This window comes from Inquilinus sp. Marseille-Q2685, assembly GCF_916619195.1.
Taxonomy (GTDB): Bacteria; Pseudomonadota; Alphaproteobacteria; order DSM-16000; family Inquilinaceae; genus Inquilinus.
The window spans coordinates 1-55,281 of the sequence record NZ_CAKAKL010000006.1 but is presented as its reverse complement, the minus strand read 5'-3'; the positions used below and the strand labels follow the sequence as shown (position 1 = coordinate 55,281).

54 protein-coding genes (1 of these 54 only partly in view) are annotated in these 55,281 nt (G+C 69.5%); 24 read left to right on the top strand and 30 right to left on the bottom strand.

Features of this window, described 5'->3' with window-relative positions; all coding sequences use genetic code 11:
* A protein-coding gene (locus LG391_RS24155; RefSeq protein WP_225770608.1) for a protein-disulfide reductase DsbD crosses the window boundary here: on the bottom strand, positions 1 to 1,759 show its 5' portion. Its footprint begins 362 nt before the window's first position; only the first 1,759 of its 2,121 coding nucleotides appear in the window; its start codon is at positions 1,757 to 1,759; its stop codon lies off the left edge, out of view.
* A 117-nt stretch (positions 1,760 to 1,876) separates the two neighbouring features.
* Here LG391_RS24155 and LG391_RS24150 point away from each other — a divergent pair, with 117 nt between their 5' ends.
* Positions 1,877 to 2,470, top strand: a complete 594-nt coding sequence (locus LG391_RS24150) for a YqgE/AlgH family protein (RefSeq protein ID WP_225770607.1) — start codon at positions 1,877 to 1,879, stop codon at positions 2,468 to 2,470.
* 268 nt (positions 2,471 to 2,738) lie between these two features.
* On the opposite strand, the gene leuC is transcribed toward LG391_RS24150, so the two are convergent.
* Positions 2,739 to 4,145: a 3-isopropylmalate dehydratase large subunit gene (leuC, locus tag LG391_RS24145; protein WP_225770606.1), complete on the bottom strand. Its 1,407-nt coding sequence runs from the start codon at positions 4,143 to 4,145 to the stop codon at positions 2,739 to 2,741.
* 203 nt (positions 4,146 to 4,348) lie between these two features.
* Between leuC and LG391_RS24140 the strand changes: the two genes are divergently transcribed.
* The gene (locus LG391_RS24140) at positions 4,349 to 4,798 is read left to right on the top strand and encodes a DUF2147 domain-containing protein (protein ID WP_225770605.1); all 450 of its coding nucleotides are present in this window, start codon (positions 4,349 to 4,351) and stop codon (positions 4,796 to 4,798) included.
* A gap of 4 nt (positions 4,799 to 4,802) precedes the next feature.
* Here the strand turns inward: LG391_RS24140 and LG391_RS24135 are convergent, their stop codons facing one another.
* Positions 4,803 to 5,486, bottom strand: a complete 684-nt coding sequence (locus LG391_RS24135; RefSeq protein WP_225770604.1) for a pyrimidine 5'-nucleotidase — start codon at positions 5,484 to 5,486, stop codon at positions 4,803 to 4,805.
* 4 nt (positions 5,487 to 5,490) lie between these two features.
* Positions 5,491 to 6,078: a septation protein A gene (locus LG391_RS24130; RefSeq protein WP_225770603.1), complete on the bottom strand. Its 588-nt coding sequence runs from the start codon at positions 6,076 to 6,078 to the stop codon at positions 5,491 to 5,493.
* Between the two features lie 189 nt (positions 6,079 to 6,267).
* On the opposite strand from LG391_RS24130, the gene LG391_RS24125 reads away from it, so the two are divergent.
* Positions 6,268 to 7,758 carry an MDR family MFS transporter gene (locus tag LG391_RS24125; RefSeq protein WP_225770602.1) on the top strand — a complete coding sequence of 497 codons (1,491 nt, stop codon included), beginning with the start codon at positions 6,268 to 6,270 and terminating at the stop codon, positions 7,756 to 7,758.
* Between the two features lie 147 nt (positions 7,759 to 7,905).
* Here the strand turns inward: LG391_RS24125 and LG391_RS24120 are convergent, their stop codons facing one another.
* From LG391_RS24120 to LG391_RS24105, 4 genes are all read right to left on the bottom strand, one after another.
* On the bottom strand, positions 7,906 to 8,745 hold the full coding sequence (locus tag LG391_RS24120; protein WP_225770601.1) for a carbohydrate ABC transporter permease: 840 nt from the start codon (positions 8,743 to 8,745) through the stop codon (positions 7,906 to 7,908).
* Positions 8,746 to 8,754: 9 nt separating this feature from the next.
* Positions 8,755 to 9,864: a carbohydrate ABC transporter permease gene (locus tag LG391_RS24115; protein ID WP_225770600.1), complete on the bottom strand. Its 1,110-nt coding sequence runs from the start codon at positions 9,862 to 9,864 to the stop codon at positions 8,755 to 8,757.
* A gap of 256 nt (positions 9,865 to 10,120) precedes the next feature.
* A complete protein-coding gene (locus LG391_RS24110) occupies positions 10,121 to 11,398 on the bottom strand; it encodes an ABC transporter substrate-binding protein (protein ID WP_225770599.1) in 1,278 nt (425 codons plus the stop codon).
* A 127-nt stretch (positions 11,399 to 11,525) separates the two neighbouring features.
* Positions 11,526 to 13,166, bottom strand: a complete 1,641-nt coding sequence (locus tag LG391_RS24105) for an alpha-glucosidase family protein (protein ID WP_225770598.1) — start codon at positions 13,164 to 13,166, stop codon at positions 11,526 to 11,528.
* A 131-nt stretch (positions 13,167 to 13,297) separates the two neighbouring features.
* On the opposite strand from LG391_RS24105, the gene LG391_RS24100 reads away from it, so the two are divergent.
* Together LG391_RS24100 and LG391_RS24095 are read left to right on the top strand one after the other, a co-directional pair.
* Positions 13,298 to 14,383, top strand: coding sequence for a LacI family DNA-binding transcriptional regulator (locus LG391_RS24100; protein WP_225770597.1), 1,086 nt, complete (start codon positions 13,298 to 13,300; stop codon positions 14,381 to 14,383).
* 100 nt (positions 14,384 to 14,483) lie between these two features.
* Positions 14,484 to 14,831, top strand: a complete 348-nt coding sequence (locus LG391_RS24095; RefSeq protein WP_225770596.1) for an endonuclease domain-containing protein — start codon at positions 14,484 to 14,486, stop codon at positions 14,829 to 14,831.
* A gap of 92 nt (positions 14,832 to 14,923) precedes the next feature.
* On the opposite strand, the gene LG391_RS24090 is transcribed toward LG391_RS24095, so the two are convergent.
* On the bottom strand, positions 14,924 to 15,994 hold the full coding sequence (locus LG391_RS24090; protein WP_225770595.1) for a glycosyltransferase family 4 protein: 1,071 nt from the start codon (positions 15,992 to 15,994) through the stop codon (positions 14,924 to 14,926).
* 299 nt (positions 15,995 to 16,293) lie between these two features.
* Between LG391_RS24090 and LG391_RS24085 the strand changes: the two genes are divergently transcribed.
* From LG391_RS24085 to LG391_RS24070, 4 genes are all read left to right on the top strand, one after another.
* Positions 16,294 to 18,087, top strand: coding sequence for an ABC transporter ATP-binding protein (locus LG391_RS24085; protein ID WP_225770594.1), 1,794 nt, complete (start codon positions 16,294 to 16,296; stop codon positions 18,085 to 18,087).
* A gap of 172 nt (positions 18,088 to 18,259) precedes the next feature.
* Positions 18,260 to 19,273 (top strand): D-cysteine desulfhydrase, encoded by a 1,014-nt coding sequence (locus LG391_RS24080; RefSeq protein WP_225770593.1) that lies wholly within the window; start codon positions 18,260 to 18,262, stop codon positions 19,271 to 19,273.
* The gene (locus LG391_RS24075) at positions 19,270 to 19,848 is read left to right on the top strand and encodes a DNA-3-methyladenine glycosylase I (RefSeq protein WP_225770592.1); all 579 of its coding nucleotides are present in this window, start codon (positions 19,270 to 19,272) and stop codon (positions 19,846 to 19,848) included. The genes LG391_RS24080 and LG391_RS24075 overlap by 4 nt, the downstream gene beginning before the upstream one ends.
* A gap of 48 nt (positions 19,849 to 19,896) precedes the next feature.
* On the top strand, positions 19,897 to 20,784 hold the full coding sequence (locus LG391_RS24070; RefSeq protein ID WP_225770591.1) for a fatty acid desaturase: 888 nt from the start codon (positions 19,897 to 19,899) through the stop codon (positions 20,782 to 20,784).
* Here LG391_RS24070 and kynB read toward each other — a convergent pair.
* From kynB to LG391_RS24055, 3 genes are all read right to left on the bottom strand, one after another.
* A complete protein-coding gene (kynB, locus tag LG391_RS24065) occupies positions 20,742 to 21,470 on the bottom strand; it encodes an arylformamidase (protein ID WP_225770590.1) in 729 nt (242 codons plus the stop codon). The genes LG391_RS24070 and kynB overlap by 43 nt on opposite strands.
* A complete protein-coding gene (locus tag LG391_RS24060) occupies positions 21,467 to 22,249 on the bottom strand; it encodes a tryptophan 2,3-dioxygenase (RefSeq protein WP_225770589.1) in 783 nt (260 codons plus the stop codon). Before LG391_RS24060 ends, kynB begins: the two co-directional genes overlap by 4 nt.
* Before the next feature lie 201 nt (positions 22,250 to 22,450).
* Entirely contained in the window at positions 22,451 to 23,344 is an 894-nt protein-coding gene (locus LG391_RS24055; protein WP_225770588.1) for a LysR family transcriptional regulator, read from the bottom strand.
* A gap of 106 nt (positions 23,345 to 23,450) precedes the next feature.
* Between LG391_RS24055 and LG391_RS24050 the strand changes: the two genes are divergently transcribed.
* A complete protein-coding gene (locus LG391_RS24050) occupies positions 23,451 to 24,461 on the top strand; it encodes an aldo/keto reductase (RefSeq protein ID WP_225770587.1) in 1,011 nt (336 codons plus the stop codon).
* 68 nt (positions 24,462 to 24,529) lie between these two features.
* A complete protein-coding gene (locus LG391_RS24045; protein ID WP_225770586.1) occupies positions 24,530 to 24,952 on the top strand; it encodes a group III truncated hemoglobin in 423 nt (140 codons plus the stop codon).
* Between the two features lie 7 nt (positions 24,953 to 24,959).
* Here LG391_RS24045 and LG391_RS24040 read toward each other — a convergent pair whose 3' ends face one another.
* From LG391_RS24040 to LG391_RS24015, 6 genes are all read right to left on the bottom strand, one after another.
* Complete coding sequence (locus tag LG391_RS24040; RefSeq protein WP_225770585.1) at positions 24,960 to 25,199, bottom strand: hypothetical protein; 240 nt, start codon at positions 25,197 to 25,199, stop codon at positions 24,960 to 24,962.
* A gap of 91 nt (positions 25,200 to 25,290) precedes the next feature.
* Positions 25,291 to 25,881 carry a hypothetical protein gene (locus LG391_RS24035; RefSeq protein ID WP_225770584.1) on the bottom strand — a complete coding sequence of 197 codons (591 nt, stop codon included), beginning with the start codon at positions 25,879 to 25,881 and terminating at the stop codon, positions 25,291 to 25,293.
* Positions 25,872 to 26,507, bottom strand: coding sequence for a lysophospholipid acyltransferase family protein (locus LG391_RS24030; RefSeq protein WP_225770583.1), 636 nt, complete (start codon positions 26,505 to 26,507; stop codon positions 25,872 to 25,874). The genes LG391_RS24035 and LG391_RS24030 overlap by 10 nt, the downstream gene beginning before the upstream one ends.
* Position 26,508: 1 nt before the next feature.
* Positions 26,509 to 27,453, bottom strand: coding sequence for a phosphatidate cytidylyltransferase (locus tag LG391_RS24025; RefSeq protein WP_225770582.1), 945 nt, complete (start codon positions 27,451 to 27,453; stop codon positions 26,509 to 26,511).
* On the bottom strand, positions 27,450 to 28,058 hold the full coding sequence (locus LG391_RS24020) for a CDP-alcohol phosphatidyltransferase family protein (protein ID WP_225770581.1): 609 nt from the start codon (positions 28,056 to 28,058) through the stop codon (positions 27,450 to 27,452). Before LG391_RS24020 ends, LG391_RS24025 begins: the two co-directional genes overlap by 4 nt.
* A gap of 64 nt (positions 28,059 to 28,122) precedes the next feature.
* Complete coding sequence (locus LG391_RS24015; protein ID WP_225770580.1) at positions 28,123 to 28,452, bottom strand: YnfA family protein; 330 nt, start codon at positions 28,450 to 28,452, stop codon at positions 28,123 to 28,125.
* A 98-nt stretch (positions 28,453 to 28,550) separates the two neighbouring features.
* On the opposite strand from LG391_RS24015, the gene LG391_RS24010 reads away from it, so the two are divergent.
* On the top strand, positions 28,551 to 29,237 hold the full coding sequence (locus LG391_RS24010; RefSeq protein ID WP_225770579.1) for a fumarylacetoacetate hydrolase family protein: 687 nt from the start codon (positions 28,551 to 28,553) through the stop codon (positions 29,235 to 29,237).
* Positions 29,237 to 29,818: a pyridoxamine 5'-phosphate oxidase family protein gene (locus LG391_RS24005; protein WP_225770578.1), complete on the top strand. Its 582-nt coding sequence runs from the start codon at positions 29,237 to 29,239 to the stop codon at positions 29,816 to 29,818. Before LG391_RS24010 ends, LG391_RS24005 begins: the two co-directional genes overlap by 1 nt.
* Positions 29,819 to 29,900: 82 nt before the next feature.
* Here LG391_RS24005 and LG391_RS24000 read toward each other — a convergent pair whose 3' ends face one another.
* A complete protein-coding gene (locus tag LG391_RS24000) occupies positions 29,901 to 30,800 on the bottom strand; it encodes a LysR family transcriptional regulator (RefSeq protein WP_225770577.1) in 900 nt (299 codons plus the stop codon).
* 113 nt (positions 30,801 to 30,913) lie between these two features.
* Here LG391_RS24000 and LG391_RS23995 point away from each other — a divergent pair, with 113 nt between their 5' ends.
* Positions 30,914 to 31,954 carry a DUF1254 domain-containing protein gene (locus tag LG391_RS23995; protein ID WP_225770576.1) on the top strand — a complete coding sequence of 347 codons (1,041 nt, stop codon included), beginning with the start codon at positions 30,914 to 30,916 and terminating at the stop codon, positions 31,952 to 31,954.
* Positions 31,955 to 32,015: 61 nt separating this feature from the next.
* On the opposite strand, the gene LG391_RS23990 is transcribed toward LG391_RS23995, so the two are convergent.
* Positions 32,016 to 32,372: a DUF4112 domain-containing protein gene (locus LG391_RS23990; protein WP_225770575.1), complete on the bottom strand. Its 357-nt coding sequence runs from the start codon at positions 32,370 to 32,372 to the stop codon at positions 32,016 to 32,018.
* A gap of 301 nt (positions 32,373 to 32,673) precedes the next feature.
* On the opposite strand from LG391_RS23990, the gene LG391_RS23985 reads away from it, so the two are divergent.
* The 5 genes from LG391_RS23985 to LG391_RS23965 all read left to right on the top strand — a co-directional run bounded on the left by LG391_RS23985 (position 32,674) and on the right by LG391_RS23965 (position 38,978).
* Positions 32,674 to 35,637, top strand: coding sequence for a hypothetical protein (locus LG391_RS23985; RefSeq protein ID WP_225770574.1), 2,964 nt, complete (start codon positions 32,674 to 32,676; stop codon positions 35,635 to 35,637).
* A gap of 53 nt (positions 35,638 to 35,690) precedes the next feature.
* Positions 35,691 to 36,377, top strand: a complete 687-nt coding sequence (locus LG391_RS23980) for a helix-turn-helix domain-containing protein (protein WP_225770573.1) — start codon at positions 35,691 to 35,693, stop codon at positions 36,375 to 36,377.
* Positions 36,374 to 36,760 (top strand): DUF488 domain-containing protein, encoded by a 387-nt coding sequence (locus LG391_RS23975; protein WP_225770572.1) that lies wholly within the window; start codon positions 36,374 to 36,376, stop codon positions 36,758 to 36,760. Before LG391_RS23980 ends, LG391_RS23975 begins: the two co-directional genes overlap by 4 nt.
* Before the next feature lie 75 nt (positions 36,761 to 36,835).
* A complete protein-coding gene (locus LG391_RS23970; RefSeq protein ID WP_225770571.1) occupies positions 36,836 to 37,429 on the top strand; it encodes a LysE family translocator in 594 nt (197 codons plus the stop codon).
* 184 nt (positions 37,430 to 37,613) lie between these two features.
* A complete protein-coding gene (locus tag LG391_RS23965; protein WP_225770570.1) occupies positions 37,614 to 38,978 on the top strand; it encodes a hypothetical protein in 1,365 nt (454 codons plus the stop codon).
* On the opposite strand, the gene LG391_RS23960 is transcribed toward LG391_RS23965, so the two are convergent.
* Positions 38,965 to 40,701 (bottom strand): hybrid sensor histidine kinase/response regulator, encoded by a 1,737-nt coding sequence (locus tag LG391_RS23960; protein WP_225770569.1) that lies wholly within the window; start codon positions 40,699 to 40,701, stop codon positions 38,965 to 38,967. The genes LG391_RS23965 and LG391_RS23960 overlap by 14 nt on opposite strands.
* Before the next feature lie 163 nt (positions 40,702 to 40,864).
* Here LG391_RS23960 and LG391_RS23955 point away from each other — a divergent pair, with 163 nt between their 5' ends.
* From LG391_RS23955 to LG391_RS23940, 4 genes are all read left to right on the top strand, one after another.
* Positions 40,865 to 41,497, top strand: coding sequence for a response regulator transcription factor (locus tag LG391_RS23955; RefSeq protein ID WP_225770568.1), 633 nt, complete (start codon positions 40,865 to 40,867; stop codon positions 41,495 to 41,497).
* Between the two features lie 241 nt (positions 41,498 to 41,738).
* Positions 41,739 to 41,909, top strand: coding sequence for a hypothetical protein (locus LG391_RS23950; RefSeq protein WP_225770567.1), 171 nt, complete (start codon positions 41,739 to 41,741; stop codon positions 41,907 to 41,909).
* A 79-nt stretch (positions 41,910 to 41,988) separates the two neighbouring features.
* A complete protein-coding gene (locus LG391_RS23945; protein ID WP_225770566.1) occupies positions 41,989 to 42,840 on the top strand; it encodes a helix-turn-helix transcriptional regulator in 852 nt (283 codons plus the stop codon).
* Between the two features lie 124 nt (positions 42,841 to 42,964).
* The gene (locus LG391_RS23940) at positions 42,965 to 43,438 is read left to right on the top strand and encodes a hypothetical protein (RefSeq protein ID WP_225770565.1); all 474 of its coding nucleotides are present in this window, start codon (positions 42,965 to 42,967) and stop codon (positions 43,436 to 43,438) included.
* A gap of 22 nt (positions 43,439 to 43,460) precedes the next feature.
* Here the strand turns inward: LG391_RS23940 and LG391_RS23935 are convergent, their stop codons facing one another.
* The gene (locus LG391_RS23935; protein ID WP_225770564.1) at positions 43,461 to 45,059 is read right to left on the bottom strand and encodes a PBSX family phage terminase large subunit; all 1,599 of its coding nucleotides are present in this window, start codon (positions 45,057 to 45,059) and stop codon (positions 43,461 to 43,463) included.
* Between the two features lie 591 nt (positions 45,060 to 45,650).
* Here LG391_RS23935 and LG391_RS23930 point away from each other — a divergent pair.
* Complete coding sequence (locus tag LG391_RS23930) at positions 45,651 to 46,916, top strand: hypothetical protein (RefSeq protein WP_225770563.1); 1,266 nt, start codon at positions 45,651 to 45,653, stop codon at positions 46,914 to 46,916.
* A gap of 225 nt (positions 46,917 to 47,141) precedes the next feature.
* On the opposite strand, the gene LG391_RS23925 is transcribed toward LG391_RS23930, so the two are convergent.
* The 8 genes from LG391_RS23925 to LG391_RS23890 all read right to left on the bottom strand — a co-directional run bounded on the left by LG391_RS23925 (position 47,142) and on the right by LG391_RS23890 (position 55,145).
* A complete protein-coding gene (locus LG391_RS23925) occupies positions 47,142 to 47,531 on the bottom strand; it encodes a VOC family protein (protein WP_225770562.1) in 390 nt (129 codons plus the stop codon).
* Between the two features lie 102 nt (positions 47,532 to 47,633).
* Positions 47,634 to 48,416, bottom strand: coding sequence for an ion transporter (locus LG391_RS23920; RefSeq protein ID WP_304608559.1), 783 nt, complete (start codon positions 48,414 to 48,416; stop codon positions 47,634 to 47,636).
* 38 nt (positions 48,417 to 48,454) lie between these two features.
* On the bottom strand, positions 48,455 to 49,273 hold the full coding sequence (locus tag LG391_RS23915; protein ID WP_225770561.1) for a hypothetical protein: 819 nt from the start codon (positions 49,271 to 49,273) through the stop codon (positions 48,455 to 48,457).
* 297 nt (positions 49,274 to 49,570) lie between these two features.
* Positions 49,571 to 51,118 (bottom strand): hypothetical protein, encoded by a 1,548-nt coding sequence (locus LG391_RS23910; protein WP_225770560.1) that lies wholly within the window; start codon positions 51,116 to 51,118, stop codon positions 49,571 to 49,573.
* Positions 51,119 to 51,598: 480 nt separating this feature from the next.
* On the bottom strand, positions 51,599 to 52,117 hold the full coding sequence (locus tag LG391_RS23905; RefSeq protein WP_225770559.1) for a hypothetical protein: 519 nt from the start codon (positions 52,115 to 52,117) through the stop codon (positions 51,599 to 51,601).
* 127 nt (positions 52,118 to 52,244) lie between these two features.
* The gene (locus LG391_RS23900) at positions 52,245 to 53,264 is read right to left on the bottom strand and encodes a peptide ABC transporter ATP-binding protein (RefSeq protein WP_225770558.1); all 1,020 of its coding nucleotides are present in this window, start codon (positions 53,262 to 53,264) and stop codon (positions 52,245 to 52,247) included.
* The gene (locus LG391_RS23895) at positions 53,261 to 54,244 is read right to left on the bottom strand and encodes an ABC transporter ATP-binding protein (RefSeq protein ID WP_225770557.1); all 984 of its coding nucleotides are present in this window, start codon (positions 54,242 to 54,244) and stop codon (positions 53,261 to 53,263) included. The genes LG391_RS23900 and LG391_RS23895 overlap by 4 nt, the downstream gene beginning before the upstream one ends.
* A 1-nt stretch (position 54,245) precedes the next feature.
* A complete protein-coding gene (locus tag LG391_RS23890; protein WP_225770899.1) occupies positions 54,246 to 55,145 on the bottom strand; it encodes an ABC transporter permease subunit in 900 nt (299 codons plus the stop codon).
* Positions 55,146 to 55,281 lie beyond the last annotated feature (136 nt).

Genomic DNA, 55,281 nt, shown 5'->3' with positions numbered 1-55,281 from the left:
AGGCCGGCTGCGGCGTCGCCGCGTCGGACCGGTCGAAGCGCAGCGGCAGCAGCACCGCCGCCAGGGCCAGGATCGCGGCGGCGGCGGCGCCCAGGCGCCGGATCGCGACCCCGCCGCGCCGGCGCAGCCACAGCACCAGGGCGATCGCCGCCAGCACGGCCGCCACGGCCGCGGCCGCCGCCGGCGGCACCTGCACGGCCAGGACCGAGAGCAGCCACGCGGCCGTGCCGAACAGGGCAAGGCCCAGCACGGCCTTGATCCAGACCATCCAGCGGCCGGGGCGCGGCAGCAGCCGGGCCAGGCCCGGCACCGCGGCGATCAGCAGATAGGGCAGGGCCATGCCGATGCCGAGCGCGGTGAAGATCGCGCCGATCTCCGCGGGCCCGCGCGACAGGGCGAAGCCCAGCGCGGTGCCGACGAAGGGGGCGGAGCAGGGGGTGGCCAGGAGGGTGGCGAAGGCGCCGGTCAGGAACGGGCCGGCCAGGCCGTCCTTCTCCGGCCGGCCGGTGCCGCTGGCCCGGGCCGCGGCATCCATGGCGCGGCCGGGCAGGGTGACCTCGAACAGGCCCAGCAGGTTGCAGCCGAACAGGGTGACGATCACCGCCATTGCCGCCAGGAATACCGGCTCCTGGAACTGCAGGCCCCAGCCGACCGAGGTACCCGCCGCCTTCAGCCCGACGGCGCCCGCCGCGAGCACCAGGAAGGAGCCGAGGATGCCGGCGGCGGTGGCCAGCAGGCCCAGCCGCTGCCGCCGCGGCGTCCGGCCTCCCGCCTCGACGATCGAGAGCAGCTTGAGCGACAGCACCGGCAGCACGCAGGGCATCAGGTTCAGGACCAGCCCGCCCAGCAGCGCCACGCCCAGGATCGACAGCCAGGCGGCGACATCCGGCGCGGCGGCCACGGCCGCCCCGGCCGTCGTCCTGGCCTCGACGCTGCGCGGCCCGTCGACCAGGGTCAGCACCAGCGGGCTGCCGGCCAGAGGCGCCGGCGGGTCGGCCGCCGCCTGGATCCGGTCGATCTCGGCCACCAGCCGGCGGCCGCCCTCGCTGGTGGTGATGCGCGGCGCGGCGAAGGCGTCGCCCGGTGCGCCCTCGACGAAGATGTCCGGCGTCTCGAAGGGCTCGCGCGCCGTCGCCTCGATCCTCAGCCCCCCGTTCGGGCCGGCGGTGGTGGCGGCGACCGGACCGATCGCCAGGCCCGCGGCGCCGCCGTCGCCCGGCACCGCATTGGCGTAGCGGTCGATCAGGTTGGCCGCGGCCGGGTCGGGCGTCGCGGCGCCGGCCGGCAGGTCGAGCGCGAAGCTGAAACTGGCCGGGATGCAGATGTCGCTGCACACCAGCACGGTCGCGGCCAGGGCCAGGTGCTGCGGCTGCCCCGGTTGCGCCACCGGCAGGGTCAGCGGGAACACCACCTCGGTCTCGTAGCCATAGGTCTCGAGACCGAACAGCTGGAACCGGTGCGGCGCTGGATAGGCCAGGGTCGCGGTGCCGAGGTTGGTCGAGCCCGCCCAGTCCAGTGCCGGCGGCAGACCGGCATCGCCGGGCGACCGCCAATAGGTCTTCCAGTGCGGGTCCAGCCGGATGTGCAGCCCCGCGGGGATCTCGCTCAAGGCTCCGGTGCCGTCGACCGCCGTGACCAGCCGCGCCGATGCGCCCTTGGCCTGCTGCCACGGCGTCTCGGCGGCCCCGACCGGGCCGGGCCCGGCCAGCGCGGCGAGGCCGAGCGCGGCGGCCGTCAGGACTGCGAGCCTAGTCGTCATCGAATCTCCGGCACCATGAAACCGCCTTTCTTTGGCCTATATAGTCGTTCGAAACCAGATCGGCGCGGGTTAGCCTTGGTGTCGCAGCCGAAAACGGAACATGGAGCAATGGTCGGGATGAGACGGGCGAAAACCTCCAAGGGCCAGGTGCCGGCGGACGGCAGCTACCTCGCGGGGCAGCTGCTGATCGCCATGCCGACGCTGATCGCGCCGCCCTTCGCCCGGACGGTGATCTATCTCTGCGCCCACAACGACCAGGGGGCGATGGGGCTGGTGGTCAACAAGCCGCTGTCGACCATCGACTTCCCGACCCTGCTCGACCAGCTCGGCATCCCGCATGGCGACCTGCTCGGCAGCACCCGGGTGCAGTTCGGCGGGCCGGTCGAATCGGGCCGCGGCTTCGTGCTGCATTCGACCGACTACCGGGCCGAGAAGACGGTGGTGGTCGGCGACGTCGCGGTGACCTCGACGCTCGAGGTGCTGCAGGCGATCGCCAATGGCGAGGGCCCCAGCCGCCACCTGCTGGCGCTCGGCTATGCCGGCTGGAGCGCCGGGCAGCTCGACGCCGAGATCCAGGCCAATGGCTGGCTCACCGTGCCCTGCGATTCGGACATCCTGTTCGGCGACGACCTGTCGGTGAAATGGGAACGCGCCATCGCCAAGCTCGGCATCGACCCGATGATGCTGTCGGGCGAAGCGGGGCATGCATAGAGGCCATCCGCAAACGCGCCGGCGTGGCCGCCTGATGGCGGTGCCTCCGCTTCCGGTGCTCACGGACCTATGTCCGCTGCGCTCCGGTTCTCGGCCCACCACCAGTCGACTCACGCCGCCACGTTTTCGGACAGCCTCCGGAGGACGGCCAAGCCCCTCCTGTCATTGCCGGGCTTGACCCGGCAATCCAGGGAGCGTCGAGACCTTCTGGATGCCCGGTCAGGCCCGGGCATGACAGATCAGGGGTAAAGGCCGGGTGCGGCGAGCGTCAGTTCAGCTCGCGCACGTCGGTCAGGTGGCCGGCGATCGCTGCCGCCGCGGCCATGGCCGGGCTGACCAGGTGGGTGCGGCCGCCGCGGCCCTGCCGGCCCTCGAAGTTGCGGTTCGAGGTCGAGGCGCAGCGCTCGCCCGGCGACAGCTTGTCGGCGTTCATGGCCAGGCACATCGAGCAGCCGGGCTCGCGCCAGTCGAAGCCGGCCTCCTTGAACACCCGGTCGAGGCCCTCGGCCTCGGCCTGCTCCTTCACCAGGCCCGAGCCGGGGACGATCATGGCATAGACCTTGTCCGCGACGCGCCGGCCGCGGGCCACGGCGGCGGCGGCGCGCAGGTCCTCGATCCGGCCGTTGGTGCAGGAGCCGATGAAGACCTTGTCGACCGGCACCTCGCTCAGGCGCTGGCCGGGCTTCAGGCCCATATAGTCCAGGCTGCGGCGCCAGGCGCTGGCCTTGTTGGCGTCCGGCGCGGCCTCCGGATCCGGCACCACGCCGGTGATCGGCGCCACGTCCTCGGGGCTGGTGCCCCAGGTGACCATCGGCACGATGTCGCTGGCCTTCAGCACGACCTCGCGGTCGTAGCGGGCGCCCTCGTCCGAGGGCAGGGTGCGCCAGTATTCGACCGCCTGGTCCCAGGCCTCGCCCTTCGGCGCCATCGGCCGACCCTTGAGATAGGCGAAGGTGGTCTCGTCCGGGGCGATCAGCCCGGCCCGGGCGCCGGCCTCGATCGACATGTTGCAGACCGTCATCCGGCCTTCCATCGACAGGGCGCGGACGGCGTCGCCGGCATATTCGATGACATGGCCGGTGCCGCCGGCGGTGCCGATGGTGCCGATGATCGCCAGGATCATGTCCTTCGCGGTCACGCCCAGCGGCAGGTCGCCCTCGACCGTGATGCGCATGTTCCTGGCCGGCTTCTGCAGCAGCGTCTGGGTGGCCAGCACATGCTCCACCTCGCTGGTGCCGATGCCGAAGGCCAGGGCGCCGAAGGCGCCGTGGGTCGAGGTATGGCTGTCGCCGCAGACGATGGTGGTGCCCGGCAGGGTGAAGCCCTGTTCCGGCCCGATGATGTGGACCACGCCCTGGCGGATGTCGTTCATGGTGAAGATCGGCACGCCGAAATCGGCGGCGTTCTTCTCCAGCGTCTCGACCTGGATCCGGCTCTCCTCGTCGGCGATGCCCTTGCTGCGATCGCTGGTCGGCACGTTGTGGTCCGGCACGGCCAGGGTGGCCTGCGGCTGGCGCACCTTGCGGCCGGCCATGCGCAGCCCCTCGAAGGCCTGCGGGCTGGTCACCTCGTGCACGAGGTGGCGGTCGATGTAGAGGATGCACGTGCCGTCATCCTGGCGGTGGACGACATGGCTGTCCCAGATCTTGTCGAACAGTGTCCGCGGCGCGCTCATCTCTCACATCTCCGTCATCCGGCGCTTCGGCCGGCGGCCCTTTCGGCCGACGCTGGACCATAGCCGAGCGTAAACCGAGGCAAAAGCTGGAATAATTTCAAAGTTGTCACCCTTCCCGCGGTGCAAATCGGGACGATGGACAGGAGTCCGGCCCGGCCGCATCCTCGCAGGCACAAGCAACAACGGAAGATATGGGAGTGCCCATGACCATCCGCAGCGCCGCCCTTCTCATCGGCCTGGCCGTGGCCCTGGCTGCCCCGGCCGCCTCCGCCGCCGGCGGAATCAAGGGCTTCTGGCGCACCGGGGACGGCCGGTCGGTGATCGAGATCACCGACTGCACCAACGGGATCTGCGGCCTGATCGCCGGCCTGCCGCCGGACGCCCCGGCCACCGACGTGAACAACCCGGACGAGAGCAAGCGCGGCAAGCCGCTGTGCCGGCTGGTCATGCTGCACAGCTTCACCCAGGTCTCCGACACGGAGTGGGAGGACGGCACGATCTACGACCCGAAGAGCGGCAAGACCTACGACGCCGAGATGCGGCTGACCGGGCCGGCCACGCTGGACCTGCGCGGCTATGTCGGCATCAGCCTGCTCGGCCGCACCGACACCTGGACCCGACTGGCGCCGGGCAGCTTCAAGGCGTGCGGATAGTGCGTCAGACAGCCCTTCGCGCCGCGGCGACGGCGGCCAGCCATTCGGCGGTGTCGTCGACGGCGATATCGATATGGCCGTCGCCGGGCAGGGGCTGGCCCCAGTCCGACGGGGTGCGCACCCAGACCGTGGTCATGCCCAGCCGATGCGCCGGCAGCAGGTTGCGGGCCATGTCCTCGACCATCGCGGTCGAGGCCGGCGCCAGGCCGTAGCGGTCGAGCATCGCCCGGTAGGGGCCGGGGTCGGGCTTCGGCACGTAATCCGCCGCGACGATGTCGAAGATACCGTCGAACTGCGCCATGACGCCGAGCCGGGTCAGCACCCGTTCGGCATGACGGACCGAGCCGTTGGTGAACACGATCTTGCGGCCCGGCAGGTCGGCCAGCGCCGCCGCCAGGGTCGGGCTCGGCCCGATCGCCGAGATGTCGATGTCGTGGACGAATTCCAGGAACGGGCCGGGGTCGACCGCGCGCTCGTTCATCAGGCCGCGCAGCGTGGTGCCGTACTCGCGGAACAGCCGCTTCTGCAGCGCCTTGGCCTCGCCCTCCGGCAGGTCGTAATGCGTGCGGATGTACTCGCCCATGCGCCGGTCGATCTGGGCGAACAGGTTGGTGCGGGCGGGGTAGAGCGTGTTGTCGAGGTCGAACACCCAGTGCTCGACATGGCGCAGGGGATCGGCCGGCCGCATCCCTTCAGTCCGCCGGCTTGACCTGGTGCCGCATCAGGAGCGGCATCTGCGCCATGGCGAAGACCAGGGTCAGGGGCAGGATGCCGAACAGCTTGAACCCGGCCCAGAACTCGGTCGAGAAGCTGCGCCAGACGACCTCGTTGACCGCCGCCAGCACGACGAAGAACACCGCCCAGCGCCAGGTCAGGCTGCGCCAACCCTGGTCGTCCAGTTCGAACACCGTGCCCATCATAAGCTTCAGGAAGTTGCGGCCGGTGGCCAGGCCGGTGAACAGGATCGCCGCGAACAGCAGGTTCACCACGGTCGGCTTCAGCTTGATGAACAGGTCGTCCTCGAGCCACAGCGTCAGCCCGCCGAAGACCAGCACGAAGACGCAGCCGACCATCGGCATGATCGGCCAGCGCTTCTCCAGCCGGATCGACAGCACCACCGCGACCACGGTCGCCACCATGAACACCGCCGTCGCCGGCATGATGCCGGCGGTCTGGTTGGCGACGAAGAACAGCAGCAACGGCCCGGCCTCGAGCGCCAGGCGCAGGAACGGCCCCTTCTCGGGCTTGGCGACGGGCTGCGTGTCGGTCTGGTCGATCATGGCCGCACCCTAGAGCAAGTCGTCCGGCCGGGGAACTGCGATCGGCGGGATGCGACGCCGCAGGCGCCCATGCCCGGCGACGATGGCTGCACTGCCGACAGCGCTCTTGTACGACAACCTGCCCGGGCGAAGGTTAAGGATGCGGGGCGCTTCGCCGCCGCCGATCCTCGCATTCGGAAACACCGCACCATGTCCGCACACAGTCCGGCGGCCGCCGCCCCGGCGCCGCTCGACCACGCCGCCATCCGTTCGATCATCATCGGCATCATGCTGGCGATGCTGCTGGCGGCGCTGGACCAGACCATCGTGGCCACGGCGCTGCCGACCATCGGGCGCGAGCTCGGCGACGTCGAGCACCTGTCCTGGGTGGTCAGCGCCTATCTCCTGGCCGCCACCGCGGTGACCCCGCTCTACGGCAAGTTCAGCGACATCCACGGCCGGCGGGTCACGCTGCTGGTCAGCATCAGCGTGTTCATCGTCGGCTCGGTCGCCTGCGCGCTGGCGCCGACGATGCTGGCGCTGATCCTGGCCCGGGCGCTGCAGGGCCTCGGCGGCGGCGGGCTGATCTCGCTGGCCCAGACCATCATCGCCGACGTGGTCTCGCCGAAGGAGCGCGGGCGCTACCAGGGCTACATCGCCAGCGTCTTCGTCACCTCCAGCGTGGTCGGGCCGGTGCTGGGCGGCCTGTTCGCCGACCATCTGCACTGGTCGGTGATCTTCTGGATCAACCTGCCGCTCGGCCTCGGCGCCTTCTGGATGGTCTGGGGCGCCTTGCGCCGCCTGCCGCGGCACGACCGCCGGCACAGGCTCGACGTGCTCGGCGCCGTGCTGATGGTCGGCGCCACCGTGGCGGCGATGCTGGCGCTGACCTGGGGCGGCGTGCGCTATCCCTGGGATTCGGTCGAGGTGCTGGGCCTGTTCGGCGTCTCGCTGGTGCTGTGGGTGCTGTTCGCCATCCGCCTGCTGACCGCGGCCGAGCCGCTGATCCCGCTGGCGGTGATGCTCAACCCGGTGGTCGGCACCGGCACCGCCGCCGCCTTCTGCGTCATGGGCAGCTTCATCGGCCTGTCGATCTACGTCCCGGTCTATCTCGAAGGCGTGGTCGGCCTCTCGGCCAGCGATTCCGGCCTGGCGCTGATGCCGCTGATGGCCGGCACCGTGACCGGCGCCAACATCGCCGGCCGCTTCATGGCGCGCATGACCCATTACAAGCGCACGCCGCTGGTCGGGCTGGTGATTGCCGCGGCGGCGCTGGTCGGGCTCGCGGCCCATCCGGACGGGCTGCCGCTGTGGCTGGTCGAGGTCGCGCTCGCCGCCGTCGGGCTCGGCCTCGGCACGGTGCTGCCGGTCACCACCATCTCGATCCAGAACGCGGTGGCGATGCACCAGCTCGGCACCGCGACCGGCTGCATGAACTTCTTCCGCTCGCTCGGCAGCGCCATCGTCGTCGCCGGCTTCGGCGCCATCGTGCTGACCGCGATCGGCGGCGACGGCCGGTCGCCGGAGAATCTCGGCGCCCTGACCCCGGCGATGCGCGACGATCTGGTCGGCGCCTTCCACTGGCTGTTCCTGGCCGCCGCCGCCGGCCTCGCCCTCGGCTTCCTCTGGCTGCTGCTGATGGAGGAGCGGCCGCTGCGCGGCGGCGCCGCGGCCCATGCGAAAGAGGCTCTGGTCGAGTAGGGGCGGCCGGATCGTCTCAAGGTTGAGGACGATTGTCCTTTTCAGGCCCAAGCGCAGCGCATAACATCCTAATCGTCCAAACCGACCTGCGTATCGCATCCCGGCGCCGCCCTTCCCGGGCGCCGGGATGCACTTCCGCCGGACCGGCTATCCTTTCACTGCGCCGGCGGTGAGGCCGGAGACGATGCGGCGCTGGAAGATCATCACCAGCACGATCAGCGGCACGGTCACGACGACCGACGCCGCCATGATGTTGCCCCAGGGGATGTCGAACTGGGTGGCGCCGGAGATCAGGGCGATCGCCACCGGCACCGTCCGCACCTCGTTGGTCAGGGTGAAGGTCAGGGCGAACAGGAACTCGTTCCAGGCGGCGATGAAGGCCAGGAGGCCGGTGGTCGCCAGCGCCGGGCCGAGCAGCGGCAGGAACACCCGGACCAGGATCTGCCACGGCCTGGCGCCGTCGACGATCGCCGCCTCCTCCAGCTCGCGCGGCAGCTCGCGGATGAAGGTGGTCAGCACCCAGACCGAGAAGGGCAGGGTGAAGATCATGTAGCTGAGGATCAGCGAGCCGAGCTGGTTGTACAGCCCGGCCCAGCGCACCAGCTCGAACAGCCCGGTCAGCACCGCCACCTGCGGGAACATCGACACGGCCAGGGTCAGCATCAGGATGGTGCTGCGGCCGCGGAACCGCACCCGGCCCAGCGCATAGGCGGCGCTGACCGACAGCGCGAGGCAGATCAGCACGGTCGACCCGGCGACGATCAGGGAGTTGACGATATTGGTCAGGAAGGGCTGCTCGAGGAACACGCTGGCGTAGTTGTCGAGGGTGGGCGAGGGCGGCAGCAGGTCGGTGCCGAACAGCTGCTGGCCGCTCTTCAGCGACGAGATCACCGCCCAGTAGAACGGGAACACCGTGTAGAGGATGATCGCCGCCACCAGCACGTAGAAGAAGGTGCGGCCGATCCGGCGCCGGGAGGTTCTGCTCATCGTCGCCTCCTATTTGTCGAAGCGCACGCGGCCCGCCACCATCCACAGGGCGGCGATCACGGCGATGATGACGAACAGCAGGGTCGAGGCGGCGGAGCCGAAGCCGACATTGCCGAAATCGATGCTCTGCTGCCGGGCGAAGACCGACATGCTCATGGTGTTGATGCTGTTCGAGGTCAGGACGTAGATCAGGTCGAAGACCCGCAGCGAATCCAGCGCCCGGAACAGGATCGCCACCATCAGCGCCGGCCAGATCAGCGGCAGGGTGATGCGGGTGAAGACGCGCCAGGGCCGGATGCCGTCGACCTTCGCCGCCTCGTACACCTCGCTCGGCAGCATCTGCAGCGCGGCCAGGATCAGGAGGGTCATGAACGGCGTGGTCTTCCACACGTCGACCGCGATCACCGAGGCCATCGACAGGGCCGGGTCGGCGGTCCAGGCGATGCGGCTGGAGATCACGCCGAGCGACAGCAGCACCTCGTTCACCACGCCGTACTGGTCGTTCAGCATCCAGCCCCACATCTTGGCCGAGACGATGGTCGGGATGGCCCAGGGGATCAGCACCGCGGCCCTGAGCAGCCCGCGCCCCGGCAGATGGGCGTTCAGCGTCATGGCGATGACGAGGCCGAGGGCGGTCTCGATCGAGACCGAGATCACGGTGAACAGGATGGTGTTCCACGCCGACCGCCACCACACCGGGTCGACCAGCAGCCCCTGCCAGCTGAAGATGCCGCTGGTGTCGACGTCGTAGTCGACCGGCTTGTTCTGGTCGATGTCGTAGAACCTGCCTTCCTCCGGCTTCCACACCAGGTTGGCGCCGGTCGGGTCGTAGAACACGTAGTAGCCGCCCAGCTCGGCATCCCAGTCGGCGCGGTTCGGGCCGTAGAACAGGTAGTTGTCGAAGCCGACCAGCCGGGTCGGCTGCTCGGCCTTCAAGGTCGCGTCGGTGAAGCTCAGCGCGATGGTCCGCACCAGCGGCCAGCCGGCGACCAGCGTCAGCACCAGCAGCATCGGGACCAGGAACACCCAGGCGGCGCGGATGCGCTGCCGGCTGAGTCTCGAGACGGCCGGCTTGGCGGTGTGCGCGGAACGGGCCGGGGTCGAGGTGGCGACGGTCATAGGGTCCTCCCCGAAGTCAATGGCAGAGGCGCTCGATCAGCTCAGGTCGGCCGGGCTGGCCCTCTCGGCGGCGGATTTGTGTTGCCTCTCCCGCTGGCCGCGGGAGAGGTCGACAGCGCGCAGCGCTGGCGGGTGAGGGCTGGCCCAGGCCTCGACGAAGTCCCCTCACCCGGAGCCGCTTCGCGTCTCCGACCTCTCCCGCAAGCGGGAGAGGCAATCGGAGCAGCGTTGGCGGGATGCACGCGAGGGCCTGTCCTCACCAGCGGCCGCCGCGGCTCAGCCGGTTCAGCTCCTTCTGCAGCTGCGCCAGGTTGGCGGCGCCGTCGCCCTGCTTGGACAGGGTGTTGTGGACGGCGTTCCAGAACAGCGTCGAGACCTCGTTGTAGCGCTCGCCGGTGATCGCCGAGGGGCGCGCGACCGCGCTTTCGAAGGCGCCCTTCAGCTGGGCGAAGAAGGGCTGGGCCTTCAGCACGTCCGGGTCGTCGTACAGCGCCGGGATGGTGGTCTGGAAGGTGGCGTCGATGGCGCGGCGCTTCTGCTCCTCCTTGCCGGTCAGGTACAGGACCAGGTCGGCGGCCTCCTTCGGATGGGCCGAGTATTTCGACACCGCCAGGTTCCAGCCGCCGAGCGTCGCGGCGTGGCGGGCGCCCTCGCCGTCGCCCTTCGGCAGCGGGGCGGTGGCGATCTTGCCCTTGACCGGGCTGTCGCCGGAATTGACCAGCGAATAGGCGTAGGGCCAGTTGCGCATGAAGGCGGCGTTGCCGGACTGGAACACGCCGCGGGCGTCCTCCTCCATGTAGTTCAGCACGCCGTCGGGGGCGATGGTGCCGACCCAGGAAGCCGCGGTGTCCAGCGCCTTGGCCGCCTGCGGATTGTTGACCGTGATCTTGCCGTCCTGGCCGACGATGGTGCCGCCGCCGAAGCTGACGATCCATTCCAGCGCGTCGCAGGTCAGCCCCTCATAGGCCCGCCCCTGGAACACGAAGCCGAAGAAGCGGTCGTTGCCGGCCTTGCGCTCGCCCTCCTGGATGGTCTTGGCGCTCTCGGTCAGCTCGGTCCAGGTCTCGGGCACCTTCAGCTTGTATTTGTCCAGCAGGTCCTGGCGGTAATACAGCAGCCCCGCATCGGTGAACCAGGGCATGGCCAGCAGCTGGCCGTTGCGGGTCAGGCCCTGGATGATGCTGGGGAAGTGCTGGTCGATGGTGGCCTGGTCGACATAGGGCTTCAGGTCGACGAAGTGGCTGCCGATGATGGCGGGCCAGATGATGTCGATCTGGAAGACGTCGATGTCGCCGGACTGGGCGGTCAGGATCTGCTGGTAAAGGGCCAGCTGGTCCGAGGTCGATTGCGGGGCGGCGACGACCTCGACCGTGTTCCCGGTCTTCTCCGCCCACGCCTTGGCGCCCTGCTGGCATTGCGGCTGCTCGGCGCCGGCCGAGCCGCAGGAGATGGTGACCTTGACCCCCGCCGCCTGGGCGATGGTGCCTGTCAGGACCAGCGCGAGGGTGAGGGGAAGGATGGCGCTCCTCGACATGTCTCCTCCTTCTGCTTGTGGCAGCGGGAAGACCGGGCGGGTCCCCCGCGCTCGTCTTGGGCAAAGGGTGACTCGCCAGGGCGGCCCCTGGCGAGTCGAAATGAAATTATTCTTGAACCGAACGTTGTCAGGCCGCGCTTCGTTCCGGCTGCACCGCCTCGGCCGCCAGGGCGCCGAAGAAGGCGGCATAGGGCGGCAGCGCCACCCGGCCGCCGTCCAGCTTCGCCCCCAGCCCCGGCGCGTCGGTCGGCGCGATCTCGGCCGGCGGTGCGGTCCAGATCCGGGTCTCGCCGGTCAGGTTGAAGACGCAGAGGATGCGCTCATCCTCCAGCCGCCGCTCGAAGGCGAGGACACCGTCGGCGGTGTCGAGGAAGCGCAGCGATCCGGCGGCAAAGGCCGGGCGGCTGCGGCGCCATCGCAGGAACTGCCGGGTGAAGGCCAGGGTCGACTCGGGGTCGCCGGCCTGGGCGCCCACGGCCAGGCGGCGATGCGCCTCGGGGATCGGCAGCCAGGGCTCGGCGGTGGAGAAGCCGGCCTGGGGCGCCTCGGCCTCCCACGGCATCGGGGTGCGGCAGCCGTCCCGGCCCTTGTAGTCCGGCCAGAAGGTGATGCCGTAGGGGTCCTGCAGCCTCTCATAGGGCACGTCGGCCTCGGGCAAGCCCAGCTCCTCGCCCTGGTACAGGAAGGCTGTGCCGCGCAGCGAGGTCAGCAGCGCGATCAGCAGGCGCGCCAGTCTCGGGTCGGCCGCGGCGCCGCCCCAGCGGGTCAGGACTCGTTTGACGTCGTGGTTGGAGAAGGCCCAGGACGGCCAGCCGTCGGTGGTCGCCGCCTCGAAGGCGGTCAGCGCCGTGGCGATGTGCGCCGCGCTGAAATTGTCGTTCAGCAGGCTGAAATTGTAGGCGGTGTGCAGCAGGTCGGCCTGGACGTATTCCGCGGTCCGGCCGATCGGGTCGTCGTCGCCGATCTCGGCCACCGCCATCCGGTCCGGATAGCGGTCCATCAGCGCCCGCAGCCGGCGCAGGAACATCAGGTTCTCCGGCTGCGACTTGTCGTAGAGATGCAGCTGCATGTAGTAGGGGTTGTCCGCCCGGTCGTCCCCGGTCGGCGCCCGGTCCGCCGGCTTGCCCGGATTGTCGCGCAGCAGCCGGTCGTGCATGTAGAAGTTCGCGGTGTCCAGGCGGAAGCCGTCGGCGCCGCGCTGCAGCCAGAACTCCAGCGCCGCCAGCACCGCCTCCTGCACCTCTGGGTTGTGCAGGTTCAGGTCCGGCTGCTGCACCAGGAAATTGTGCATGTAGTACTGGCGCCGGCGGGTGTCCCACTGCCAGGCCGAGCCGCCGAAGATCGACAGCCAGTTGTTCGGCGGGTTGCCGTCCGGCTTCGGGTTGGCCCAGACGAACCAGTCGGCCTTGGGGTTGTCGCGGCTGGCCCGGCTCTCGGCGAACCAGGGATGCTGGTCGGAGGTGTGGCTGATCACCTGGTCGATGATCACCTTCAGCCCCAGGGCGTGCGCCTTCTCGACCAGCCGGTCGAAATCGGCCAGCGTGCCGAACATCGGGTCGACGTCGCGGTAATCCGACACGTCGTAGCCGAAATCCTTCATCGGCGAGGTGAAGAAGGGCGAGATCCAGATCCCGTCGACGCCGAGATCGGCGATGTAGTCGAGCCTGGCGGTGATGCCGGCCAGATCGCCGATGCCGTCGCCATTGGTGTCCAGAAAGCTGCGCGGGTAGATCTGGTACATCACCGCGCCGCGCCACCATTCGCGCATTCGTCCCCTCCGCCTGTCCGCCTGCATCCGAGCCGCGAGCTGCCGCTGCGTCGCGGTCCTCTGAATGCATTCAGTTTTTACAGTATCGAGGGTTTCTTGATCGATCAAGAGGGAGTCTTTAGGGTGGTCCCATGACGGACGGACCGGAGAAGCGGCGGGGCACGCTGCTGGACATCGCGGCGGCGGTCGGTGTGTCGCGCACCACCGTGTCGAACGCCTTCAACCGGCCGGACCAGCTGTCGGCCGAGCTGCGCGACCGGATCATGGCGGCGGCCCGGGCGATGGGGGGGCACGGGCCGAACCCGGCGGCGCGGATGCTGCGCACCGGCAAGGCGGAGGCGATCGGCCTGCTGTTCCACGAGACGCTGCCCTTCGCCTTCGACGACCCGGCGGCGGTCGGCATGCTGCGCGGCATCGCCAGCGCCTGCGAGAAGGCGCGCTCAGGCCTCCTGATCCTGCCGGCGGTGAAGAGCCCGGCCAGCCGCAGCGCCATCCACCGCGCCGCGGTCGACGGCTTCCTGGTCTACGGCTTCCTGAACGGGGCGGAGGCCTGGGCGCCGCTGCTGCGCCGGGGCCTGCCGGTGGTGGCGATCGACAACCAGGTGCCGGACGGCGTGGCCTTCGTCGGCATCGACGACCGCGGCGCCGCCCGGCGGGTGGCGCAGCACGTGGTCGGGCTCGGCCACCGCCGGCTCGGCATCATCACGCTGGAATCGGCGGTCGACGGCTATGTCGGGCCGCTCGACGCCGCGCGGCGGACGAAGATGACCTTCCGCACCAGCGTCGACCGGCTGGACGGCTATGTCGAGGCGATCGCCGCTGCCGGCATCGACCCGGATTCGGTGCCGGTGGAGGAGCGGCCGGCGTCGAGCGAGGCGTATGGCCGCGACGCGGCGCTGTCGCTGCTGCGCCGGCCGGACCGGCCGACCGCCATCCTGGCGATGTCCGACCGGCTGGCGATCGGCGCGATCGAGGCGGCGCGGTCGCTGGGCCTCAGGGTGCCGGAAGACCTGTCGGTCGCGGGATTCGACGACATCCCGCGCGCGGCGCTGGTGCGCCCGGCCCTGACCACGGTCCGCCAGCCGCTGTTCGACAAGGGCGCCGCCGCGGCCCGGCTGCTGCTCGACGCCGTCGCCGACGGCGCCACCATCCCGCCCGACCGCCACCTGCTGCCGACCGAGCTGGTCATCCGCGGTTCGACCCGGCCGCCGGGGTGAGGCGGGGCTGGAATCCTGTGCGCCATCACTGCACAATTCGTCCTCCCCCTCCCCTTGCGGGAGGGGGTAGGGGGAGGGGTGTTCTCACCGGCGTGCTCCGATGGCCGATTCCTTCGTCCGGTCCCTGCGGCAGAACCCGACCGAAGCTGAGCGCCTGTTATGGCGGCAGCTGCGCGGCAAGAAGATCGGAGACCTCCGGTTCCGGCGGCAGTTCAGGCTTGGCCTCTATGTCGTCGACTTCGTCTCCCTGCCGGCGCGCCTTGTGATCGAGGTCGACGGGGCGTCGCATGAGCTGACGGCCGAGGCGGACGAGAGACGGACGCGATGGTTGGAAGGCCAAGGGTTCCGGGTCATCCGCTTCACCAATGACCAGATCGTCGATCGCCTGCCGGATGTCGTCGATACGATTGCGGGGGTGTTGGCGGGCGGGCCGACGGATTTATCCTGAGGCCGGTTCGGGCGGCGGCGGACCCCCTCCCCCTACCCCTCCCGCAAGGGGAGGGGGAGGATGAAAGAGGGCGGGTCGTGACCAGAGCCCCCTCAGTTCGCCACCGCGCGCAGCACGGCGGGCTTCTTCGGGGCCTCGACCGCCTGCAAGCCCTCATAGATCGCGAGATAGTCCTGGGCCATGCGGCGGGCGGGGAAGCGCTGGTCGAAGACCTCGCGGATGCGGGCGTTCGACAGCTCGGACAGGCGCTGCACCGCCGCCACCGCGCCGATCTCGTCCTCGACGATGAAGCCGGTGACGCCCTCGTCGACGATCTCCGGCACCGAGCCTCGGTTGTAGGCCACGACCGGCGTGCCGCAGGCCATCGCCTCGATCATCACCAGGCCGAAGGGCTCCGGCCAGTCGATCGGCACCAGGAGGCCGATGGCGCCGCTGAGGAAGGCCGATTTCTGCGAATCGTCGATCTCGCCGATGAAGTCGACATGCGGCGACCGGGCCAAGAGCGGCTTGATCTCGGCGTCGAAATACTCCTGGTCGGCCTTGTCGACCTTGGCCGCGATCTTCAGCGGCAGGCCGCTCTTCGCCGCGATCTCGATCGCCCGGTCGACCCGCTTCTCCGGCGCGATGCGGCCGAGGAAGGCGAGATAGCCGCGCTCCATCGGCACCGGCGACAGCAGCTGCGCCGGCAGGCCGTGATGCACGGTGGCGATCCAGCCGGCCTTCGGCATCGGCCGGCGCTGGGCGTCGGAGATCGAGACCACCGGCACATGCGAGAAGGTCTCGAACATCGGGTGCAGCTCGGGCAGGTCCAGCCGGCCGTGCAGCGTGGTCACGAACGGCACGTCGCCGCGGCTGAACAGCGAGAACGGGAAATAGTCGAGATGACAGTGGACGATGTCGAACTCGTCCGACCGCCGGTACACCTGCTCGAACATGTGCATATGGGGCGCGATCCAGTCGCGCACCGAGGCGTCGAGCCGCATGGCGCGGGGCCAGCAGGCTTCGAGCTTGGCGGAGGTCACGGAATCGCCGCTGGCGAACAATGTGACGTCGTGGCCGAGGGCGACGAGCTCTTCCGTGAGAAAGGACACGACGCGTTCGGTGCCGCCATAGAGCTTGGGGGGAACCGCTTCGAACAGCGGGGCGACCTGCGCGATTCGCATGTGGATGGAACTCCCTCCGCAGATGGGGGTTTGTCTGACATCACCGGCGGCGCTGCGGCGCAACAATGCGGCGCTGCTCTTCTTCAGGTGCTTCCGCGGCAACGGGCACTCGATGACCACAGACAATCGGAACGGCAAAAGGTTCCGACTCCGGCTCGATAATGTTCTGTGGGGTGCGCATAGATCAGGTGCAGTGCAGCGATGCGCTGTCATCTGTCGGTGTGGCGCGCCAGGACTCTCAAGGCGGCGGAAGCACGCCGTCCGTGGTGGATGAAGACAACGCAGGAGATCTGATGGACATGACGGCGTCCACGCAGACTCGCACTCTCGAGGGATTCCGCAACCGGCCGATCGGCTTCATCCTGCACTATGTGCGGCAGGAGGCCGCATCGCATGCGGTGGTGATCGCTTCGGTCGTCGCCGCCGTCGCCTGCGGCATCGGCTCGCAATATGCGATCAAGCACCTGGTCGACGTGCTGGCCCTCGGCGCCTCCGGGGCGATCTGGCTGGCCTACGGCCTGCTGGTCGGGCTGATCCTGGCCGACAACATGCTGTGGCGGGTCGGTGGGTGGGTGGCCGCCCGGGCCTTCGTCGCCGTCACCGGCGCGGTCCGCCGCGACCTGTTCCGGCACCTGACCGGCCATGCGCCCAGCTATTTCGCCGACCGGCTGCCCGGCATGGTGGCGGGCCGCGTCTCGGCCACCGCCAACGCCATCTTCACCACCGAGAACACCTTCTCGTGGAACGTGCTGCCGCCGGCGCTGGCGCTGGTCGGCGCGATCTGCGTCCTGGCCTCGGTCGATCCGGTGATGGCCGGCACCCTGGTCGCGGCCGCGGCGGCGCTCTCCGCCTTCATCTACCGCCTGGCCAAGCGCGGCGGCCCGATCCACCGCGACTACGCCACCGAGGCCGCCAAGGTCGACGGCGAGCTGGTCGACGTGATCGGCAATATGGGCCTGGTGCGCCTGTTCGGCGCCACCTTCCGCGAGCAGGCGCGGCTGGCCGACCGCATCGGGGTCGAGCTTGCCGCCCGCCAGCGCAGCCTGCGCTACATGGAGCGGCTGCGGCTGATCCATGCCGCGATCACGGGCATCCTGACCGCCGGCCTGCTGGGTTGGGCCCTGCTGCTGTGGCAGGCGGGCCGGGCCACGCCCGGCGACATCGTGCTGGTCAGCTCGCTGGGCTTCGCCATCCTGCACGGCACCCGCGACCTCGCGGTGGCGCTGGTCGACCTGACCCAGCACATCGCCCGGCTGTCGGAGGCGATCTCGAGCCTGCTGGTGCCGCACGACCTGCCCGATGCGCCGCATGCCGAGCCGCTGGCGGCGCCCAAGCATGGCGGCGGCGTGCCGATCGCCTTCGAAGGCGTTCGCTTCGCCTATCCCAAGCGGCCGCCGATCCTGGACGGCTTCGACCTGCGCATCGAGCCCGGGGAGCGGGTCGGGCTGGTCGGCCTGTCCGGCGCCGGCAAGTCGACCGTGCTGACCCTGGTGCAGCGCTTCTACGACGTCGGGCTGGGCCGGATCCAGGTGGCCGGGCGCGACATCCGCGACCTGACGCAGGAAAGCCTGCGCCAGATCATCGGCGTGGTGCCGCAGGACATCTCGCTGTTCCACCGCAGCGTGCGCGAGAACATCCGCTACGGCCGGCCGGACGCCACCGACGCCGAGGTGCTGGCCGCCGCCGAGGCCGCGCATTGCCGGGAGTTCATCGAGGCGCTGCCGGAGGGCTTCGACACGGTGGTCGGCGACCGCGGGGTCAAGCTCTCGGGCGGCCAGCGCCAGCGCATCGCCATCGCCCGCGCCTTCCTCAAGGACGCGCCGGTGCTGCTGCTGGACGAGGCGACCTCGGCGCTGGACAGCGAATCCGAGCGCGCGGTGCAGGAGGCGCTGGACGACCTGATGCAGGGCCGCACGGTGATCGCCATCGCCCACCGCCTGTCGACGCTGCGGCGCTTCGACCGGATCGTGGTGATGGAGGCCGGCCGCGTCATCGACCAGGGCACCCCCGCCGCTTTGGCCGCCCGCCCCGGCGTCTACCGCACCCTGCTGCAGCGCCAGCTGGGGCATGCGGAGGAGGCGCATGCGGCGTGAGGCTTGAATAGCCGGCCTGCCTTCCTGTCCTTCCCCCTTGCCCCCTCCCGCAAGGGGAGGGGGAGGATGACAGGGCAAGCTGGAACCGGGGTCTCGACCATTCGCACCGCGTGCCCGCCATGCTATCCAGCGCATAGCGGCCGTCCGGGGCCGCGCCTCAGGGACGGATCCGATGCCACCGCTGGACCAGCTGCCGCGCCTCCGCCTGCAGCACGCGCCGACGCCGCTTGAGCCGTTGCCGCGGCTGACGGAGGCGTTGGGAGGGCCGCGGCTCTGGATCAAGCGCGACGACTGCACCGGCCTGGCGCTGGGCGGCAACAAGGTGCGCAAGCTGGAATTCCTGCTCGGCGACGCGCTGGCGCAGGGCGCCGACACCATCATCACCGCCGGCGGACCGCAGTCGAACCACGCCCGGCAGACCGCGGCGGCCGCGGCCCGGCTGGGCCTCGACTGCGTCCTGGTCCTGACCGACGCGGTGGCCGGGCGCGACCCCGCCTATCACTCGAGCGGCAACCTGATGCTCGACGAGCTGTTCGGGGCGCGGATCGAGCTGCACCCCGGCACCGCCGACGCGGATGCCGAGATGGCGCGCGCGGCCGAGCAGTGCCGGGCGGAAGGCGGCACGCCCTATGTCGTCCCGGTCGGCGGGTCCAACGCGCTCGGGCTGATGGGCTATGTCGACGCGGCGCAGGAGCTGCTGCGCCAGGGCCGCGACCAGGGCGTCGCCTTCACCCATGTGGCATTGGCCAGCGGCAGCGGCGGCACCCAGGCGGGCCTGGCGCTCGGCCTCGCCCTCGGCGGCAGCAAGGTCCCCGCGGTCGGCTACTGCATCAGCCGCAGCGCGGCGGAGCAGCGGCCGAAGGTCGCCGGCCTGGTGCAGGCCGGGGCGGAGCTGCTGGGCGTGCCGGCTCCGCTCTCGGCCACGGATCTGGTGCTGGAGGACGGCGTGGTCGGCGAGGGCTACGGCCTGCCGACGGAGGGGATGGTCGAGGCGTTGCAACTGGCCGCCAGCCGCGACGCGATCGTGCTCGACCCGGTCTACACCGGCAAGGCGATGGCCGGGCTGATCGCCGGCATCCGCGCCGGCCGCTTCCGGCCCGACGACGTGGTGGTGTTCCTGCACACCGGCGGCTCGCCGGCTCTGTTCGCCTATCCCGAGACCTTCCCGATCCATTGGGGCGAATGAGCGATCCGGATCTGCCGCGCTGCGCCTGGGCCCATGGCGGGCCGGCGATGCTGGCCTATCACGACCGCGACTGGGGCACGCCGGAGCGCGACGACCGCGCCCTGTTCGAGAATCTCAGCCTGCAGGGCACCCAGGCCGGCCTGTCCTGGCGGCTGGTGCTGGAGCGGCGCGCGAACTATCGGCGCGCCTTCCACGGCTTCGACATCGCCCGGGTGGCGGCGATGACCGACGCGGAGATCGAGGCGCTGCTGGCCGATGCCGGGCTGATCCGCAACCGGGCCAAACTGAACGCGGTGCGCAGCAACGCCCGGGCGGCGCTGGCGGTGATCGAGGCCGAGGGCGGCTTCGGCCGCTACCTCTGGTCCTTCGTCGGCGGCGAGCCCCTGGTCAACCGCTGGACGACCCATGCCGAGATGCCGGCCACCAGCGGGATCTCCGACCGGATGAGCCGCGACATGAAGCGCCGCGGCTTCGTCTTCGTCGGCTCCACCGTCTGCTACTCGCTGATGCAGTCCGCCGGGCTGGTCAACGACCACATGGTCGGGTGCTTCCGCCATCCGGAGTTCGGGCGGTAGGGCGGCTGGGCCCTTGATCCCCACCGCCACCCGGCGCGAGGATGGGACATGGCGGAGACCAGGGCATTGCCGCCGGAGGCGCTGAAGGCGCTGTCCCGGCGGTCGGACGCGGCGGGCCTGCGGGCGCTGGCCCGGCATCTCGGGCTGATCGCGGCCGGCATCGGCCTGGTGCTGGCGGCGCGCGGCAGCCTGTGGGTCTGGCCGGCCATGGCGCTGCTCGGCGCCGCCGAGATCTCGCTGTTCGCCCCGTTGCACGAGACCACCCCCCGCACGCCGTTCCGCTCGCTCTGGCTGACCCGGCTGGTCGGCTGGGTCGCGGGATTCCTGCTGGTGCTGCCGCCGGAGGGCTTCCGCCTGTTCCACAGGGCGCATCACCGCCACACCCAGGACCCCGAGCGCGACCCGGAGCTGATCGGCGCCAAGCCGCTGACGCGCGGCCGCTACCGGCTGATCCTGACCGGCCTGCCCTATTGGGCCGGCCAGATCCTCGGCCTGCTGCGGACCGCAGCCGGCCGCGACCGCTCGCCCTGGATCCCGGCGGCCGACCGTCCGCGGGTGACGGCCGAGGCCCGGATCTATCTGCTGCTCTACGCCGCCGTGCCGGCCGTCAGCCTCGCCGCCGGCAGCGCCCTGGCCCTGCTGCTCTGGGTCGGGCCGGTGGTGCTGGCGCAGCCGCTGCTGCGCTGGGTGCTGCTGGCCGAGCATTCCGGCTGCGTCCGCAGCAGCGACCGCTGGGCCAACACCCGGACGACACTGGCCGGGCTGGTGCTGCGCCTCCTGTTCTGGAACGCCAGCTATCACACCGAGCACCACCTGGCGCCCGGCGTGCCGTTCCACGCCCTGCCGCGGATGCACGCTTTGGTCTCCGGCCGTCTCGCGGTGCTGTCGCCGGGCTATCCGGCGGCGCATGCGGAGATCCGCCGCACCCTGGCCTGATCGCTGTCGGGGGGCGCATCCGCGCCGGCCGCATCCGGCTCGTGCTGCCGGCGATGCGCGCTCGGGGCACGCAGCACCGCGCGAACGGGAGCTGCGTCGAGCCCGACCAGCTTCAAGGGAAGGGCAATGAGCTCGTAGTCGCCGGGCTCGACGTCGGCCAGCCAGAGATTCTCCAGGATTCTCAGATCATAGGCCAGGCACACCTTGTGCGACGGCAGGTCCTTCGACGTCTCCGGATCGATCGATGGGACATCCACGCCGATCAGGCGCGTTCCGCGCAAGGCCAGCCGCTCGACGGTGTCCGGCGCCAGTGAGCGGAACCCGGCGGGCCAGGCGGCGAGGTCCGCACGATCCATCAGCCGAAGGAGCAGCCGCTGCGGGGCTCCATCGAGCGCATCGGCGATGTCGTCGAAGCGGCAGAGCGGATCTTGGCCGCGGGCATCGATCACCCGGGCCGGTCCGATGAACGCGGCGAGGTCGAGCGCGTCGATGCTGGCGCCGCCCGCCTGGTAGTGGAGCGGTGCGTCGGCATGCGCGCCGCAATGGGTCGACATGGCGATCTCGGCGACATTGACCGGGCAATCCGGGCTGATCGCGAAGGTCTGCGCCGTTCGAAAGGCGGCGTCGCCCGGGAACACCCCCATGGCGACGTGCAACGGCGGCGAGATGTCGATCAGATCCGTCATAGTTCGGACCTCGCCTGCCAGAGTTCCGGGAACAGGACAACATCGAGCCTCTGGCGCAGAAACGGGACGCCCGCCGTGCCGGCGGTGCCTTGCTTGAATCCGATCACGCGCTCCACGGTCGTCATGTGATTGAATCGCCAGCGGCGGAAATGGCCTTCGAAATCCACCAGCTTCTCGGCGAGCTCGTAGAAATCCGGGTGGCGGTCCGGCTCGCGATAGACGGACACCCAGGCCGCAAGAACGCTTTCATCCGGGGGCGGGCGGGAGGAGATCCCGCTTTGGAGGGCGATCGGATCGATGGCAAAGCCGGAACGGGCGGGGGCGCGGATCGCCTCGTCATAGACGCTGGGGGATCGACGCACCGCCTCCAGCCTCGCATATGCGACGGGATCCTGCTCCGCCAAGCCCCGCGGGGCCGGAGCCTTGTTGCCGGCGATATACTCCAGCATCCGGTACTGATGGGATTCGACGCCGGACGATTGCCTGAGTTCGGCGCGGAACGCGGCATAGTCGCTCGGCGTCAGGGTGCGCAGGACGTCCCAGGCCGAATTCAACTGCTCCTGGATCCGGGCAACTCTGGAAAAGGTCCTGCAGGCAGATCGCAGCTCGTCGGCCGCGATCTGGCGGCAGGCGGCGCCCAGCTCATGGATCGCCAGCTTCATCCAGAGCTCGGAGGTCTGGTGCTGGATGATGAACAGAAGCTCGCCATGCGCCTGCGACAGCGGCTCCTGCGCGTCGAGGATTTTGTCGAGCCGAAGGTAGCTGCCATAGGACATCATCAAAATCCCTTCGCCATGCTTCCGCCACAGAGGATTTTGTTGCCTTGCCGATGCGCTGGCGGCCGAAGTGATAGCGGACCCGCGGGAGAGGCGGGCATTGCAAACCGTGATATCGCCATGCGCCATCGCGCGGATTCCCGGGCTTGATCCGGGGAAGACTCGGCGATCCAGGCCGGTGCGAGGGCTCCGGCACATCCGGTGTCAGCGATCGGCCTTGATGAAGTCCACGAAAGCCCGCAGCGGCGCCGGCATGTGGGTGCGGCTCGGATAGTAGAGGAAGGGGCCGGAGAAGCTCTGCCACCACTCCTCCATCACCGGCACCAGCGCGCCGCTGTCGAGATGCGGCCGCAGCACCTCCTCGAATATCGTGATCAGGCCCAGCCCGGCGACGGCGGCCGCCACCTCCATCTCGATCGAGTTGGCGATCAGCGGCCCGTCGGGGCTGATCCGGATCACCTGGCCGTCGCGCTCGAACTCCAGGCCGGCCAGCCGGCCGCTGGCGAAGCGGTGGCGGATGCAGGCGTGCTCCAGCAGGTCCTTGGGGTGGTGCGGCCGCCCGCGCGCAGCCAGGTAGGACGGGGCGGCGGCGATGACGAAGCGCTGCACCCGGGGGCCGATCGGCACGGCGATCATGTCGCGCTCCACCCGCTCCTCGTAGCGGATGCCGGCATCGAATCCCCCGGCCAGCACGTCGACGAAGCTGTCCTCCGCCGTCACCTCCAGCCGGATGCCGGGATGCGCCAGCAGGAACCGGGCCGCGATCGGCGGCAGGACGTGGCGGGCGACGATCGACGGCACGTTCAGCCGCAGAGTGCCCGTGGGGCTGTCGCGAAGGCCGTTCACCGCGTCCAGCGCGCCGGCGATCTCGCCCAGCGCCGGGGCCAGCCGCTCCAGCAGCCGTTCCCCCGCCTCGGTCGGGGTGACGCTGCGGGTGGTGCGGCTCAACAGGCGCACGCCCAGCCGGGCCTCCAGCCGCCGCAGCGCGTCGCTGAGCGACGAGGCGGAGACGCCGCGCAAGGCCGCGGCGCCGCGGAAGCTGCGGGCCCGGGCCACGGCGACGAAGGCATCGAGGTCGGACAGGTCGGGGCTGCTCACTGTGCGATTTCCCGTACGGCTTGTTCGCCACTGGCCGGATTATCGCACGAACCGCGCTTCCTCATATTCCCGATGTCGAAACCCTTCCTCCGCATCGGAGCTCACCATGCAGACCCACCCGCTCGGCGCCACCGGCCCGCAGGTCTCGGCCCTCGGCCTCGGCGCCATGGGCATGTCCCACGGCGTGTACGGCCCGGCCGACCGGGCCGAGAGCATCGCCACCCTGCACGCCGCGCTCGACGCCGGCATCACCCTGATCGACACCGGCGACTTCTACGGCTCGGGCCACAACGAGATGCTGATCGGCGAGGCGCTGCGGGCCAGCTCGAAGCGCGACGCCGCCATCCTCAGCGTCAAGTTCGGCGGCCTGCGCGACCCGGCCGGCGGCTGGACCGGCTTCGACGGCCGTCCGGCGGCGGGGAAGAACTTCCTGGCCTATTCGCTGCAGCGGCTCGGCGTCGACCATATCGACATCTACCGCCCGGCCCGCCTCGACCCCGCCGTGCCGATCGAGGACACCGTCGGCGCCGTCGCCGAGATGGTGCAGGCCGGCTATGTCCGCCACATCGGCCTGTCCGAGGTCGGACCGGAGACGATCCGCCGGGCCGCCGCGGTGCACCCGATCGTCGACCTGCAGATCGAGTATTCGCTGGTCTCGCGTGGCATCGAGGACGGCATCCTGGCGACCTGCCGCGAGCTCGGCATCGGCATCACCGCCTATGGCGTGCTGTCGCGCGGCCTGATCAGCGGCCATTGGCGGAAGGACAGCACGGACGCCAGGGACTTCCGCACCCACAGCCCGCGCTTCCAGGAGGGCAATGTCGAGCGGAACCTGGCGCTGGTCGAGGCGCTGCGGGCGATCGCCGAGGCCAAGGGCGTCACCGTGGCCCAGATCGCCATCGCCTGGGTGGCGGCGCAGGGCCGGGACATCGTGCCCCTGGTCGGCTCCCGCCGCCGCGACCAGCTGGCCGAGGCGCTCGGCGCGCTCGACGTGACGCTCACCGCGGACGACCTGGGCCGGATCGAGCAGGCCGTGCCCAAGGGCGCCGCCGCCGGCGACCGCTATCCGGCGCACGGCATGGCCAGCCTGGACAGCGAAAGGCCGCAGCGGGGGTGAGCGGGCCAGGGTGAGGGCGCGGCGATCCGTCCCTGGCGTTTCGCAGCAGGATCAGGCGATATGTCCGCATGGATATGATGGATGCCGACCCCATCGAGCCGATCGACGAGGCGATGATCAGGGCGCTGGTCCACGCCTTCTACGGCCGCGTGCGCGACGACGCGGTGCTCGGCCCCATCTTCGCCGGGGTGATCGGCGCCGACTGGGGCCCGCATCTGGCCAAGATGTGCGACTTCTGGTCCTCGGTGATGCTGCGCAGCGCCCGCTACCAGGGGCGGCCGATGCAGGCGCATGCCGCGGTCGACGCGCTGCGGCCGGAGCATTTCGCCCATTGGCTGGAGCTGTTCCGCGCCACGGCGCGCGAGGTCTGCCCGCCGCGGGCGGCGGCGCGCTTCATCGAACGGGCGGAGAAGATCGCCGAGAGCCTGCGCCTCGGCGTGATGTTCCAGCGCGGCATCCTGCCGGACGCCCCGGCGCGCCGCGCGGGCTGAGGCCGGCTTAACGCTTCGCCAGGAGAGCCGCGATCGCGAAGCCGGCGCCGACCACGGCCAGGCCGCCGGCCACGGCGACGATGGTGAAGGCGACGGAGAGATCGCTGCCCGAAGGGCCGAACAGGGCCAGCAGGCTGGCGCCCAGCCCGGTCAGGGAGATGCCGCCGACGGTCAGCAGCGACTGCAGGTCGGACGGGGTCTCCGCTGCGGCGCTTTTCGCGCGGCCTTCGGTGCGCGACAGGTCCATGTCTCTCTCCAGGCGGGCCGGCCGGGCCGGCGCTGCCGTCTGCATTATGTCAGATGTGTCGACCCACAGATAGGGCGGCGGGGGCGCGGCGTCAGCCCCCGACCTTGGACCAGTAGGCCCCGTAGAATGCAGACCAGCCCAGCGCGGCCAGCAGCAGCCGCACCCGGACTGGCTGGATCCGGCGGGGCAGGGCGGGCGTCAGCGAATGCAGAGCCGCCCCGGCCGCGGCCAGTGCGACGAAACGCGGCAGCCGTACCAGCGGCGTCAGCAGCGCCAGCTCCCAGACCGGGATGCCCAGGCCCGGCGCGCTGGCCGCGGCGATCTTGTAGGGCACGCCGCTCAGGCTCGCCTGGATCAGCACCCCGGCCAGGCCGGCGGCGGAGTCGGTGCCGGCCATCGTCGCCTGCAGCCGGGCGATCATGGCGGACGGGATCGCCGGCACCGCGTCGACCAGGGCGACCGCCGTCTCCGGCGCGTGGCTGGCGAAGACCGCCAGCGCGGTGCCGCCCAGCGTCGCCCCGGCGGCGGCGGCCAGGGCGGCGCGCAGCCCCGCCTGCCAGCCGCGGGCCAGCGCGATCAGCGACACCGGCACGTCCGGCACCACGAAGAACAGGCTGGCCTCGGCCACGCCCCAGACAAATGCCAACAGGGTGAGAGATTGCAGGCGATCTCTCAGTCCCATTCCGGGAACCTCGTGCCTTCGATCAATTTGGCCATCGCCGCCTCCAGCGCCTCGACGAAGGCGTCCGTGTCCTCCGGCCTGTCGGCCAGCGGCGGGCCGACGAAGGCGTCGCAGAAGAACGGCACCGGCAGGAAGGCGCCGCGCGGCAGCACCTTGCCCAGCCCGTGCAGATAGACCGGCACGATCGGCACCTCGGGCCGCCGCCGGGCCAGGTGGCAGATGCCCTTCTTGAAGCGCTGCAGCCGCTCCGGCTCGCCGCGCGACCCCTCCGGGAACAGGATCAGGATGCAGCCCCGGTCCAGCGCCTCGACGCAGCCGGTCAGCGGGTCCTCGCCGCGCTCCCGCGCATGCCGGTCGAAGGGCAGGATGCCCATGCAGTTCAGCGAGAACCAGGCCATCGCCCGGCTGCTCAGGAAATAGTCGGCCGCCGCCACCGGCCGCACCTTGTGCAGGATCCGGCTCGGGAACAGCGAGGTCAGGGCGACCGTGTCGGCATGGCTGTTGTGGTTGGCGACGACGATCGCCGGCCCCGTCATCGGCAGCCGCTCGCGGTTGCGGACATGCAGGCCCACGAACAGCAGCATCAGGGGCTTGGTCACCAGCCAGTGGAACAGCAGCCGCCACATCTCAGTAATAGAAGTAGCGCATGAAGTGGAAGAACAGCGGCGCGGCGAAGATCAGGCTGTCGATCCGGTCCAAGACGCCGCCATGGCCGGGGATCAGCGTGCCGGTGTCCTTGATGCCGATGTCGCGCTTGACGGCGGAGACCGTCAGGTCGCCGAAGAAGCCGCTGACCGCCATCAGCGCCCCGGCCGCCAGCGCCATGGGCAGCGACAGCGGCGCCAGCAGCGGCCCGATCAGCCCCGCGACCACGGTGGTGGTGACGAGGCCGCCGGCGAAGCCCTCCACCGTCTTGTTCGGGCTGACCGAGGGCGCGATCCTGTGCCGGCCGAAGATCCGGCCCCAGACATACTGCGCGACGTCGTTCCCCTGGGTCAGGATCAGCAGGAGCAGCAGCAGCCCGGCGCCGCCCGGCCCGGCCTGGCCCTCCTCCGGCAGCACGAACAGATAGGCGACGTGGCCGATGGCGAAGACGCACAGCATCAGGCCCCAATGGAGGGTGCCCAGCGCCCGCAGGAATCCCGTCACCTCGCCGCGCAGCACCATCATCGCCGGCACCACCATGAACAGGTAGACCGGCACCCAGATGATGAAGAAGCCGTACTGCTCCCCGGCGATCCACCACCATTGCGTCGGGATGGCCAGATAGGCGATCAGCAGCACCGCCCGGTCGGCCCGCCGGGTCGGCACCACCGACAGGTACTCCTTCAGCGCCAGATAGCTCACGACCGCCAGCACCACCAGCACCGCGATCGGGTTCAGCACCAGGGCGATGCCGCCGGCGATCACGATCACCCACCAGGACCGGATGCGCAGCTTCAGCTCGGTCCAGTCGCGCTGCGGCTGGCTGCGGCGCAGGAACAGGACGGCGGCCTCGGCCGCCAGCAGCACGGCGATCAGCGCGCCGAGCGCCCAGGCGACGGTCGGGTCGATGGAGAAGGGAAGGGTCATGCCCCGATCTCCGCCAGCGCCGCGCGGACGCGGTTCAGGATGGTCAGGATCGACAGCAGCAGCAGGGCCGCCAGCACCAGCGGCATCCACAGCGGCGGGGCCAGGACCTGGAAGAAGGCGGCGACGGCGAGGATGGAGAAGGTCAGCGCCCGGTCGGACTTGCCGAAGGGCCCGTCATAGCGCCGGCCGGCGCCGATGGTCCGGGCGGCGATGCCGGCGGCCGCGCCGATCACCGCCAGCAGCACGGTCAGCACCACCAGCCAGGGCGGCGCCGGCAGCAGCAGCGCCAGCGGCAGGTAGAGGGCCGCGTCCGACACCATGTCGCCGATCTCGTTCAGCAGGGCGCCCAGCGGCGTCGGCCGGAAGAACTCCCGCGCCAGCATGCCGTCGATGGCGTTCAGCGCCATGCGCAGCAGCAGGAAGGGCGGGTACAGCAGCAGCAGCCAGGACCAGCCGGTGGCGGCGACGGCCAGCCCCAGCAGGACCGACAGGCCGGCCGCCGCCAGGGTCACGGCGTTGGCGCCGACGCCCCTCTCCGCCAGCCGCGCGGCGGCCGGACGCAGCAGCGCCTGGAATTTCGGCTTGATGTCGTACAGCGATGGCATGAACCCCCCGGTCCGCATCATGTCGGCGCAGCATGCCGATGCCATCGTGGCGGAAGCGGGGCGGTCACGCGGCGAGCCGGCGCCCTAACAGGATCATGCCCGCCCCGCCCAGGCACAAGGCCGCGCCGAGCAGGTCGAAGCGGTCGGGCCGGCTGCCCTCCACCGCCCACAGCCAGGCCAGCGAGGCGGCGATGTAGATCCCGCCATAGGCGGCATAGGCCCGCCCGGCGAAAGCGGAGTCGACCCGGGTCAGGGCCAGGGCGAAGAGTATCAGGCTGGCGGTCCCCGGCAGCGCCCACCAGGGGCTGCGGTCCAGCCGCAGCCAGGCCCAGAAGGCGAAGCAGCCGGCGATCTCGGCGAAGGCGGCCAGGATAAAGGCGAGAATCGAGGTCATCTGCGGCCCGATGCTGCCGGGCCGCATCCGGGTTTGACAAGCTCGGCCGGGCCGCGCAGCCTCGCCGCGGACCATCGCCCGTGAAGGACAGTTTTCCGATGTCGACCGTGATCACGCCGCCGCCGCAGATTCTTGTCCCGGTGCTAGGCAGCGACGCCGCCTTTCCCGTCGGCCGCATCTTCTGCGTCGGCCGCAACTACGCCGCCCATGCCCGCGAGATGGGCCACGATCCGGACCGGGAGCCGCCCTTCTTCTTCGCCAAATGGGCCGATGCGGTGGTGCCGACCGGCAGCACCATTCCCTATCCGGCGGCGACCCGGGACCTGCATCACGAGATCGAGCTGGTGGTGGCGATCGGCGCCGGCGGCACCGACATCGCCGCGGAGCGCGCGCTCGGCCATGTCTGGGGCTACGGCGTCGGGCTCGACATGACCCGCCGCGACCTCCAGGCCGAAGCCAAGAAGCTGGCTCGGCCCTGGACCATGGCCAAGTCCTTCGACCAGTCGGCGCCGCTCTCGGCGCTCAGGCCCGCGGCCGAGATCGGCCACCCCTCCGCCGGCGCGATCTGGCTGAAGATCAACGGCGAGACCCGCCAGTCCGGCGACTTGGCCGACCAGATCTGGCCGGTGCCGGAGATCATCGCCCATTTGTCGCGGCTGGTGGCGCTGCGCCCCGGCGACCTGATCATGACCGGCACGCCGGACGGCGTCGGACCGGTCAGGCCGGGCGACCGGCTGGAGGGCCATGTCGACGGCGTCGGCGACCTCGCGGTGACCTACCGCTGATGCCCGGGGCCGGCGACGACCTTGCCGCGGCGCTGGCCGATGCCTGGGAAAGGCTCGGCCGCGCCACCGGCGTGCGGCGCCGCACCCTCGGCCGGGTCGGTTTCGCGACCATCGATGCCCGGGGCCGGCCGGCGCTACGCACGGTGGTGCTGCGCGCGGTCGACCCGGCCGGGCGGCGGCTCGAATTCCACACCGATGTCCGGTCGGTCAAGGTCGCGGAGATCGGGGCCAACCCGGCGGCGTCGCTGCTGCTCTACGACCCCGGGGAGGAGGTGCAGGTCCGGGCCGAGGGTCGGGCGGAGCTGCTGCCGCCGGGACCCGATCTCGACGACGCCTGGACGGCGACTCCGGGCCCGGTCCGCGCCGCCTACCGCATGCCGGGCCCCCCGGGCACCCCGATCGCCGACCCCGCCCTGCCGCCGCCCTCGACCGGCTGGACGGAGGAGGGGCGCGAGAATTTCGCGGTGATCGTGCTGGCGGTCGACCGCATCGACTGGGTCCGCCTCGTTCCCGGCGCCGACCGCCGCGCCCTGTTCGACTGGACCGGCGGGACGCTGCAGGCGAGCTGGCTGATTCCCTGACTGCCTCTCAGCTCCAGGGGCTCACCGGGTTCATCCCTATGACCGGACTATTGGTCCGATCGGTCGTAATGGCAAGCTGGAGTCAGCCGGCGGCCCCGATCTCGCAGGCCCGGACGACGTTCGGCAGGTAGCCCCGGCAGAAGTCGAGATAGGCCCGGACGATGGCCGACGGGTGGCGGTGCGGCGGATAGACCAGATGGATCGGCCATTCCGGCAGCGGGTGCCGCGGCAGCAGCGGCACCAGGCGCCCTTCGCGGATCGGTCCCGCCGCCAGGAAGGGCGGCAGCTCCGTCACCACGTCGCCGGCGAGCGCGCGGCTGCACAGAAGGTGGTAGTCGTTGGCGGTCAGCATCGCTTTGGGCACGATCACATGCCTGTCCACGTCCCAGCGGGCGGGAACGTCGATCCGCGTCGACCACACCGCGCAGGGAAAGCGATGGAGATCTTCGGGCTCCGCCGGCAGGCCGAGGCGCTCCACCAGCGCCGGGCCGGCGACCAGCACGTTGCGGAAGGACAGGACGCGCCGCGCCACCATGGCGTCGTGGACGATCGCGCCGACGCGCAGGGCGACGTCGATGCCGTCCTCCACCAGGTCCATGCGCCGCTCGGTCGAATAGACATGGACCTGGATGTCGGGATAGCGGCGCTGGAAGGCCGCCAGCAGGTCCCACCACGGCTCGAAGGTCTGGGGCAGCGACAGCCTCAGGCGCCCCTTCAGCCGGGCCTGGTCGCTCACCACGGCCTGCTCGGCCTCCTGCAGCGCCTCGATCCCGCGGCCGGCGTGCTCGTACAGCCTTGTGCCGGCCTCGGTCAGCCTCGTGCCGCGCGCCGAGCGCTCCAGCAGCTGCACCTTCAGCTGTTGCTCCAGCTCCCGGATCCGGCGGCTCAGCGTCGGCAGCGGGATCCCGAGGCGGGCCGCCGCCGCCGAAAGGCTGCCCGCCTGGGCGACGGCGACGAACATGCGGGCGGCGTTGAGATCCATGCCCGAAGCCTATCATATCTGGTAGGCAGATTGTCATCCGCGCCTGTTCCTTTCCGTATTTGAGGGATCTAGATAGCGGTGCGTCCGAAAGACCGGCGTCACCTGGAAGCACCATGACGAAGACCAGCACGAGGATCTTGGCCGCCATGTCGCTCGCAATGGCGGGTTCCGCCGCATCGGCCCAGACGACGGCATCACCGGCCGAGCCGGTCACCGTCGCGAGCTACAGCCGCGCCCAGACCGATGTCTATTTCGCCGGCGCGGTGAAGAACGGCGCCTTCGGCAAGTTGCAGCACGGCCGCGAGCTCGCGCGCCCGGACCAGCGCAACGCCATCATCCGGCCCAACCGCGACACGCTGTATTCCTTCGGGGTGTTCGATCTCGATGCCGGCCCGGTGACGATCACGCTGCCGGACGGGGCCAGGCGCTTCATGGGGCTGCAGGTCGTCAACCAGGACCAGTACACTCCGGCCGCCTTCACCGGCGCGGGCACCCACACCCTGACCCGGCAGATGGTCGGCACGCGCTACGGCATCGTCGTCGTCCGCTTCCTCGTCGATTTCGCGGACGAGCAGGAGGTCCGGCGGGTCCACGCCCTGCAGGACCAGATCGAGGTCCGCCAGGACAGCCCTGGCACCTTCGAGGTTCCCGATTGGGACGACGCCAGCCTCAGGAAGGTGAAGGCCGCGCTGCTGCAGCTCGGCACCACGATCTCCGATTCCTGGCGCATGTACGGCGCGAATGAAAGCGAGGTCGACCCGGTCAAGCACCTGATCGCCAGCGCCATGCTCTGGGGCGGCAACCGCGAGACGGACGCGCTCTACCTGCCGATCACGCCGGCCCGGAACGACGGCAGAACCGTCTACAGGCTGACGGTCGGGGATGTGCCCGTCGATGGCTTCTGGTCGCTCACCGTCTATGACGCCGAAGGCTACTTCCAGCCGAACCCCTACGATGCCTATTCGGTCAACAGCCTCACCGCGAAGAAGGGCCCGGACGGCAAGGTCACCATCCAGTTCGGCGGCTGCGACGGCGAGATCCCGAACTGCCTGCCGGTCACGGAGGGGTGGAACTACACCGTGCGCCTCTTCCAGCCGCGGGCGGAGATCCTCGACGGCACCTGGCAGTTCCCCCTGGCGCAGCCCGAGAGCTGAGGGGCGCCTTGCCGGCCTATGCGCGGCTTCATCGGCGCCTTGTTCCGGATCGCCTGAAGCGTCACGCCCCGGCGGACACGCCGTATCGCTGGAAGTGCCGGCGCAGCAGCCGGGCGTTGCGGCGGTTGGCCTTCAGCCCGAGATCCAGCAGGTCGCCCAGCACCGGCACGCTGCCGAGGGCGACGTCCAGCGCGACGTTGCCGGCCATCATCGCCAGCACCCGGTTCGGCGCGCCGAGGCGCCGGGCCTGCAGGATGAGCCAGGCGGAGACCAGCCCGCCGGCGACGTCGCCCAGCCCCGGCACCAGCCCGATCACGGAATCGAGCCCGAAGCGCCAGCCCAGCAGTGGCAGGCGCCAGCGCGAATCCATCAGGCTGGCGAGGCGGTCGAGGCGGTCCAGTTCGGCGGCGTGGTCCAAGGCGCGGTCCTGCGATGTCGGCCGGCGGATGAGATGGGGGGCGGCCGGGCGAATGTCCATCCCGCCCGGTCGGTCGGCCGCAAGGACTGGATCAAGCTTTGGAGAATTTTGCTCGAATTATTGAAATAGGAAGCAATGCGGCTGCGTGATAGGCTGCTTCTCCATTGAATATTCCAATATTTGGCCAGTAGGCCGGCTTCTGTTCTGCGTCGATTGCTTTGGCAAAAGCGCCGGTTGGGGAGGCGTCATGCAAAAGGTCATGGGCTCGGCCGATCGGGGCCGGAAGAGATGGCATGGAGCCGTGCGCCGTTGCTGGGCCGGCCTGCTCGCGGCCGTCGCCATCGCCCTGTTCGCCCATCCGGGCCTCGCCGCCCCGGCCCGCTGCACCGCCGAGCAGCCCCAGCCGCTGGTGCCGACCGACCCGGCGCTGTGCCGCAGCCTGCTCGCCGCGGTGCGGACCCCCTCGGCCCTGCCGCTCGACCAGTACGAGGCCAAGCTCGACCAGTTCTTCGGCAATTACTGCCACCGCGACCCGGCGTCCGGCTGGCGCCGCGACAAGCATGTCCGCGACGCCGGCCCGTTCACCGCGACCCTGGCGGCCGGCGCCTGGCAGGGCAAGGGCTTCGGCACCCATACCCCGGTGGTGATCTGGTACTCGCCCGACATGGCCGACTGGCTGGTCCGGTACCGCTCCGGCGAGTCCGCCGGGGCGAACCCGCCACCCCCGGTGCCGGACGGCGCGATCATGGTCAAGGAGATGTTCCCGTATCCCGGAGCCGCCTGTGCCGATGTCGACCCGCTGAAGCTGTACCCGACCTCCGGCGCCGCGGTCATGATCCGCGATGGCAAGGCCTCGCATGACGGCTGGTTCTGGGGCTGGTACGGCTTCGGGCCGAATGGCGGCTGGTCGCCGGACTGGCCGCCCAGCCCGAACAACGGCCTGGGCAACATGGGCTTCGCCCAGTACTGCATGAACTGCCACGCCTCGGCCAAGGACAACCTGACCTTCGCCTCGCCGCGCAACATCGAGGGCGAGCCGGGGCGGCCGCTGGTCTATCTCAGCCAGTCCTGGTTCACGGCGCCGTCGCCGCCGGACCATCACCGCGAGGTCACCCTGCCGCCCGACGAGGTGAGCCGGCTGGGCGAGCCGCTGTACCAGGCCGACAAGGCGGTCGACCGGGCCCTGCGCGCCTATCTGCTGAAGATGCCGGGCTGGGACACGGTGCCGATGATGCCGTCGGCGACCTACGACAACAGCTGGGTCGGCGCCGGCGGCCCGCGCGCGGCGGACCAGTTCGTCACCTCCACCCAGTGCCTCGGCTGCCACGACGCCGGCAGCACCGGGCTGCAATTCGACATGACGGTGCCGAACCCGCATGGCGACACCCTGTTCAACCTGTCGCCCTACGGCACCTGGCGCAGCTCCCCGATGGGGCTGGCCGGGCGCGACCCGTTCTTCTTCGCCCAGCTGGCCAGCGAGACGCAGACCTTCCATCCCGAACCGGGCATGAAGGGCCTGGTCGAGAACACCTGCCTCGGCTGCCACGGCATCCAGGGCCAGCGGCAGTTCCACATCGACACGGTCCCGGCGGCCGACAAGTGCCTCGACTTCACCCGCGACATGGTGAACGCGGTGCCCTGGCCGGACGGCAACCCGACCGCGGCGCACGTGAAATACGGCGCGCTCGCCCGCGACGGCATCTCCTGCACCGCCTGCCACCGCATGGCGCTGGGCCCCACCGCGGCCGGCGTCGCCGACGCGCCGGAGAACGCCTGCATCGCCGAACGCCAGCAGTTCCTGAACCCGGACAACACCGGCTTCGCCCGCACCTTCACCGGCAGCTTCCTGGTCGGCCCGCCCGACACGCTGATCGGCCCGTTCGAGGCGCCGCAGGTGAAGCCGATGCGGAACGCGCTCGGCATCACGCCGCGGCACGACACGGCGATCAGAAGCTCCGAGGTCTGCGGCAGCTGCCATACCGTGCACCTGCCGGTGCTGCAGGACGGCAAGACCATCACCCATATCTACGAGCAGACGACCTATCCGGAATGGGCCTTCAGCGCCTATCGCACCGGCACCACCCCGGACGGCCCGCTGCCGCAGGGGGCCGGCAGCCTGGCCCAGTCCTGCCAGGGCTGCCATATGCCGTCGAAGGCGGCGGACGGCACGCCGATGCGCAGCAAGATCGCCAGCATCCAGGAATACAGCACCTTCCCGGAGGCCGAGAACAACCTCGGGCCGGAGGACATCGACCTTGAGGTGCGCGACGGCTTCGCCGCCCACACGCTGGTCGGCCTCAACGTCTTCCTGATCAAGATCGCCCAGCAATTCCCCGACGTGCTGGGCATCCCCACCTCGGACCCGATGCTGACCCGTGGCGTCGACCCGCTGGTGCGGACCGAGCAGGCGATGCTCGACCTGGCCGGCAACGGCACCGCGGAGGTCGCCGTGACCGGCGTCTCCACCTCCGGCGGCACGCTGCGGGCGACGGTGACGGTGCGCAGCGAGACCGGCCACAAGCTGCCCTCCGGCGTCGGCTTCCGCCGCGCCTTCCTGGAGTTCCAGGTGCTGGACCGTGAGGGAAACACGCTCTGGGCCTCGGGCCGCACCAACGCGGCCGGCGCCCTGATCGACCCGTCCGGCACCCCGCTCGATGGCGAATACTGGTGGACCGACGACTGCACGTCCCGCATCCAGCCGCAGGCGCGGCTGCACCAGCCGCACTACCAGACCATCACCGCCCAGGACCAGGCCCAGATCTACCAGGAGCTGGTGTCGACCCCGCCGCCGGACGCCACGGCCGCGATGTGCGGCCCGGGCACGATGCCGCAAGGCATGCTGACCACCAGCTTCCTGTCGATCTGCAGCACGGTGAAGGACAACCGCATCCTGCCGCACGGATTCCTGCCGCTGGCCGAACGCACCGAGATCGCCAAGGCCCTGGGCGCGACCGAGGACCTGGCCCGGGAGGCCGGCCCGACCGGCGTCGACGGCGACCCCGACTACGTCGCCGGGGGCGGCGACAGCCTGGTCTACGAGGTGCCGCTGTCCGACCTGCCGGCCGGCAGCCGCCCGGCCGCGGTGCAGGCGACGCTCTACTACCAGGCGACGCCGCCCTTCTACCTGCAGGACCGCTTCTGCACGGCGAAGGGCGACGATCCGGAGCGGCTGAAGTTCCTGGTCGGGCATCTCGACACCGGCGGCACCCAGATCGCCGGCTGGAAGCTGCAGGTCGTCTCCAGCGGCCAGGTGGCGGTGCCCTGAGGCGGTCCGGATTCCGGAGCGCCCGCGCGGCTTGGCCGTGCTAGGGTGCCGCCATGGCGGGATATGGTCAGTTCTGCGCGGTGGCGCGCGCGCATGAGGCGCTGGGCGGGCGCTGGACCCTGCTGGTGGTGCGCGAGCTGCTGTGCGGCAGCCGGCGCTTCAACGACATCCGCCGCGGCATCCCGCGGATCTCGCGCACCATGCTGTCGGAACGGCTGCAGGAACTGGCGGCGATCGGCGCAGTCGAGCGCATCGAGGGCGGGCAGGGGCCGGAATATGTCCTCACCGAGGCGGGGCGGGAGCTGGCGGGGCTGGTCGGCGCGCTCGGCCACTGGGGCCAGCGCTGGCTGCCGAGGCAGGCGGAGGCGGAGGATCTCGACCTCGAGCCGCTGCTGGTCGACCTGCGCCGGCGCGTCGATTTCGAGGCGCTGCCGCGCGATCCGCTGGTGGTGCGCTTCGAGATCCGCGGCCACCGGCCCCGCTTCCTGCTGCTGACGCCGGCCGAGGCGTCGCTGTGCACGCACAATCCGGGCTTCCCCGAGCCGCTCCGCGTCCACGCGCCGCTGTCCGCCCTGGTGGCGTGGTGGCGCGGCGACGCCGGCTTCGCCGAGGCGCGGCGGATGGGCCTCGCGGTGGAGGGGCCGCGGGCGCTGGTCCGCGCCTTCCCGGGCTGGTTCCGGCGCTACCAGCTGGCCGACGTCAGGCCCGCGGCGCCCGTCCGGGCGGCGCTCGGCGCATGACCGTCCGGATCGTCCGCCTCGGCGGTCCGCGCCATCCGGGCGAGGGCACGCGGATCGGCACGGTCCGGCGGCTGCCGCGCGGCGTGCCGAAGGCGCGCTATGCCGCCGACGACTGGTTCGACGTCTGGTATCCGGAGCTCGCGCCCAGCCCCGAATTGCTGGCACAGGGCAGGGCGGTGCGGACGGAGGCGGACTGGACCGCCTTCGCCCGCGCCTTCCGGGCCGAGATGGACCGGCCGGCCCCGCGCCGCACCCTCGATCTGCTGGCCGCCCTGTCGCATGGCGCCGATTTCTCGCTCGGCTGCTACTGCGCGGACGAGGCCCGCTGCCACCGCTCCGTGCTGCGCGCCCTGCTGCAGGACCGCGGCGCCGCCCTCGGCTGACGGTCCGGATTCCGGACCCCATCGGCGTCCGCTTCCGGGCCATCGTCCGCCGGTGCCGGATGACGGGAGCGACCCATGCCGATCGACGCGCTGCTGGCGCTGTGCCTCTTCGCCTTCGTGACCTCGATCACGCCGGGGCCGAGCAACCTGATGCTGCTCGCCTCCGGCGCCAATTTCGGCCTGCGACGCACCCTGCCGCAGGTGGCCGGCATCACCCTCGGCTTCACCGCGCTGCTGCTGGCGGTCGGCTGCGGGCTCGGCGCCGTTCTGGCGGCATGGCCGGCGCTGCACACCGGCCTTCGGCTCGCCGGCGCCGCCTATCTGCTGCATCTCGCCTGGCGCATCGGCCGGTCGCGCGCGTTCGGCCAGGGCGGGACCGCCGCGCGGCCGCTGACTCTCTGGCAATCGGCCGCCTTCCAGTGGGTCAACCCGAAGGCCTGGGCGGTGGCGGCGACGGCGATGGCGGTCCATGCCGGCCCCGGGTCGCCGTTCGCCTCGGTGCCGCTGGTCGCCGCCGCCTTCGCCCTGGTCAACCTGCCCAGCATCCTGGCCTGGGCCGGCTTCGGCCTGGCCCTCCGCGGCCTGCTGGCCGACCCGGCCCGGCTGAGATGGTTCAACCTCGCCATGGCCGCGCTGCTGGCGGCGACGCTCTGGCCGATGCTGGCGTGAGGACCGGCGTCCTCGAAAATCCCTCGCTCCGACACAGTGTCGCCGGAATGGCGGGCGACCCTCGGCCGTTCCTCCACGGTCGCCGCTGCGGGCGGCCATGCCGGCGCCGGCCGAACGCATGGACGGCACCGGACGACCTGCCTGGGGGTGGATGCCGGCCGAATGCGGATGGAGGGGCTGCTTCATGGACCAGGATGACCGATCCCCGGCGGAGGGCCGGCCGGAGACCGACGGGCCGGCGATCGAAGGCTGGTCGCCTGCGGCCATCCGGCATCTGCTGTCCTACGGCCAGAGCCTGTCGGGCGGCACCCAGGGCCGGCCGGCGCTGAGCCTGGCCCAGCCCTACGCCAACATCACCTGGGAAGGGCCCGGCGGCCAGGGGCCGCGCCATTACGGTCCCTACGACGCGGTCAAGCCGCTGGTCGAGGACGAGGTCAACTGGCCCACCGCCAGCAGCGCCGCCAACCAGGGCGAGACGGTCTGTTCGGTCTGGGCCAACGGCCTGGTCGAGCGCTATGCCGACGAGGACGGGATCGCGCCCGGCGGGCAGGACTGGTGCTACCTGGCCTCGGCCCCCGGGCTCGGCTCGGCGGCCATCGCCCAGTTCGTGCCCGGCACCGAGCAATACGCCCGGCTGATGGCGTCGGTCGCCGGGGGCGTTGCCGTCGGGGCGGCCCGCGGCGCGACCTACGCCTATGAATGCACCGGCTGGATGCAGGGGGAGCGCGACGATTTCCTGCAGACGCCGCGCGCCCTCTACGCCGCGACGCTGATCCAGCTTGAGGCCGACATCGCCCGCGACGCAACGGCGGTCACCGGCCAGCCCTGGCGGCCGCTGTTCATCTCGTACCAGACCGCGGCCTGGCGCTTCTACGGCCACGCCCGGCCGATCGCGGCCCTGGCGCATCGCGATGCGCAGCGGCAGGGCCCATGGGTCCGGATCGCCTGCCCGAACTACATCTTCGACTATTCGCACCCGACCGGCGCCGCCACCGGCGACCATCACTTCAACAATGTCAGCTACCAGTTCTGCGCCCGCTATTTCGCGCGGCTGCAGAAGCGGCTGATCGAGGACCGCCGGGCCGGGCGGCCCCAGGGCATCCATTGTCTCGACGTGACCGGCGTGCTGTGGCTGGGGCGGGTGATCGAGGTGACGTTCGCCCTGCCGCCGCCGCCGCCCGGCGTCGAGTTCCGCAACCGCGTGGAATTCGACACGGCGTGGGTGACGGCCACGGCCAATATGGGCTTCGACCTCTGGACCGCCGACGGGCTGCTGCCCGATGCGATCCGGTCCGTCACCATCGTCAGCCGCCGCCGGGTGCTGATCATCACCGACGTGGCCTATCCCGCCGGCACCATCCTGACCTATGGTTGGGGCCGGCCGCAGGATGCCGGCGCCGGGCAGATGCAGGGGCGCCAGCAGGGCGCCCGCGGCAACCTCCGCGACCGCTACGGCGACATCGCGGGGGAGAGCTATGTCGGGGCGGACGGTCTGGTCCGGCGCCTCGACAACTGGGCGCTGATCTTCGACCACGTCAAGGGCGGCTGACCGGCGCCCGATCTGTCGGCGGCAGCCCGGAGGCGGCGGCCTGCGCCTTCAGCCTCTCGGCCATCATCACCGACCGCAGCTCCGCGGGCCGGACGGGCTTGGACAGGATCGGGATGTCGGGATCGCCGAGATCCTCCCGGACGCGGTTCTCGTCATGGCCGGTCATGACGATCGCCGGAATCCGGCGGCCGGCGAGCCGCCTCACCCGCTCGATGCAGTCGGTGCCGGTCGTCCTCGCGCCCAGGTCGAAATCGGTGATCAGGATGTCGCAGGGCACGTTCCGCTCCGGCGGCGCCGTCCCGGCATGGACGACGCACCCCCATTTCTCCAGCAGGGCCGCCGTCGCATCCAGCACATCCTCGTCGTCCTCGACCAGCAGCACCGTCAGCCCGTCCATGGCCGATGCCGGCCGCGCGGCGGCGCGCCGTTCCGCCAGGGGCGGCGGGGCGACGATCCTCAGGCCGCCGATCACCACCGCGGTGCCGCGCCCCTCGACCGACCGCAGCGAGACGGTGAGTCCCATCAGCAGCGACAGGCGCCGCACGATGGACAGGCCGAGGCCGACCCCCTCGACGTCTTTGTCGCCGCGCTCGCGCACCTGGTAGAACTCGTCGAACAGCTTCGGCAAATGCTCCGCGGCGATGCCGTCGCCGCGGTCGTGGACCTCGACCGCGAGCCGCCCGCCGCGCCGGCGGCAGCCGATCAGCATCGGCCGGCCGGCCGCGTATTTCAGGGCGTTGGCGACGATGTTCTGGAGCATGGTGGTGAGCAGCGCTGGATCCGCCTGGACATGGAGCCTGGTCGGAACGGCCTGGATGGCGACGCCCGCCCATTGCGCCGCCTCCGAGTTCTGCCGGACGACGTCGTCGATCAGCGCGCCGATCGCCACCGGCTCCGGCCGCGGCGTGACCCTGCCGCTGTCGAGGGTCGAGATGTCGAGCAGCGAGCGGAACAGGCGCGACACGCTCTGCAGCGAGCGGTCGATGTTCTCGACCATCTGCCGCTCCTCGCGGCCCAGCCCGGCGTCGCGCAGGCAGGCCGTGAACAGGCTGATGGCATGGATCGGCTGGCGCAGGTCGTGGCTCGCCTGGGCCAGGAAGCGGGACTTGGCGAGATTGGCCTCGAGCGCCGCATCATAGGCGCCGCGCACGCGCTTCAGCAGCACATAGGCGTAGCTGGGCGCCACCAGCGTCGTCATCATCAGCGTCGCCGCGAGATAGGGGTTCGCCTGCCAGTAGTCGTTCAGCAGCGTCGTGATCAGCAGCGATATCAGGGTGGCCCCGGCCGCGGCGGCCAGGTAGTTCGGCCCGAAGCGCAGCCCGTGGCCGACCACCGCCCACAGCAGGAACAGGTAGACCGGCAGGGCCGGGGCGCCGCCCAGCGCCATCGCGAAGGTCATCAGCGCGGTGTCGTTGGCCATGAAGAGCAGCCGGCGGCTGACGTAATGGCCCGGCCACCTCCTGATGATCAGCAGGAACAGCCACGAGACCGGAATGTACAGCAGGGCGTGGGCGCAATAGAGGGTCACCGCCGGGGCGGGCTGGCCCGACGTCAGGGCGACCGGGATCGTATAGGCGTCGAAGACCAGCAGCAGGACGACGCGGATGATCCCCTGCGTCCGCTCCGCATCGTAGTCGTCGGTCTCGCCGAGGCCGAACACCCGCCGCGCCGCCGCCCGCAGCCGGCGGAAGGGCGCGAAGCCGCCGGTCTCTCTGGCCGTCATGATCCTGCAGATCCCCCGAAACCGCGGTCATGGTGCCGGGTTTTCGCGCCGGGCGCGATGGCCATAGTGCATCTGTGCTAGTGCGGACCGTTTGGCCCGGCCGGTCGCCGATGCTACAAGCGGTGGTCGGGACGGTGACGTCCTGCTGGCGGATGAAGGGGCGGTGGCAAGCGAGAGAATCATCGTCGCCGACGATCATCCGGTCTTCCGCGAGGGCATGCGCCGGCTGCTGCAGCGCATCGCGCCGGCGGCGGAGGTGATCGAAGCGGGCCGGATGGACGAGGTGCTGTCGGCCGCGCGCGCCGGCCCGCCGCCGGGCACCTTCGTTCTCGACCTGCTGTTCCCGGGTCTGGTCCTCGAACGCTCCCTGGTGGAGCTGCGCCAGGAGTTCGCGCGCTCGTCCATCATCGTGATCTCGATGGTCGAGGACCGGCAGACCATCGACAGGGTCATGGCGAACGGCGCCGACGGCTTCATCAGCAAGACCATCCCGCCGGGCGAGATCAGCCGTGCGATCGCCGCGATCCGGGACGGCGATTTCGTGGTCAGGACCGCCTCGTCGGAAACCCTCCCTCTGCCGGAGGAGGGCGAGGCATGGGGGCTGACCCATCGCCAGAGGGAGGTCCTGCGCCTCCTCGCCGAGGGCAAGTCGAACAAGGAGATCGCGGCCCGTCTCGCCATCTCGCCCTTCACCGTCCGGATCCATGTGTCGGCCCTGCTGCGGGCGCTGAATGTCGGTTCGCGGGCGGCGGCGGCCGTCAAGGCCGTCAGCGAAGGCCTGGTCGACGGCGCCTAGCCGCGTCCCGGCGCGCCTGCCCCGCCCGGGGCGGCGAAGCGTCCCGATAGTGCATCTGTGCTAATGGCGTTCCGGCCGCAAAGCGATCAATGGATAGGGCACGGCATCCGTCCCGTCGTCGGGCGATGCGCCCGGCCGATGCCTTGCGATGCCGCCTGAACACTTGCAGACGATCGTCGAAGGGGGAGCCGTGGCCAAGCGCGGAAGAGTTTCGGGGCGGAAGCGGGGGATCGGCGGTTCCGTGACCCTGGGCAAGGTCCACGCCTCGATGGTGCCGGTCATCGTGCAGTGCGCCGCCCTCGCGCTCGGGATGGTCGCGGTCCCGGACCGCGCCCGGGCCTTCGAGGCCGCCGCCGGCTCCCCTCCGGCGGCGGTGCATCGGGCGCCCTCCTTCGGCCCGGACGCCCGCTGAAAGCCTTCACGATGCCGCAGTGCCGCCGGCTTTCCGGCCAAGCCCTCGGCGTCCGTCCCGTCACAGCGCGGATCCGCCCATGCCTCCCGTCGTCCATCAGACCTGGTCTTCGGGTGAGTCCGTCCTGATCCGGTGCGCCGGGATAAGCCCGCATGAGGAGCCGGTCGCCGTCGCTCCGAACATCGTCCTCGTCACCTTCAACGACTGGGGATTCGGCCGCTTCGACGTCGACGGGCGGCAGGTCGTCTCGCAGGCCCCGAACGACCGCGTCTTCGTCTTCGGGGCGGGGCCGGCCTCGGTCCTGGAGACGGGCGGTCCGGGGGAGGCGATGGCGCTCGCGGTCGACGACGGCGTGCGCCGGGCCGTCGCCGACGAGATGGCGGTCCCCGCGGCGGCGAGCCTCGCCCCGTTCATGCCCGCATCCCCGGATCCGGTCGTCTGGGCCGTGGCCGCGCGGCTGCGCGGCGTCATGCTGCGCCGGACGGCCCTGTCGGATCTCGGGGGCGACCAGCTGCTGCATCAGCTCTGGGGCCGGCTGCTGATGACCAGCTTCGGCGGCAGGCCCGCGGGCAGGGGCGACGGCGGCCTGGACCCGCGCCGGCTGCGGCGCGTCACGGAGTTCATCGAGGCCAATCTCGCCGCCCGGCTGTCGGTGGCGGATCTCGCCTCCACGGCCGCGCTCAGCCCCTATCACTTCCTGCGCAGCTTCCGGCGCACGACCGGCATGACGCCCCACCAGTTCGTCCTCGGCCGCCGGATGGAGCGGGCGCGCGTCGAGCTGGAGGCGGGCGAGGAGATCGCCGCCGTGGCGCGCCGGTACGGCTTCGCCGAGACCTGGTATTTCCGGGCGGTCTACCGCCGGTATCACGGCTTTCCCCCGGGGCCGGCCTCGCCGGAGGCCTATCCGGCGCGGACGCCCGGCGCCGGATAGGCCGTGGACGGACGGTCAAAGAAACTTGCTGACTTCGGCCTCCGGGCGGGGCGGCGCCTTGCCGGCGGCCGGCTTTTCCGACACCTGGGGCCATGGTTCTGAACCGGAGGGGGAGTTCGAGTTGATGGTGCGCATCCTCGAGTTGAGCGGCCTGGCGGCCGCCGGGGCGTTGCTGCTGGCGGGCTGCGTGGCGTCGCGGCCCAACCCGGTGCAGCAGGCGGCCGATGCCATGGTCGGCAAGCCGATCTCTGTCGCCATCCAGGCCTTCGGCCCGCCCACCCTGAACCTGCCGCCCTGCTCCTACTGCACCGACGGCGGCACCTATGCCTGGGACAACACCCGGATCTCGCGGCAGTGGCAGAGCCGGTGGGTGCAGACCGGCACCCAGACCAGCCAGCGGGTCGTCGGCCGGACGCAGGGCGGCCACGGCATCGCGCCGATGCTGATCACCGAGGACGTCACCACGCCGGTCGGCGAGAACCGCATGGTGCAGGTCGACAATGTCGATTTCCTCTGCAACATCCAGGCCTTCACCGACATGAAGGACGTCATCAAGTCGATCGACGTCGTCGGCTGCACCGCCGCCGACCGGTACTGAGCGGCCCGTCCGCATCCGGCCGTCACACCCATTTCATCGAGGTGTCGTAGGTGCTGCGCCTCTGGCCCTCGACGGCATAGCGCAGGGCGTCGACGGCGTGGTTCCCGCGGTCCTCCAGCTCGGACAGGATCGCGCCGGTCTTCGGGTCGGTGCGGTAGCTGTACAGCGCCAGCTCGTCGATCAGGTGGCGGCAGCGCGGATGCACCAGGATGTCGTGCGCCTTCAGGAACTCGACGCCCTCCTCGACCGACCCCGGCCCCTTGGCCGATCCCTTGATGGCGCCGAAGCCCTGGCGCTGCATGTAGCTGATCGTCTCCGGCCGGGCGCTGTCGGCGATGATCGGCCCGCGCCGCGCCCCCGGCACGGTGTCGAACAGGGCCGGGGTGCGGTCGATCTCGCAGCCGACCTGGTACGCCTCGTGGTCGACGAACAGCGTCCGCCCCTGCACGAAGCAGCGCACCAGCACCGTCGGGTCGCGGGCGAAGCCCCAGTCGGCGCCGAACAGGAAGCGGGCGCCGGCCGGCGTCTCGAACGCCTCCACCTTCCAGTTGGTGAACACCCGGGCCTCGCTGACCCGGCGATACCCGCCCAGCCAGACATGCTGGTGCTTCTCCGGGTCGCGCTGCCGGTCCCACTCCATCTCCGCCTTCAGCACCTCCGGGAAATGCGGGTTGTCGGACCAGTTCACCGGCACCAGCTCGCAATCGGGCGGCAGCGGGCCGCCGCGGAACAGCGCGTCGACCGGGTCGTCCGGCCGCACCGGGTTCCAGGAGAACCACAGCTCCGACCCCGGCTTGCGGATCGTCGGGCGCAACAGGTCCAGGCTGCGGATCGACAGGGCCTGGGCTTCCTCCACCCAGGCGATGTCGTAGCCCTCCAGCGACTTGATCGACTCCGCCGTGTGGTTCTGCATGCCCTGGAAGATGATGCGGCCGCCGCCCGGCGCCAGGATGCGGTCGGCCTGCACCCGGAAGGCGGCACCGAGCCCGAGCGCCTGGATCTTGTCCTCGATCAGCCGCTTGACCGACTGGTCCAGCGACCGCTGCACCTCGCGGATGCACACCGCCCGCACCGGCGCCGCCTCGACGCAGCGCCGCACCAGCAACTCGGCGAAGACATGCGACTTGCCGGAGCCGCGCCCGCCATAGGCGCCCTTGTAGCGGCACCGGCGCTGCAGCGGCCGGAACGCGGGCGCCAAGTCGAGCAGGGGCAGGGCGGGGGGCTCGGCCGCGGCGGGCATCGCATCCCGCTTCGGAGGCAGCGGGGCCTCGTCCAGCCCCAGGTCGCGGCGGAATTCGCGATACGCCTGGTCCAGCCGCGCCAGGTCGGCCACGGCACGGCCGGTGGTGGCGCCGGGGACCAGCCGGGCCTCGGTCGCATCGACCAGCCGGCGGATCACTTTCGGCGGCGGCGGTGGGCATCCCTGCTGTCGCCGCCCGGCCACCGCCTCGAAGCACAAGATCAGGACCTTGGGCCTCTTCAGCATGTCGTAGCCCTGCTTGTTGGCGTTGTGCCAGTCGAAGCGGGCGAAGATGGCCGCTGCCTTGGCGTCGCCGTAAAGCGTGAAGTGGTCGGCAAAGTCGACCCAGCTCTGCTTGATCCCCATCAAATCGTCCCGCATCCCGGCCTCGCATGAAAAAGCCCGCCGCGGCGGGGCCGGGCGGGCGCAACTGTCTGACTGTGCCTGAACTATGCCGTGCGATGCGGCATCGTGTCAAGAACAAAAGCAGAACATAGGCGGGCGGCGCATCCCGGCCCGGACGGCGACCCCCTCGAAATAGGGGATCGACCGCCCTGCCGCGGCCAGGGCTGAATGCGCGCGGATGCGGGCTCCAGCGCCGTCATCCGGGTCCGGCCCGGGGCTCCCCCCACCACGCCCCCGGCCGGACCCCCAATCGGCCTCAATTCGGTGACAGTGCACTTTTAGCGACCGTGTGCTGCCGTTGGAGTGGACCCTGGAGTGGACCCCTGGGGTGAGACAGGGAAAATAGGGACGGTTCTCCGAGAAGGAGAGCCGATGTCGAGGTCCGCCGAAGCCGCGCCGCCGCCGCGATCATCCCGCCGCGACCGCTCATCCCGGCCCCTCCGCCCCGGCTCCGGATCATCCAAACGGATGACGCCCGCTCCCGGGATGTCGGCTACAGCTTGTCGGCCGCCGCACCCCGCGCCAGCGGTCCGGCGGGCGATATTCGACGATATTGGAGAGACCGATATGCGCAGGATGTTCGTGGGAGTCCTCTCGGCCGCCATCTGCACCCTCGCCTCCGCCGCGCCGCCGGCGGGCGCCGCCACGCTGCAGACCGCGACGGTCAACGGCTTCGTCGTCGACCGGGTGTCGTGGACGGATTCGATGGGCCGGATCCGCACCGTGTCGCTCAAGCGCGAGGGCGAAGGAAACACGGGCCACGGCGGCTATGCCGTGCAGATGACCTACCGCTACCTGAAGAACGGCGCCCTGGCGACGATGACGGTCAACCCGACCGATGCCGGCGACGGCTTCGGCTATTTCGTGGGGCACGAGCGCTACCGCCTGTTCTCCGACGGGTCGTCCGCCACCATCGCGGGCAAGATCTTCGGGGTCGACGACTCGCCGCTCGGCCGCGGCTTCGCGGTCACGCGCCGGATCGTGCCGACCACGGCGGACCGCGTCATCGTCGAATACAGGACGACCTACCCGAAATACGGCACCCTCTCGCCCAACGGCATCAACCCGGACACCGGCGAGGACAGCCCGCCGCTCGGCACGAACCGGGCGCTGTTCAAGCGCTACGACCTGCCGGTGACCATCACCTGGTACTTCCAGGACGGCGCCACCCTGCCGCGGATCGTGACGCAGGTCAGCCTGGCGCCGGTCCCCGGCCCGGACCGGGTCAGCTTCGATCTGCGCGGGCCCTACGGCAAGATGAACTTCGACGCCGGCAGCCGGCCGATCGACCGGGTGATCTGGGGCGACCGCTACAAGTTCACCACCACCGCCGCCCCGCTGACCCGCAGCGTGGGCTGGACCTGGAACACGCCGAACGCCGGCGCCCGCTTCAACTCGCTGCAGGCCGGCGGCTTCGAGATGGGGATGTTCGAGCCGAAGCCCTACGCGTCCTCCTCGATCCGCGACGGCTATTCCGAGGCGCGCGGCAAGACCTCGGCCACCTACAATGGCGGCGAGGGCTGCCCGGACGGCGGCCAGACGCTGCCCTGCGACTGGGAATGGCCGTACCAGTCGTCGCAATACGAGCTGCCCTACGGCAACCCGCTCGGCACCACGACATCGGAGAAGATGGCCTGGGGCTCGACGCCCTATTACGGCACCAGCCTGACCGCGGTGTATGACGGCGTCCAGTCCGTCCCCTTCAACGGCTTTCCCACCAGCAAGGTCATCAGCTACGAGGTGTGCCTGGTCCTCGGGCTGCAGGTCTCGGGGGGCCTCACCAGCGGCATCGCCGCCCGGCCGCCGTCGGGCTACAAATGCGCCGCGAAGTGACCGCCGCGGCGGTGCTCGGCGTTGCCGATCCTCCGGGCCGATGAGCTCGGACGGCGAGCCGATGACGTGATCGTCATCCCGTGCGCGCTGCGGCGCGCAGTGCCGCGGCGCAGACACGGGATCTCGCTGCCATCCTCGAAGAGATCCCGGGCGCGGTGCACCACGTCGTGCTGCACCGCGCCCGGGATGACGATCGTGGAGAAGCCGATCGAGAGCTCGCCGGAATCAGACGGCGACGAACTCGACCTTGATCCGGTCCGGATCCTCGATGAACAGCGCGTAATAGTCGGTGCCGCCATTGGCGAAGGGGTATCTGTCGTCATAGAGGCTGGTGATGCCGTTCTCCCGGCAATGGCGCCTCAGCGCGTCGACGGCGTCCCGGCCTTCCACCCGGAACGCCAGGTGGTTGAGGCCCGCGCCGCAGCGATGATACGGCCGGGACGCATGCTTCTCGGCCACCTGCACGAAGGTGAGATAGGCGTCGCGCCCGTTGTCGAGCGTGAAGCCGTCGGCCCAGCGGCCGCTTTCCCGATACCCGATCTGCGCCAGAAGCGCCGACCAGAAGGCGCGGGACGCGTCCAGGTTCGAGACGTAGATCTCGATATGATGCAGCATCGAAGCCTCCGGCGTCAGGGGGCCGTTCCCGGTCGCGCCGCCGAGTGTGACCCGATTCCGCCGGCGGCGCACGCCCCGCCGGGCGCGGTCCCGGGCGGCCCCTCAGTCGCGGGCGGCCGTCGCCGGGCGCCGGCCCGCCTCCCGGTCTTCGGCCGCGGCCGACGCTTCCTTCTGCCGGATCGCGCTCAGCGCCGAGGCCACCAGCCCGGTCGGGATGGCGATGATGCCCAGCGCCACGAACAGCATCAGCACGGTGAAGATCCGGCCGACGGCCGTCACCGGGGTGACGTCGCCGTAGCCGACGGTGGTCAGCGTCACCGCGGCCCACCACATCGCGTCGAACACCGAGCCGAAGGCCTCGGGCTGGGCGTCGTGCTCGAACTGCCAGATGACGAGCGCGCAGACATAGAGGACGATTATCGCCGCCATGCCGAAGACGACGACCTCCTCCTTCACGGCGCGCCAGGCGGCGATCAGGCGGTCGACGGCGCTGGTGTAGCGGGCCAGCTTCAGCAACCGGACGAGGCGCAACACCCGCAGCGCCCGGCCGGCGCGCAGGTCGAGGCCGAAGCCGATGAAGACCAGACCGAGATAGAAGGGGGCGATCGCCAGCAGGTCGACGATGCCGAAGAAGCTGCGCGCATACGCGCCCGGGGCGGGGGCGGTAGCGAGGCGCAGGAGGTATTCGAGCGTGAACACCGCGACGACGGCGGCCTCGGAGACGGAGAGCGCCGTCTGGGCCCAGCCCGGCAGGTGGGGCAGGGTCTCGACCCCCATCGACAGGGCGGAATACAGGATCAGCGCGTGCAGCCCCAGCTCGACCCGATGCCCCAGCCCGGGATGCCGGCCGTCGAGGGCGGTGCGAACATGCTTTCGCCAGTCCATGATTCCCCTCGCCGAGGACGTTTTTTGAGGCTTAGGCTTCAAGCTGCCTCATCCGGGAGGTCGATGATTTGGTGCAGGTTGACCACCCTATACGCTACGGCCCGATTTGCTTTCGTCTCAACGTTAACGTCAACGACAAATCCCTTTTTGAATACGTTTTCATCGGCCATTCGAATTTCGTACTTAATTTGCTCTTCGGCAAGATCGGATGCATAAATGAGGGGGAGATCTTTTGGGCTGAGTTGTTCAATGATTACTCTCTCTCCAGATCTTTTTCCTAACGGGCTGTCTTTTACGTTTGATTGAGAAAATACCATGAGAACGCGGTTGTGTTCTTCGGCGGATTGGTGTTCCAGTAGTCTGCGCTGTTCTCCAATTTCGTTTACTGCCGTCCTCGCCTCTCTTGTGTCGAATTGGATTGAAGCTCTAATCTCTTGCTTTCCGTTCTCGTACGCGACAGCCTTGATTTTGCTGGTACCATTCGGATCGCGTGCTATAGCGGAAACTGCCCCCATGAAATCCTTCAAATCATTCCTTGACGCCCCCTCCAAACGGCCTCCCTCTTTAAAGAAAACTTTAAGCCGGCTTGCGTAGGTTCTTACAAACTCCTCAACGATCAAAATGCGATCCATGTTGGAGATGATGGCGAGTGCCCATGGGATCAGATCGGCTTCGATTGATCCTTTCCGTACTTCGCGGATGTACATATCTGAAGACCCGGAAAGCTTTGGATGCTTGCTCGCTATGAATTGAGTAAACTGATCTGATAGCGAGGTGAACAGCGCGACAAAATCAGAGACCTCCACCGGCTGCTCAACATCGATCGTCAGGACGATATGCGCAGGAGCGTCTTTCATAACGAGCCATTCAAATGTGTGCTTACGATGCTCTTGTTTGCCACTTTTTCGGGTTGGAATAAAGTGTGTCGGATCCGGGTATCAGATTCGTATCGAAATAAGGGTGTCGCTGAACTGGCTCAGCAACGGTCGCAGACGGGTTATGGCGGTTACGGTGTAACTGTACGACTTGTTGGACAGCTAGTGAAATGAAGTGATTCGTCGGTTAGCTCAGATGAGAGCCAGCCGTACCCTCGCTCTCAGGCAAGGGTGAGGCCAGCCGAAAGTGTCATGATTTTCTGAGCAGCGAACTGTTTGTCAGTTTGTCAAATTATTATCTAGATGCGTAGGCATGTGGCCGATCAGAAGAACCTGATCTGCGTCATGCCAGTGGTAGTAGATTCTAAAAAATCGTCTAGGATCTGTTCCACTTCCGTATTTTATATGCTGATCGCACCATAGTCGTTCGAAGTTGTATGTTACGCTATATTGCGGGAATGATTTTATCTGGTTCCGTATGCTGAAGCAAGGTTGATCTGAGCAATTCAGTTCACTCAAGCGAGATTCATATGCCAAACGACGACCAGGTCCTGGTTCTCGGCGCATGGAAACATAGAAGTCGTCCAGCATGAAAAGAGCCTCTCCCAATAGCACTGGATTGTCAAAGACACCATTCTTTTCGGTCTCCTTTACTGCCTTGGGAGCCACCCAAATGTTAGTAGAGAGATTATCTTCGGCCCAAGTGCCAAATTCACGTAAATCCCGCAACGGCTCCCGTTGTTTTGGAGGCTGACCGCTAGCCAGGGCTGCGCGTAGGTGATCATTTTGTGCCCGAGCGCGAGCGAGCTCAGCTCCTATCTCAGCTACTCGCCGTTCGAGTTCCCTGCGGGAGACTTCGCTATCATCTAGCCATTGGTCGAACTCTTGCCGGACTTTGCGTAACTCATCCGTTAGGCGCTGATTCTCCTCCTCGAATAGGCGGCTCAGGTCTGTATCGGTGGCTGTGGCTCGGCGGGCAGCAATTTCCCGGGCGGCTGCCGCTTGGCGAATGACGTTGAATCTCGGATAGTCATCCCTTCTTGCCGTTGTCACGCTTTCGGCAAGCACACGCGAGACTACAAGATCCGCGCGGCCACCGGAGGTTGATCCATTGCGAGGTATCCACAATGGATGCTCATAGGGGTCGGAACGGTCGGAGCGAAATCCAGGTCTGTAAAGACGCGCAGCACCATCATAGACAGATAACGGCTTCCCCCAGCGTCGTATCAGTCCGCGAGCTGCATCGGCACCAAGAGCAATCACGTGTGCAGCGCCAGCCAAGCGGCGCGCAAGCGAGTTGGGTTGTGAAAACACTGGGCGACTGACTTTGTCGGCGATCACGACCACAGGTAATCGACGGGATTCATCGTCGAGCAGATCGATCATATCATCGAGTTCTTGTGACGTGTTGACCCGTCTAGCGCGCTCGGACAAGCTGGTCCGATCGGCGCGAGACGGCAGTCGCTCGACAACTTGGCGGGCGACGCCAGGAAGGCTTGGCACGAACGGATCGTCTGTGCGGAGTGTCACGTTAATTAGGCGCGCTCCAAAAAGGACTCGGCCTGCTTGTTCGCCTACAGTAATCTCAGTTACCCAGGTTCTTCCAGCTATCGTTTTGTCTGGATCATCCAGGCTCGCGGCCCACACCCGTCCACTCTCAAAGTTGAGAACGATGGACTGCGCCGGCGCAACACCGCCTCCGCCGACCTCAAAAGCCTCGCCTTCAAGTGCCGAGGTGGGTATTGCAGGGTTGCGCTCACGCATCCATTTAATGGCTTCGCGTATGGCAGATTGAAACGGAAGCTCGCCGCCAATTTCAAAGCTCACTTGCGACACTGATCGGATGATAGGCCCCTGGCTTGACAGTCGTCCAGCTAAGGGAACAACTCTGCCGCTCGGGTCTCGTCGTCCCGAATTTGCATCCTCATCCACTGTTTTGGGCTGAGATGGGGTGTCTTGAGGTTCCATTCGTTGAGCCGTCTCTCAATGGCGGTTGTACAGAGATTTAAATTAAATGTCCTTCTTCTTGCGGAATACACATAACCCAACAAGATGACAATGCTCCGCGTGGTCACCTTCGGTCATGCCGTTTCCGGCTTCTCATCCAGCCCTCACGTGGAACGACCCAGCAGGTCGGCCGAATGTCTGCTTTCGAGGTCAAGCGACAACCAGGGTAAAGGCGGAGCTGCTGTTCTCGCCAAGTTGTGTCCAGGATCTTCTGCAAAGAGGTCAGGGCCGCTAGTGTCGGCAGATCTCAATTCGGTGACAGTGCATAAATTGGACGGCCTCAGACCAACTTTTTACCGGCTAAGGTCGCGCAGAAGTCTGCGTCCCGCTTAAGACAAATCCATCGCCAAAGCCAATTAAATCCCTTGCTCTCTCTTGGATTTTGGGATCGATGCTCATTCGATTCAGAATCCATTCTCGGACAGATTCGCAAATATCTCGACAGAATTCATGAACATTGAGAATGAGTAAGTTGTTTATGCGGCCGCAGTGCGTTCCGCTTGTAGTAAATTTGATTCGATCAAGATTCTCTCTGACTTCATGTTGCGACAGATCTTCTGAGCCCTGATGGAGGTAAGCGCATCGAAGCGCATAGCAGTTGCGACCATTCAGGAAAATGATAGGGCCGGAAATCGCGTGATTGTATGTATATTTTCTGAGCATATATGTATCGAACCACTCTATGTATCTGGACCTGCCGCGTCCATAGCCTTCCTCAAGGCCACTACACACATCCGGCATCATTAGCGCAATGCCAAGTGCAGCATACCAATTCTCACTCGACAGAGACGCTTCAATAGCATTGATGTATCGTTGCATTAGAATCTCCAGATATAGTACACCGATAAATTAGAATAATAGCACACTTTTGTGGCCTCTGCCCACTTCGGAAGGGTAGCGAGGGTGTGCAGAAACCGGACGCAGGACTCATTCCCAAAGCGCCCCCCTATCCCACCTGCTCCGCATGATGGCACGCCACCATGCGCCCATCCACCGCCCGCAGCTCCGGCCGCACGGAATGGCACAGGTCGGTCGCATACGGGCACCGGCGGTGGAACGCGCACCCCGGCGGCGGGTTCAGCGGCGAGGGCAGCTCGCCCTTCAGCACCACCCGTTCGGCCCGCTTGGTAGGGTCGACGAAGGGCGTCGAGGCCAGCAGCGCCTTGGTGTAGGGGTGGCGCGGATGGCGGAAGATCGCCTCCTTGGTGCCGTGCTCCACCGGCCGGCCCAGATACATCACCACCAGGTCGTCGGCGATGTGCTCCACCACCGACAGGCCGTGGCTGATGAACAGATAGGCCAGGCCGAACTCCTCCTGCAGGTCCATCAGCAGGTTCAGCACCTGGGCCTGGATCGAGACGTCCAGCGCCGACACCGGCTCGTCCGCCACCACCACCTTCGGCCGCAGCATCAGCGCCCGGGCGATGGCGATGCGCTGGCGCTGCCCGCCCGAGAACATGTGCGGATAGCGGTCGTAATGCTCCGGCCGCAGGCCGACCTTCGACAGCATCGCCTCGGCCGCCTGCCGCCGCTCCGCCGCCTTCATGGCGGTGTTGATCTTCAGCGGCTCCTCCAGGATCGCGCCCACCTTCTTGCGCGGGTTCAGCGATCCGTAGGGGTCCTGGAACACGATCTGCACCGCGCTGCGCAGGGCGCGGCGCTGCTCCTTGTCCGCCGTCGCCACCGGGATGCCGTCGATCGTCAGCTCGCCCTCGGTCGGCGGCTCGATCATGGTGACAACGCGGGCGAGGGTGGACTTGCCGCAGCCGCTCTCGCCCACCACGGCCAGGGTCTTGCCCGGCTGCAGCGAGAACGACATCTCGGTCAGGGCGCGCAGCGTCTGCGCCGCCTTGAAGGGCGAGGTCTTGACCTCGTAGAAGCGGCTCAGCTGCCGCGCTTCGACGACCGGGGGGCGGGCGGGGGCCCGGGCGGTGGAATCGGCGGGGCGATGGGCGGGCGCGCTCACGGCCGCACCTCCTGCTGGGTGGTGCTCAAGGGGTTGAAGCAGCGCGTCCGCCCGTCCAGATCGGGCGTCAGGTCCGGGTGCTGGGCCCGGCAGCGGTCCAGCACGTTGCGGCAGCGCGGGTTGAACAGGCAGCCGGCCGGCCGGTCATAGGGGCCGGGCACCACGCCGGGGATGGTCGGCAGCCGCCTGTGGCCGGCGCTGCGCTCCGGCAGCGCCTCCAGCAGGGCGCCGGTATAGGGGTGGCGCGGCCGGCCGAACAGCCCGCCGACCATGCGCTCCTCCACCAGCTCGCCGGCATACATCACGTTCACGCGCTGCGCCGTCTCGGCCACCACGCCCATGTCGTGGGTGATCAGCACCAGCGCCATGCCCTGGTCGCGCTGCAGGTCGGCCAGCAGCTGCAGGATCTGCGCCTGGATGGTCACGTCCAGCGCCGTGGTCGGCTCGTCGGCGATCAGCAGCTTCGGCCGGCAGGCGATCGCCATGGCGATCATCACCCGCTGGTTCATGCCGCCCGACAGCTGGTGCGGGAAGCTGTCCACCCGCGTCTCCGGCGCCGGGATGCCGACCTGGGACAGCAGCTGGATGGTGCGCTCGCGCCGGGCGCGGCGGCTGCCGCCCTCATGCACCTTCAGCGCCTCCATGATCTGGAAGCCGACGGTGAAGCAGGGGTTCAGGCTGGTCATCGGCTCCTGGAAGATCATCGCCATGTCCTTGCCGATGATCTTCCGGCGCTGGCGCGGCGACATCTTCAGGAGGTCGTGGCCGTCGAAGCTCAGATGGTCGGCCGTGACCTTGCCGGGGAAGGCGACCAGCCCCATCAGCGCCAGCATGGTGACGGATTTGCCGGAGCCGGATTCGCCGACGATGCCCAGGATCTCGCCGGGGTCGATCGACAGGTCGAGGCCGGAGACGGCGCGGAACAGTCCCTTGCCGGCCGGGAACTCGACCGTCAGGTTGCGGATGTCGAGCAGGGCCATGTCAGCGCTTCAGCTTCGGGTCCAGGGCGTCGCGCAGGCCGTCGCCCAGCAGGTTGAAGGCCAGCACCGTGATCAGGATGGCGAGGCCGGGGAAGGTCACCACCCACCAGGCGCGCTGCAGGAACTGCAGCGACGAGGCCAGCATGGTGCCCCATTCCGGCGTCGGCGGCTGGGCGCCGAGGCCCAGGAAGCCCAGCGCCGCGGCGTCGAGGATGGCGGTGGAGAAGCCCAGCGTCGCCTGCACGATCAGGGGGGCGACGCAGTTCGGCAGGATGGTCGCGAACATCAGCCGTAGCGTGCCGGCGCCGGCGACGCGCGAGGCGGTGACGTAGGGCCTTCGGATCTGGCTCAGCACCGCGGCGCGCATCAGCCGGGAATAATGCGGCAGGGTGACGACCGAGACCGCGATCATGGCGTTGACCAGGCCGGGGCCGAGGATGGCGACGACGACGATGGCCAGCAGCAGGCTGGGCAGCGCCAGCATGATGTCCAGGAGGCGCATGATCGCCGTGTCCAGCCACCCGCCGAAATAGCCCGCGGCCAGGCCCAGCAGCAGGCCCATGGCCAGCGACAGCGTGACCACGATCATGCCGATCAGCATCGACAGCCGCGCGCCGTAGATCAGGCGCGAGAGGATGTCGCGGCCGATGTCGTCGGTGCCCAGCGGATAGGCCAGGCTGCCGCCCTCCTGCCAGAAGGGCGGCACCAGGAAGGCGGTGCGGTCCTGGTCGATCGGCGAATGCGGCGCGATGACGTCGGCGAAGACCGCCACCAGCAGCACCAGCGCGATCACCACCAGCCCGGCCAGGGCGCCCTTGTTGGCGCTGAAGGACCGCCAGAATTCCAGGAACGGCCCGGGCGGCTTCGACACCGCGGCCGGGGCCGGGGCGTAGGGGGTCATCACCGGGTCGCCGGCGATGAACGGCGCGTTGCCGCGGCCGGTGGGTTCGGGGCTGGCGGTCATCGGCTGGCTCCCGGCTCGAAACGCGGGCCCGTGTTTTCACTCTCCCCCTCCCCTTGCGGGAGGGGGAGAGTGA

What these genes read in the sequence shown, in the direction of transcription:
- LG391_RS24150 (WP_225770607.1), top strand. Translation starts at nt 1,877, where the DNA reads ATGAGACGGGCGAAAACCTCCAAGGGCCAGGTGCCGGCGGACGGCAGC.
- leuC (WP_225770606.1), bottom strand. Translation starts at nt 4,145, where the DNA reads ATGAGCGCGCCGCGGACACTGTTCGACAAGATCTGGGACAGCCATGTC.
- LG391_RS24140 (WP_225770605.1), top strand. Translation starts at nt 4,349, where the DNA reads ATGACCATCCGCAGCGCCGCCCTTCTCATCGGCCTGGCCGTGGCCCTG.
- LG391_RS24135 (WP_225770604.1), bottom strand. Translation starts at nt 5,486, where the DNA reads ATGCGGCCGGCCGATCCCCTGCGCCATGTCGAGCACTGGGTGTTCGAC.
- LG391_RS24130 (WP_225770603.1), bottom strand. Translation starts at nt 6,078, where the DNA reads ATGATCGACCAGACCGACACGCAGCCCGTCGCCAAGCCCGAGAAGGGG.
- LG391_RS24125 (WP_225770602.1), top strand. Translation starts at nt 6,268, where the DNA reads ATGTCCGCACACAGTCCGGCGGCCGCCGCCCCGGCGCCGCTCGACCAC.
- LG391_RS24120 (WP_225770601.1), bottom strand. Translation starts at nt 8,745, where the DNA reads ATGAGCAGAACCTCCCGGCGCCGGATCGGCCGCACCTTCTTCTACGTG.
- LG391_RS24115 (WP_225770600.1), bottom strand. Translation starts at nt 9,864, where the DNA reads ATGACCGTCGCCACCTCGACCCCGGCCCGTTCCGCGCACACCGCCAAG.
- LG391_RS24110 (WP_225770599.1), bottom strand. Translation starts at nt 11,398, where the DNA reads ATGTCGAGGAGCGCCATCCTTCCCCTCACCCTCGCGCTGGTCCTGACA.
- LG391_RS24105 (WP_225770598.1), bottom strand. Translation starts at nt 13,166, where the DNA reads ATGCGCGAATGGTGGCGCGGCGCGGTGATGTACCAGATCTACCCGCGC.
- LG391_RS24100 (WP_225770597.1), top strand. Translation starts at nt 13,298, where the DNA reads ATGACGGACGGACCGGAGAAGCGGCGGGGCACGCTGCTGGACATCGCG.
- LG391_RS24095 (WP_225770596.1), top strand. Translation starts at nt 14,484, where the DNA reads ATGGCCGATTCCTTCGTCCGGTCCCTGCGGCAGAACCCGACCGAAGCT.
- LG391_RS24090 (WP_225770595.1), bottom strand. Translation starts at nt 15,994, where the DNA reads ATGCGAATCGCGCAGGTCGCCCCGCTGTTCGAAGCGGTTCCCCCCAAG.
- LG391_RS24085 (WP_225770594.1), top strand. Translation starts at nt 16,294, where the DNA reads ATGACGGCGTCCACGCAGACTCGCACTCTCGAGGGATTCCGCAACCGG.
- LG391_RS24080 (WP_225770593.1), top strand. Translation starts at nt 18,260, where the DNA reads ATGCCACCGCTGGACCAGCTGCCGCGCCTCCGCCTGCAGCACGCGCCG.
- LG391_RS24075 (WP_225770592.1), top strand. Translation starts at nt 19,270, where the DNA reads ATGAGCGATCCGGATCTGCCGCGCTGCGCCTGGGCCCATGGCGGGCCG.
- LG391_RS24070 (WP_225770591.1), top strand. Translation starts at nt 19,897, where the DNA reads ATGGCGGAGACCAGGGCATTGCCGCCGGAGGCGCTGAAGGCGCTGTCC.
- kynB (WP_225770590.1), bottom strand. Translation starts at nt 21,470, where the DNA reads ATGACGGATCTGATCGACATCTCGCCGCCGTTGCACGTCGCCATGGGG.
- LG391_RS24060 (WP_225770589.1), bottom strand. Translation starts at nt 22,249, where the DNA reads ATGATGTCCTATGGCAGCTACCTTCGGCTCGACAAAATCCTCGACGCG.
- LG391_RS24050 (WP_225770587.1), top strand. Translation starts at nt 23,451, where the DNA reads ATGCAGACCCACCCGCTCGGCGCCACCGGCCCGCAGGTCTCGGCCCTC.
- LG391_RS24045 (WP_225770586.1), top strand. Translation starts at nt 24,530, where the DNA reads ATGGATATGATGGATGCCGACCCCATCGAGCCGATCGACGAGGCGATG.
- LG391_RS24040 (WP_225770585.1), bottom strand. Translation starts at nt 25,199, where the DNA reads ATGGACCTGTCGCGCACCGAAGGCCGCGCGAAAAGCGCCGCAGCGGAG.
- LG391_RS24035 (WP_225770584.1), bottom strand. Translation starts at nt 25,881, where the DNA reads ATGGGACTGAGAGATCGCCTGCAATCTCTCACCCTGTTGGCATTTGTC.
- LG391_RS24030 (WP_225770583.1), bottom strand. Translation starts at nt 26,507, where the DNA reads ATGTGGCGGCTGCTGTTCCACTGGCTGGTGACCAAGCCCCTGATGCTG.
- LG391_RS24025 (WP_225770582.1), bottom strand. Translation starts at nt 27,453, where the DNA reads ATGACCCTTCCCTTCTCCATCGACCCGACCGTCGCCTGGGCGCTCGGC.
- LG391_RS24020 (WP_225770581.1), bottom strand. Translation starts at nt 28,058, where the DNA reads ATGCCATCGCTGTACGACATCAAGCCGAAATTCCAGGCGCTGCTGCGT.
- LG391_RS24015 (WP_225770580.1), bottom strand. Translation starts at nt 28,452, where the DNA reads ATGACCTCGATTCTCGCCTTTATCCTGGCCGCCTTCGCCGAGATCGCC.
- LG391_RS24010 (WP_225770579.1), top strand. Translation starts at nt 28,551, where the DNA reads ATGTCGACCGTGATCACGCCGCCGCCGCAGATTCTTGTCCCGGTGCTA.
- LG391_RS24005 (WP_225770578.1), top strand. Translation starts at nt 29,237, where the DNA reads ATGCCCGGGGCCGGCGACGACCTTGCCGCGGCGCTGGCCGATGCCTGG.
- LG391_RS24000 (WP_225770577.1), bottom strand. Translation starts at nt 30,800, where the DNA reads ATGGATCTCAACGCCGCCCGCATGTTCGTCGCCGTCGCCCAGGCGGGC.
- LG391_RS23995 (WP_225770576.1), top strand. Translation starts at nt 30,914, where the DNA reads ATGACGAAGACCAGCACGAGGATCTTGGCCGCCATGTCGCTCGCAATG.
- LG391_RS23980 (WP_225770573.1), top strand. Translation starts at nt 35,691, where the DNA reads ATGGCGGGATATGGTCAGTTCTGCGCGGTGGCGCGCGCGCATGAGGCG.
- LG391_RS23975 (WP_225770572.1), top strand. Translation starts at nt 36,374, where the DNA reads ATGACCGTCCGGATCGTCCGCCTCGGCGGTCCGCGCCATCCGGGCGAG.
- LG391_RS23970 (WP_225770571.1), top strand. Translation starts at nt 36,836, where the DNA reads ATGCCGATCGACGCGCTGCTGGCGCTGTGCCTCTTCGCCTTCGTGACC.
- LG391_RS23965 (WP_225770570.1), top strand. Translation starts at nt 37,614, where the DNA reads ATGGACCAGGATGACCGATCCCCGGCGGAGGGCCGGCCGGAGACCGAC.
- LG391_RS23960 (WP_225770569.1), bottom strand. Translation starts at nt 40,701, where the DNA reads ATGACGGCCAGAGAGACCGGCGGCTTCGCGCCCTTCCGCCGGCTGCGG.
- LG391_RS23945 (WP_225770566.1), top strand. Translation starts at nt 41,989, where the DNA reads ATGCCTCCCGTCGTCCATCAGACCTGGTCTTCGGGTGAGTCCGTCCTG.
- LG391_RS23940 (WP_225770565.1), top strand. Translation starts at nt 42,965, where the DNA reads ATGGTGCGCATCCTCGAGTTGAGCGGCCTGGCGGCCGCCGGGGCGTTG.
- LG391_RS23935 (WP_225770564.1), bottom strand. Translation starts at nt 45,059, where the DNA reads ATGCGGGACGATTTGATGGGGATCAAGCAGAGCTGGGTCGACTTTGCC.
- LG391_RS23930 (WP_225770563.1), top strand. Translation starts at nt 45,651, where the DNA reads ATGCGCAGGATGTTCGTGGGAGTCCTCTCGGCCGCCATCTGCACCCTC.
- LG391_RS23925 (WP_225770562.1), bottom strand. Translation starts at nt 47,531, where the DNA reads ATGCTGCATCATATCGAGATCTACGTCTCGAACCTGGACGCGTCCCGC.
- LG391_RS23920 (WP_304608559.1), bottom strand. Translation starts at nt 48,416, where the DNA reads ATGGACTGGCGAAAGCATGTTCGCACCGCCCTCGACGGCCGGCATCCC.
- LG391_RS23915 (WP_225770561.1), bottom strand. Translation starts at nt 49,273, where the DNA reads ATGAAAGACGCTCCTGCGCATATCGTCCTGACGATCGATGTTGAGCAG.
- LG391_RS23905 (WP_225770559.1), bottom strand. Translation starts at nt 52,117, where the DNA reads ATGCAACGATACATCAATGCTATTGAAGCGTCTCTGTCGAGTGAGAAT.
- LG391_RS23895 (WP_225770557.1), bottom strand. Translation starts at nt 54,244, where the DNA reads ATGGCCCTGCTCGACATCCGCAACCTGACGGTCGAGTTCCCGGCCGGC.
- LG391_RS23890 (WP_225770899.1), bottom strand. Translation starts at nt 55,145, where the DNA reads ATGACCCCCTACGCCCCGGCCCCGGCCGCGGTGTCGAAGCCGCCCGGG.